At 73.6% G+C, this 57671-nt stretch carries 50 protein-coding genes (2 of these 50 running past the window's edge); 11 read left to right on the top strand and 39 right to left on the bottom strand.

Going from position 1 to position 57671, the window contains the following annotated elements:
* The 5 genes from SCATT_RS05270 to SCATT_RS05290 form a co-directional block, all read right to left on the bottom strand.
* On the bottom strand, nt 1-1236 hold the 5' portion of the coding sequence (locus SCATT_RS05270) for a lysine N(6)-hydroxylase/L-ornithine N(5)-oxygenase family protein (RefSeq protein WP_014141901.1). It extends 297 nt beyond the left edge of the window; 1236 of the gene's 1533 nt are visible here — the first part of the coding sequence; it begins with the start codon at nt 1234-1236; its stop codon lies beyond the left edge, outside the window.
* Complete coding sequence (locus SCATT_RS05275; RefSeq protein ID WP_014141902.1) at nt 1233-2663, bottom strand: pyridoxal phosphate-dependent decarboxylase family protein; 1431 nt, start codon at nt 2661-2663, stop codon at nt 1233-1235. The genes SCATT_RS05270 and SCATT_RS05275 overlap by 4 nt, the downstream gene beginning before the upstream one ends.
* 167 nt (nt 2664-2830) lie before the next feature.
* Nucleotides 2831-3724 (bottom strand): helix-turn-helix domain-containing protein, encoded by an 894-nt coding sequence (locus tag SCATT_RS05280; protein ID WP_014141903.1) that lies wholly within the window; start codon nt 3722-3724, stop codon nt 2831-2833.
* A 726-nt stretch (nt 3725-4450) separates the two neighbouring features.
* Nucleotides 4451-7561 carry an endo-alpha-N-acetylgalactosaminidase family protein gene (locus tag SCATT_RS05285; RefSeq protein ID WP_014141904.1) on the bottom strand — a complete coding sequence of 1037 codons (3111 nt, stop codon included), beginning with the start codon at nt 7559-7561 and terminating at the stop codon, nt 4451-4453.
* Nucleotides 7562-7650: 89 nt separating this feature from the next.
* Nucleotides 7651-8100 (bottom strand): hypothetical protein, encoded by a 450-nt coding sequence (locus SCATT_RS05290; RefSeq protein ID WP_014141905.1) that lies wholly within the window; start codon nt 8098-8100, stop codon nt 7651-7653.
* 175 nt (nt 8101-8275) lie between these two features.
* Between SCATT_RS05290 and SCATT_RS05295 the strand changes: the two genes are divergently transcribed.
* Complete coding sequence (locus tag SCATT_RS05295; protein ID WP_014141906.1) at nt 8276-9202, top strand: hypothetical protein; 927 nt, start codon at nt 8276-8278, stop codon at nt 9200-9202.
* Here the strand turns inward: SCATT_RS05295 and SCATT_RS05300 are convergent.
* From SCATT_RS05300 to SCATT_RS05365, 14 genes are all read right to left on the bottom strand, one after another.
* Nucleotides 9199-10164, bottom strand: coding sequence for an alpha/beta fold hydrolase (locus SCATT_RS05300; protein ID WP_014141907.1), 966 nt, complete (start codon nt 10162-10164; stop codon nt 9199-9201). The two genes, SCATT_RS05295 and SCATT_RS05300, sit on opposite strands and share 4 nt — an antisense overlap.
* Nucleotides 10165-10199: 35 nt before the next feature.
* Nucleotides 10200-11984, bottom strand: a complete 1785-nt coding sequence (locus SCATT_RS05305) for an alkyl/aryl-sulfatase (RefSeq protein WP_014141908.1) — start codon at nt 11982-11984, stop codon at nt 10200-10202.
* Between the two features lie 142 nt (nt 11985-12126).
* On the bottom strand, nt 12127-13587 hold the full coding sequence (locus SCATT_RS05310; RefSeq protein ID WP_014141909.1) for a glutamate synthase subunit beta: 1461 nt from the start codon (nt 13585-13587) through the stop codon (nt 12127-12129).
* Nucleotides 13580-18154: a glutamate synthase large subunit gene (gene gltB / locus SCATT_RS05315; RefSeq protein ID WP_014141910.1), complete on the bottom strand. Its 4575-nt coding sequence runs from the start codon at nt 18152-18154 to the stop codon at nt 13580-13582. Before gltB ends, SCATT_RS05310 begins: the two co-directional genes overlap by 8 nt.
* Before the next feature lie 303 nt (nt 18155-18457).
* Nucleotides 18458-19210 (bottom strand): VIT1/CCC1 transporter family protein, encoded by a 753-nt coding sequence (locus tag SCATT_RS05320; protein ID WP_014141911.1) that lies wholly within the window; start codon nt 19208-19210, stop codon nt 18458-18460.
* Between the two features lie 149 nt (nt 19211-19359).
* A complete protein-coding gene (lgt, locus tag SCATT_RS05325) occupies nt 19360-20331 on the bottom strand; it encodes a prolipoprotein diacylglyceryl transferase (RefSeq protein WP_014141912.1) in 972 nt (323 codons plus the stop codon).
* Nucleotides 20332-20398: 67 nt separating this feature from the next.
* Complete coding sequence (locus tag SCATT_RS05330; protein WP_014141913.1) at nt 20399-21325, bottom strand: DsbA family protein; 927 nt, start codon at nt 21323-21325, stop codon at nt 20399-20401.
* Nucleotides 21326-21436: 111 nt separating this feature from the next.
* Nucleotides 21437-22264: a tryptophan synthase subunit alpha gene (gene trpA / locus SCATT_RS05335; RefSeq protein WP_014141914.1), complete on the bottom strand. Its 828-nt coding sequence runs from the start codon at nt 22262-22264 to the stop codon at nt 21437-21439.
* Entirely contained in the window at nt 22261-23499 is a 1239-nt protein-coding gene (trpB, locus tag SCATT_RS05340; RefSeq protein WP_014141915.1) for a tryptophan synthase subunit beta, read from the bottom strand. The genes trpA and trpB overlap by 4 nt, the downstream gene beginning before the upstream one ends.
* Before the next feature lie 253 nt (nt 23500-23752).
* Entirely contained in the window at nt 23753-23959 is a 207-nt protein-coding gene (gene trpM, locus SCATT_RS05345; protein WP_014141916.1) for a tryptophan biosynthesis modulator TrpM, read from the bottom strand.
* A gap of 11 nt (nt 23960-23970) precedes the next feature.
* Nucleotides 23971-24780: an indole-3-glycerol phosphate synthase TrpC gene (trpC, locus tag SCATT_RS05350; protein ID WP_014141917.1), complete on the bottom strand. Its 810-nt coding sequence runs from the start codon at nt 24778-24780 to the stop codon at nt 23971-23973.
* A 209-nt stretch (nt 24781-24989) separates the two neighbouring features.
* A complete protein-coding gene (locus tag SCATT_RS05355; protein ID WP_014141918.1) occupies nt 24990-25457 on the bottom strand; it encodes a DUF2752 domain-containing protein in 468 nt (155 codons plus the stop codon).
* A gap of 267 nt (nt 25458-25724) precedes the next feature.
* Nucleotides 25725-25958, bottom strand: a complete 234-nt coding sequence (locus tag SCATT_RS05360) for an HGxxPAAW family protein (protein ID WP_014141919.1) — start codon at nt 25956-25958, stop codon at nt 25725-25727.
* A 123-nt stretch (nt 25959-26081) separates the two neighbouring features.
* Entirely contained in the window at nt 26082-26717 is a 636-nt protein-coding gene (locus SCATT_RS05365; RefSeq protein WP_014141920.1) for a TIGR02234 family membrane protein, read from the bottom strand.
* A 541-nt stretch (nt 26718-27258) separates the two neighbouring features.
* Between SCATT_RS05365 and SCATT_RS05370 the strand changes: the two genes are divergently transcribed.
* Nucleotides 27259-28497 carry a S53 family peptidase gene (locus SCATT_RS05370; RefSeq protein ID WP_014141921.1) on the top strand — a complete coding sequence of 413 codons (1239 nt, stop codon included), beginning with the start codon at nt 27259-27261 and terminating at the stop codon, nt 28495-28497.
* A 73-nt stretch (nt 28498-28570) separates the two neighbouring features.
* Here SCATT_RS05370 and SCATT_RS05375 read toward each other — a convergent pair whose 3' ends face one another.
* Both SCATT_RS05375 and hisI read right to left on the bottom strand, forming a co-directional pair.
* Nucleotides 28571-30091: an anthranilate synthase component I gene (locus SCATT_RS05375; RefSeq protein ID WP_014141922.1), complete on the bottom strand. Its 1521-nt coding sequence runs from the start codon at nt 30089-30091 to the stop codon at nt 28571-28573.
* A gap of 228 nt (nt 30092-30319) precedes the next feature.
* Nucleotides 30320-30688: a phosphoribosyl-AMP cyclohydrolase gene (gene hisI, locus SCATT_RS05380; RefSeq protein ID WP_014141923.1), complete on the bottom strand. Its 369-nt coding sequence runs from the start codon at nt 30686-30688 to the stop codon at nt 30320-30322.
* 57 nt (nt 30689-30745) lie between these two features.
* On the opposite strand from hisI, the gene SCATT_RS05385 reads away from it, so the two are divergent.
* Complete coding sequence (locus SCATT_RS05385) at nt 30746-31378, top strand: TIGR03085 family metal-binding protein (protein ID WP_042507614.1); 633 nt, start codon at nt 30746-30748, stop codon at nt 31376-31378.
* Nucleotides 31379-31395: 17 nt separating this feature from the next.
* Here the strand turns inward: SCATT_RS05385 and hisF are convergent, their stop codons facing one another.
* The 8 genes from hisF to hisD all read right to left on the bottom strand — a co-directional run bounded on the left by hisF (nt 31396) and on the right by hisD (nt 37195).
* Entirely contained in the window at nt 31396-32166 is a 771-nt protein-coding gene (gene hisF, locus SCATT_RS05390) for an imidazole glycerol phosphate synthase subunit HisF (RefSeq protein ID WP_014141925.1), read from the bottom strand.
* Nucleotides 32163-32567, bottom strand: coding sequence for a RidA family protein (locus SCATT_RS05395; RefSeq protein WP_014141926.1), 405 nt, complete (start codon nt 32565-32567; stop codon nt 32163-32165). The genes hisF and SCATT_RS05395 overlap by 4 nt, the downstream gene beginning before the upstream one ends.
* Nucleotides 32564-33289, bottom strand: coding sequence for a bifunctional 1-(5-phosphoribosyl)-5-((5-phosphoribosylamino)methylideneamino)imidazole-4-carboxamide isomerase/phosphoribosylanthranilate isomerase PriA (gene priA / locus SCATT_RS05400; protein ID WP_014141927.1), 726 nt, complete (start codon nt 33287-33289; stop codon nt 32564-32566). The genes SCATT_RS05395 and priA overlap by 4 nt, the downstream gene beginning before the upstream one ends.
* A gap of 8 nt (nt 33290-33297) precedes the next feature.
* Nucleotides 33298-33933 carry an imidazole glycerol phosphate synthase subunit HisH gene (hisH, locus tag SCATT_RS05405; protein ID WP_014141928.1) on the bottom strand — a complete coding sequence of 212 codons (636 nt, stop codon included), beginning with the start codon at nt 33931-33933 and terminating at the stop codon, nt 33298-33300.
* Nucleotides 33934-33944: 11 nt separating this feature from the next.
* Nucleotides 33945-34106 carry a hypothetical protein gene (locus SCATT_RS38470; protein ID WP_014627539.1) on the bottom strand — a complete coding sequence of 54 codons (162 nt, stop codon included), beginning with the start codon at nt 34104-34106 and terminating at the stop codon, nt 33945-33947.
* Nucleotides 34107-34182: 76 nt separating this feature from the next.
* On the bottom strand, nt 34183-34773 hold the full coding sequence (gene hisB / locus SCATT_RS05415; protein ID WP_014141930.1) for an imidazoleglycerol-phosphate dehydratase HisB: 591 nt from the start codon (nt 34771-34773) through the stop codon (nt 34183-34185).
* A gap of 5 nt (nt 34774-34778) precedes the next feature.
* Complete coding sequence (locus tag SCATT_RS05420; protein ID WP_014141931.1) at nt 34779-35879, bottom strand: histidinol-phosphate transaminase; 1101 nt, start codon at nt 35877-35879, stop codon at nt 34779-34781.
* Entirely contained in the window at nt 35876-37195 is a 1320-nt protein-coding gene (gene hisD, locus SCATT_RS05425; RefSeq protein WP_014141932.1) for a histidinol dehydrogenase, read from the bottom strand. Before hisD ends, SCATT_RS05420 begins: the two co-directional genes overlap by 4 nt.
* Before the next feature lie 196 nt (nt 37196-37391).
* On the opposite strand from hisD, the gene SCATT_RS05430 reads away from it, so the two are divergent.
* From SCATT_RS05430 to ybaK, 3 genes are read left to right on the top strand one after another with little or no spacing between them, the layout of a single operon-like run.
* Nucleotides 37392-38945, top strand: a complete 1554-nt coding sequence (locus SCATT_RS05430) for a hypothetical protein (protein WP_014141933.1) — start codon at nt 37392-37394, stop codon at nt 38943-38945.
* Nucleotides 38946-38996: 51 nt separating this feature from the next.
* Nucleotides 38997-39716 carry an LON peptidase substrate-binding domain-containing protein gene (locus tag SCATT_RS05435; RefSeq protein WP_014141934.1) on the top strand — a complete coding sequence of 240 codons (720 nt, stop codon included), beginning with the start codon at nt 38997-38999 and terminating at the stop codon, nt 39714-39716.
* Between the two features lie 23 nt (nt 39717-39739).
* Nucleotides 39740-40243 carry a Cys-tRNA(Pro) deacylase gene (ybaK, locus tag SCATT_RS05440; protein WP_014141935.1) on the top strand — a complete coding sequence of 168 codons (504 nt, stop codon included), beginning with the start codon at nt 39740-39742 and terminating at the stop codon, nt 40241-40243.
* Between the two features lie 16 nt (nt 40244-40259).
* Here ybaK and SCATT_RS05445 read toward each other — a convergent pair whose 3' ends face one another.
* The 4 genes from SCATT_RS05445 to SCATT_RS05460 form a co-directional block, all read right to left on the bottom strand.
* Nucleotides 40260-40889 carry an ABC transporter permease gene (locus SCATT_RS05445; protein WP_014141936.1) on the bottom strand — a complete coding sequence of 210 codons (630 nt, stop codon included), beginning with the start codon at nt 40887-40889 and terminating at the stop codon, nt 40260-40262.
* Nucleotides 40890-40938: 49 nt separating this feature from the next.
* Entirely contained in the window at nt 40939-41757 is an 819-nt protein-coding gene (locus SCATT_RS05450; RefSeq protein WP_407696645.1) for an ABC transporter permease, read from the bottom strand.
* Between the two features lie 2 nt (nt 41758-41759).
* Nucleotides 41760-42749, bottom strand: a complete 990-nt coding sequence (locus SCATT_RS05455; protein WP_014627542.1) for an ABC transporter ATP-binding protein — start codon at nt 42747-42749, stop codon at nt 41760-41762.
* A 125-nt stretch (nt 42750-42874) separates the two neighbouring features.
* Entirely contained in the window at nt 42875-44119 is a 1245-nt protein-coding gene (locus tag SCATT_RS05460; RefSeq protein ID WP_014141939.1) for an NYN domain-containing protein, read from the bottom strand.
* Between the two features lie 284 nt (nt 44120-44403).
* Here SCATT_RS05460 and SCATT_RS38890 point away from each other — a divergent pair, with 284 nt between their 5' ends.
* Nucleotides 44404-44580, top strand: coding sequence for a hypothetical protein (locus SCATT_RS38890; protein ID WP_014141940.1), 177 nt, complete (start codon nt 44404-44406; stop codon nt 44578-44580).
* A gap of 95 nt (nt 44581-44675) precedes the next feature.
* Here SCATT_RS38890 and dnaE read toward each other — a convergent pair whose 3' ends face one another.
* Entirely contained in the window at nt 44676-48230 is a 3555-nt protein-coding gene (gene dnaE, locus SCATT_RS05465; RefSeq protein ID WP_014141941.1) for a DNA polymerase III subunit alpha, read from the bottom strand.
* A 265-nt stretch (nt 48231-48495) separates the two neighbouring features.
* Between dnaE and SCATT_RS05470 the strand changes: the two genes are divergently transcribed.
* Both SCATT_RS05470 and SCATT_RS05475 read left to right on the top strand, forming a co-directional pair.
* On the top strand, nt 48496-49152 hold the full coding sequence (locus SCATT_RS05470) for a hypothetical protein (RefSeq protein WP_014141942.1): 657 nt from the start codon (nt 48496-48498) through the stop codon (nt 49150-49152).
* Between the two features lie 37 nt (nt 49153-49189).
* Complete coding sequence (locus SCATT_RS05475; RefSeq protein ID WP_014141943.1) at nt 49190-49996, top strand: thioredoxin domain-containing protein; 807 nt, start codon at nt 49190-49192, stop codon at nt 49994-49996.
* A gap of 55 nt (nt 49997-50051) precedes the next feature.
* Here SCATT_RS05475 and SCATT_RS05480 read toward each other — a convergent pair whose 3' ends face one another.
* Entirely contained in the window at nt 50052-50630 is a 579-nt protein-coding gene (locus SCATT_RS05480) for a dienelactone hydrolase family protein (RefSeq protein ID WP_014141944.1), read from the bottom strand.
* A gap of 134 nt (nt 50631-50764) precedes the next feature.
* Here SCATT_RS05480 and SCATT_RS05485 point away from each other — a divergent pair, with 134 nt between their 5' ends.
* Nucleotides 50765-51880 (top strand): mechanosensitive ion channel family protein, encoded by a 1116-nt coding sequence (locus SCATT_RS05485; RefSeq protein ID WP_014141945.1) that lies wholly within the window; start codon nt 50765-50767, stop codon nt 51878-51880.
* A gap of 4 nt (nt 51881-51884) precedes the next feature.
* On the opposite strand, the gene SCATT_RS05490 is transcribed toward SCATT_RS05485, so the two are convergent.
* From SCATT_RS05490 to SCATT_RS05505, 4 genes are all read right to left on the bottom strand, one after another.
* Complete coding sequence (locus SCATT_RS05490) at nt 51885-53468, bottom strand: Na+/H+ antiporter (protein WP_014141946.1); 1584 nt, start codon at nt 53466-53468, stop codon at nt 51885-51887.
* A gap of 152 nt (nt 53469-53620) precedes the next feature.
* A complete protein-coding gene (locus SCATT_RS05495; RefSeq protein WP_014141947.1) occupies nt 53621-54562 on the bottom strand; it encodes an RluA family pseudouridine synthase in 942 nt (313 codons plus the stop codon).
* 56 nt (nt 54563-54618) lie between these two features.
* The gene (gene lspA / locus SCATT_RS05500) at nt 54619-55248 is read right to left on the bottom strand and encodes a signal peptidase II (protein ID WP_014141948.1); all 630 of its coding nucleotides are present in this window, start codon (nt 55246-55248) and stop codon (nt 54619-54621) included.
* Between the two features lie 82 nt (nt 55249-55330).
* On the bottom strand, nt 55331-56212 hold the full coding sequence (locus SCATT_RS05505; protein WP_014141949.1) for a TraR/DksA family transcriptional regulator: 882 nt from the start codon (nt 56210-56212) through the stop codon (nt 55331-55333).
* 568 nt (nt 56213-56780) lie between these two features.
* Between SCATT_RS05505 and ileS the strand changes: the two genes are divergently transcribed.
* Nucleotides 56781-57671, top strand: partial view of an isoleucine--tRNA ligase gene (gene ileS / locus SCATT_RS05510; RefSeq protein WP_014141951.1) — the 5' portion only. It continues 2238 nt past the right edge of the window; the window shows 891 of its 3129 coding nt (coding positions 1-891); the start codon lies at nt 56781-56783; its stop codon lies off the right edge, out of view.

The following is a 57671-nucleotide window of genomic DNA, read 5'->3' on the forward strand; positions in this document are numbered from 1 at the left end:
GGCGGAGTCCCGGCGCAGATACGGGTCGAGGGGGGCCAGCAGGGCGTCGAGGGGGCGTTCCCGGTAGCCGGTGGCGAGGACGACGGCGTCGGTGACGAGCCGGGACTGGGTGCCCTGGCGCAGGTGGTCGAGGTGGAGTTCGACCCGGTTGGCGCCGAGCCGTCCGGCCGTGCGCACGGTGACGCCGGGGGTGAGGGTGACGTCGGGCCAGCGGACGCCGTCCTGGTCACCGCTGATTGTCAGTGCCCGCTGGTACAACTCGTGGTGGATGGCGTCGATCGTCTCGTGGTCGATGCCCTTGTACAGCTGCCACTGGCGCGGCAGCAGGTCGTCACGGGCGGGTTCCGGGAGGCGGTGGAAGTAGCGGGTGTAGTCGGGGGTGAACTGTTCGAGGCCGAGCTTGCCGTATTCCATCGGCGCGAACGATTCGGTGCGGGCGATCCAGGTGAGCCCCTCGCGGCCGGGCGGGCGGCGGCGGAGCAGGTCGAGGAAGACCTCGGCGCCCGACTGTCCGGCGCCGACGACGGTGATGTGTCCGGCGGCGGTGAGCTGATCGCGGTGGGTGAGGTAGTCGGCGGAGTGGAGGACGGGTACGCCGTCGGCCTCGACGAGCGGTCGCAGATGGCGGGGTACGTAGGGGGCGGTGCCGATGCCGATGACGAGGTTGCGGGCGTGGGTGCGGCCGAGCGCCTCGGCCTGGCCGTCCTCGTCGAGCTGGGTGAAGTCGGCCTCGAACAGGCCGCGTTCCTGGTCCCAGCGGATGGCGTCGATCTGGTGGCCGAAGTGGCAGTTGGGCAGTGAGCCGGCCACCCAGCGGCAGTAGGCGTCGTACTCGGTGCGCTGGATGTGGAAGCGTTCGGCCAGGTAGAAGGGGAAGAGCCGGTCGCGGCTCTTGAGGTAGGACAGGAACGACCAGGGGCTCGCCGGTTCCACCAGGGTGACCAGGTCGGCGAGGAAGGGGACCTGGATGGTGGCGCCTTCGATGAGGAGTCCGGGGTGCCAGTGGAAGCCGGGCCGCTGGTCGTAGAAGGCGGTGGTGAAGGCGGGGACGCCGTCGGCGAGGGCGGCCAGCGAGAGGTTGAACGGCCCGACGCCGACGCCGAGCAGGTCGAGCGGGCGGGCCGGGGTGCCGGACTGCGGGGCGTGGCCGGTGCCGGTGTCGAGGCCGGTAGCGGGGTCGGTGGCGGGCCGGGAGCCGGCGTGCTGCCGGTCGGCGGGGGCGCTGCCGGTGCTCATCGGGGGGTGGTTCCTTCCGGGATGGCGGCGGTGACGACGTCGAGCAGCGAGGCGAGACGGTCGGTGGGGGTGTCCGGGTTGAGCAGGGTGGCCTTGAGCCACAGGCGTCCGCCGGCGCGGGCACGGCCGAGCACGGCGCTGCCGGAGGTGATCAGGGCCCGGCGGATCGCGGCGACCTGGTCGTCGGTGGCGGGTTCGGGGCGGAAGAGGACGGTGCTGATGACGGGGCGGCCGTAGAGGGTGAACCTCGGGTGGCCCTCGATCAGGTCGGCGAAGCGCCGGGCCTGGTCGCAGACGTTGTCGACGAGGGCGCCGAGGCCGTCGCGGCCGAGGGCGCGCAGGGTGACGACGATCTTGAGGATGTCGGGGCGGCGGCTGGTGTGCAGCGAGCGGCCGAGCAGGTCGGGCAGGCCGGCCTCGGTGTCGTCGGTGGCGTTGAGGTAGTCGGTGTGGTGGCCGAGGGGGCGCAGCGCGGTGCTGTCGGGGACGGCGAGTAGTCCGGCGGCGATCGGCTGCCAGCCGAGTTTGTGCAGGTCGAGGCTGACGGACGCGGCGGACTGGAGGCCGTCGAGGAGGGCGTGGCGGTGGCGGCTGAAGAGCAGCGGACCGCCGTAGGCGGCGTCGACGTGGAGGTCGGCGCCGTGGGCGGTGGTGACCCGGGCGATGTCGGGCAGCGGGTCGATGGCGCCGGAGTCGGTGGTGCCGGCGGTGGCGGTGACGAGGACGGGGCCGTGGAGTCCGGCGAGCGCGGCGTCGAGGCGTCCGGGGTCCATGGTGCCGTCGGGGGTGGGCACGGTGACGGGTTCGGGGAGGCCGAGCAGCCAGGTGGCGCGGTGGACGCTGTGGTGGGCGTTGGCGCCGCAGACCACCTGGACGCCGGGGCCGCCGGCCGCGCGGGCGCGTTCCCGGGCGAGGAGCAGGGCGAGTTGGTTGGATTCGGTGCCGCCGCTGGTGACCAGGGCGTCGGGGGCGGGCAGGTCGGGGTAGACCACGGCGGCGAGGGCGGCGGTGGCCTCGGCCTCCAGGGCGGAGGCGGCGGGGGCCTGGTCCCAGGAGTCCATGGAGGGGTTGAGCACGGTGGCGGCGAGGTCGGCGGCGACCGCGACGGCCAGCGGCGGACAGTGCAGATGGGCGGCGCAGAAGGGCTCGGCGGGGTCGGCGGCGCCGTGGGCGACCGCCTGGACCAGGGTGGTGAGCGCTTCGGCGGCTCCGGTGCCGGTGTCCGGCAGTACGGGGGTGACGGCGGCCCGCAGCCGTACCGCCACCGGGCCGGGGCCGCCGGCCGGCAGCGGCCCGCCGCGCGCGGCGGCTCCGGCCACGAGCGCGTCCAGCACTCGGTCGAGCAACGGCCGCAGCGCTCCGGGCCCGGCGGGGCCCCCTGCGAGTGCGACCGCGCCGTCGGAGGCGCGGTCGTCCGGCGTCGGCATGGTGCGTGCCCCTCCTGCGTTCGGTTGCGCGGGTCCGCGCTCCGCAGTCTTCCGGGCGCGGCGGGCGTTCACCCGGAGAGCACAACGACCGCGACCCGAAAGTGGTACGGAGGTGGGCCGTGGGCGTGACGTGGGGTGGGGTTGCGTCGTTAGCAGTGGGGGTGTGTTCAGGGCGTCCGGCCGGACGGGCCGATGGTCGGCGGGTGGTCCGGGTCGGGGACGCGGCGGCTCCACCCGCCGGGGACGGTGGCGTGCTGCTGCTCGCGGAAACGGATGGGGGCGAGGCCGACGCGACGGGTGAACAGGCGGCTGAAGTAGGCGGGGTCGGCGTAGCCGACGCGGCGGGCGACGGCGGCGACCGGCAGATCGGTGGCGGCGAGAAGTTCCTTGGCGCGGCCGAGGCGGATGGCCAGGAGGTAGTCCTTGGGGCTGCATCCGGCGCCCCGTCGGACGGCGGCGCGCAGTTCGGCCAGGGTCATGCCGTGCCGGGCCGCGTGGGCGGCGACCGGCAGCGGGAGGAAGGCGTCGCGGGCGAGCGCGTCGAGCACCGGGTCGCCGTCGCACCCGGTGTCGGCGCGGGCGCGGCGCAGCGCGACCAGGAGTTCGTGGACGGCGGCGGAGGTCTCCACCTCCAGCAACGGGTTGCCGAGGCGGGCGGCGCGGGCGATCCGCGCGATCATGTCCCGGGCCCCCGCGGTCTCCCGCAACGGCACGACGGGACGCTCCGGCTCGATGTACCCCAACTCCGTGTAGGCCGCGGTGGCCGGGCCGGTGAAGTCGACGAACCCCTCGTCCCAACCGCCTTCCGGCGCCGGGGCGTAGCTGTGGCGCACGCCGGGGACGAGCCACAGCAACGCCGGTGCGGTCACCGTCTGCACGGGGCCGCCGCCGGCCCGGAACCATCCGCGGCCGGCGGTGATGACCACCGCGACGTGGTGGTCGACCACGCGCGGGCCGACGGCCGGCAGCGCCCCGTGCTGCAATCCGACGCCGAGGCAGACCAGACCGAGGCGGTGGTGTGCGGGCCCCGGGCGGAAGTAACGCATCCACGTGTGATACATCACGCCCGATCTTGTCGCGCCCCACGCCATCCCGCCAGAGGGGCTCCCCCCCCCCCCCCCCCACGGCCCCGCTCGCGCTCGCGGCCAACCATCACTCCCCGGCCGGCACCCGCGACCCGCCCACCCACGCCGTGGTGGCCGGTTCGCCCGGTTCGGGGTTCCGGGGTGGCCCCCGTTCGCCCCTGCCCGGTGGGTGGTTGGGGTGGGTTTTGGTTTGGTTCGGCACCGAGTGGCTTCGCCTACTGCCGGTACGGGGTCGGTGGCGCGCCGGGGGTGACTCCTCGCCCCAGGTTTCGCTCCAAGGTTGCGCCCGCCCCGCTGGGTCGCTGCGGGGACACCCCCGACACACCCCCTTGCGCCGTCGTGCGGGTGCCTCTCTTCGCGGGGGAGGGTGAGATAGGAGGTTGGGGTCACCCCGATCTCCTTCTCACCCACCCCGTGCCGCAGCGCGGAACACAACAGAACGGGGGCGTGCAGGGGTGTCCCCGCAGCGACCCAACAGCCGGAGCCAAGCCTTGGCGGATACGCGGAGCGAGGAGTCACCCCGGAGGGCCCCCGGAAACCCAGGAAGACAGTGCGCACCCCGCACTGTACGAACACAGCCACGGGTGGGCGGGGGGAAACATCCGTGACGCCAGCCACGACGAAAGGGGAACGGGCGCACCCCGAGGATGTCGGGGCGGGGGGGGAACGCCCTGTGCGGGGGGTCGGGCGCACCCCGAGGAATCAATGGCTGGCCGCCAGCGCGAGCGTGACCGTGTCGAGGGTGAACTCCGCCACCTCGTCCCCGCCCGTCTTGCTCAGCCCCACCCACGTCTCCCCCTCCACCGGGGCGGTGAACTCGTAGGTGAGGGTGGTGGGCCCGGTGGCCACCGGGAGGGGGAGGGTGGCCAGGACGGTGGGGGCGGCGGCGCCGGGGACGTCGACGGCGGTGATCCAGGCGTACTGGCCGGCGCGTTCGTTCTCGTACCGCAGGGAGACCCGGTAGCGGCGCCCGGGACGGAACCGCGCGGTGTGCGGCACGGTGCGGTACACAACGCCGGTGCTCTCGCCGCGGGACTTCAGCGACTGCGTGCCGTCGACGACGTCGTCGATCGCCTTGCCGTTCCAGCCGCGCTGGGTGTAGGGGAAGTGGCGTTGGGCGATGTGGGTGCGTGGGTCGTTGGCGCCGCCGGCGGGGCCTTTGACGAAGGGGCCCCAGCCCTGCGGGACGTGTTCGAAGTCCTCGTGGAGGAGGACGTGTTCGGGCAGTGGCGGGGCGGGCGCCGTGGGGACGACCCGTACGTTGTCGAAGCGGACGCGGGCGGTGCCGGCGTCGGCGGTGAGCGCGAGGGTGACCGGACCGCCGCCGGACGGCACCCGGAAGCGGGTGAACATGCGCTGGAAGCGGGTGCCGTGTTTGCGGTCGGCGGCGATGTAGTTCCCGGCGGTGGAGGTGTCGGTCCAGTTGACGGCGGTGACGCCGTCGGCGGTGCCTATCTCCAGGGCGGCCCGGCGCCGTTCCCCGGGCCGTTCGCCGACCTCCACCTGGACGGAGGCCACGTAGTCGCCGGGGGTGAGCCGGGCGAGCCGCTGCCGGACGCGGGCCGGGCCGCCGGGGCCGATGACGAGTTCGGGGTCGCCGAGTTCGTCGCGTACCACGCGGGCCGGGCCGGTGACCTGCCAGCCGCGCAGGGAGCCGGAGTTGAAGCCGGGGTCGTGCACCGGGGTGCCCTCGCCCCAGCGCGGGTCGCTCAGCGGCGGGGCGGGCCGCCGGTAGACGGCGTAGGGCACCCCGGCGTCGGCGGTGAGGGTGACTGCGCCGTCGCGCACCGGGACCTCGGCGACGTGCCGCCGGCCGGTGTCGGTGAGCCGGTACAGGTGGACGGTGCGGGCGCCGGCCCAGCCGCGGGGCAGCCGCCAGCCGGTGGTGCCGCCGGCCGGGTTGTAGTGGTAGAGCCTGGCCGGGTCGGTCGCTGCGCGGGGTTCCCAGGGCAGCAGGTAGGTGCCGCCGTCGTAGACGGTGCGGCCGTCGGTGGTGATGACGCGGCGGCCGGTGGTGTCGCAGACCGAGGTGGCGGTGGGTCCGAAGAAGGTGATCTCGTGGTCGGACCAGGTCTTGACGGGGTAGGCCTGGAGGTATTTGGCGGGCAGGTTGTCGGTCCACAGCAGGCGGTGGAAGGCGTGCCAGTCGGTCTTGCCCTGCCAGCCTTCGAAGGTGCCGAGCTTGGCCGTGCCGAGCAGGGGGAACTTGTCGGCGAAGACGTCCTTCTGGTGGTTGCGCAGGAAGCGGATGAGGGTGGAGTTGACGCCGCGTGAGGTGTCGGGGCCGTAGTCGGTCTCGTTGGCCCAGTGCGACCAGAGGGAGGAGCGTTCCAGTCCGTGTCCCCATTCGCTGGCCACCTTCCAGCCCTGGGCGCGCAGATGGCGTTGGAGGCCGTCGGAGGTCCAGCCGCTCTCCCGGAAGACGTCGAGGTAGACGGTGTCGAGGGCGGGGTGGGTCTCCTCGCGCAGCCGTCGGAAGCGGCGCACGATGTCGTGGGAGGCCAGGTCGCGGCGGGAGTTGATGCGGTAGCTCTGGTCGAGCCAGTCCCACTGGGGGTCGTCCTTGTCGACCAGGGTCTCGGAGAAGGCGTGGGCGACCGGGTAGGACTCGGTGGCGTTGACGTGTACGGCGAAGTCGCTGTTCCAGGTGGTGCCGGCGGCGAGCAGGGCGTTGAGGCCGGCCAGGCCGCCGGCGCGTTCGTTGTAGTTGCCGGCGTAGTCGGGGTGGGCGGAGTCGTGGCCTTCCGACTGGTACCCCTTGAGCAGGGTGAACTGGCGTAGTCCGTCGGTGGCCAGGGCGATGCGTTTGACGTTGTCGAGGGTGGCGGCGAACGGGTTGGTGGCCTGGCTGGCGAAGTTGAACGGGATGTGCGGGACGACGCGCAGGTGCTGGTCGTCGGCGCCGAGCGGGTCGACCATGATGTCGCGCAGGGCGATGGCGGCGTCCTGCCAGTCGATGCGGCCGTCGCCGTTGCGGTCGCGGGTGAGGACGACGGTGACGTAGGGCAGCGGTTCGGTGTCGTCAGGGGCGGCGCCGGCGCCGCGGTGGGTCCACTGGCCGCAGGAGATGCCGACCCGGGTATGTCCGTCGCCGTCGCGTACCGCCTGGCGCCAGAAGCGGCCGTTCTCCCAGGCGGCGGCCGGGTTGGCGGTGACGTCGTCCCATACGGTGTTGGCCTCGACCGCGGCGGCGAGGGTGTCGTGGGCGGCCACCGCGTAGGCGCAGCCGACGGGGGCGGGGTCGGCCGGGGTGGCGTCGGTGACGGTGACGGTGGTGTCGCCGTTCTTCGCCTTGTCGAGCTGGAGCCGTGCGGTGAGCACGGTGGCGCCGGGCTGGTCGCCGCGGACGCTCAGCCATGCCTGGCCGGGCAGTTGGAGGGTGCCGACGAGGTGGCCGGGGGCTTCGTGGACGGCGGTGACGCGGAAGGTGACGCGCATGCCGTCCACGGTGATCCCGGCCTCGATACGGGTGCCGCCGTCGAGGGTGAGGGTGTAGTCGACGCGGTCGGTGCCCGGGGTGGCGGTGACCCGCGGGGTGTGGGTGACGCCGTCGACCAGGAGTGTGGTGACCGGGGCGGGGTGGCCGTGGAGTACGGCTCCGGTGGCGCGGTCGGTGAACGAGACGACGCGGGGGAAGGCGGTGTCGACGGTGACGTCGAGCGCGGCCGAGCGCAGCACCGCCAGGCCCGGGGTGGTCCTGGGGGTGGCGGCGTGTCCGGTGGCCGGGGTGAGCGCGGTCCCCAGGCCGGCGAGTGCCGTGGTGGCCAGCAGGGTGCGGCGGCTGGGTCCGGGGGCGGTGGCGGGGGTGGTCATCGCGCTCCTTCGGCGAGGGTGACCCGACCCGCACAGGGTGGAACGCGGTGGGCGGCGGGGCCATGGACAAAGCGCGCGCGGCGGTTGGACTAACGCTCCCCCGGCGTCGTTCCCCGGATGCCGCGCACCGCGGTGATCCGGCGCAGCCGCAGCGTCAGCGCGGCGGCGGTCAGCAGCGATCCGGCGCCGAGCAGCCAGATCGTCCACGTCCGTCCGCCGAGGTCGCGGTCGGCGACGTGGTAGGCGAAGTGGACGGTGTTGGCGACCAGGAAGGCGGCGAGCACGGTGGTGGCGGCGTCGGAGCACACGGTGGTCAGCAGCAGCGCCAGCCCGAGGCCGATGGAGAAGGCGCCGCTGTCGTGCAGGAAGTGGCCGTCGGGCGGGAAGCCGGCCCAGGCGGAGAAGGCGTGCGGCCAGCCGAGCTGCCATACCCCGGAGGCGGCCATGGCGGCGCCGGCGAGGGCGGCGACGACGGTGACGCAGGCGTCGGCCAGGTGGCCGGAGGTGCGCTTCGGTGCTGCGGTGGCCGGTGGTTCCATCGCGGTGCGCCTGCCTTTCGCTGGGGTGCGTCTGCGTTGCGTTCCACGGTGCCCGGTGGTCCGGGGCGCCGCGACCGGTTTGGTGCGGACGACGCACGAACGGGGCGGGTGACCGGGGCCGTGCGGCCGACTACCCTCGGCGGGAGGGGCGAGGCGCGGCCGGTGGGAGGTGCCCGTGAGCCGTCATGCCGGACCGGGGCCCGGTTCCGCGCCGGTCGCGCACGGGTTCCCGCATCTGGAGACCGTCCGGGCGGCGCTGACCGCGCTGTGGCGGCGGTTGTCGTACGACACGGTGAGCGCGTTCGCGGTGAGTGTGCGCCCGGAGGACGTGCGGTTCCCGCCGGGTGCGGACGTCCTGCTGGGGGCGCAGGCGGTGGCCCGGGCGATCGTGCGCCAGCTGCGGCTGCCGCAGGCCCGGGCGATCGTGGCGTTCCGGGAGATGGCGCAGGCCGGGGCGGTGGAGGCGGGGGCGGGGCCGGAGTACTTCGTGGAGCTCAACGCCCGTTTCAAGGAGGACCGGCGGGACATCGGGGCGTGCCTGGCGCACGAGGTGGCCCATCTGTACCTGGGCCGCCTGGGGCTCTCCTTCCCCGGCACCCGGGACAACGAGGTCCTCACCGACACCACGGCGGCCTATCTGGGCGCGGGCTGGCCGCTGCTGGACGCCTACCGGGAGGACGACGACCGGGCGACGAAGCTGGGGTTCCTGACGCCGGAGGAGTTCGGTTACGTGCTGGCCAAGCGGGCGATGGCGTTCGGGGACGACGCCGGGGCGTGGCTGACCGGTGCGCAGGCCCGGGAGGCGTACCGGGCGGGGTGGGCGCGGGCCCGGGACGACTGGCGCCGGCCGCCGCTGGCCGGGGCCGGCTGGGCGAGCCGGCGCCGGTACGCGGCCGACCGGCGCTGGGCGGCGTTGCAGGTCGTCGCCGAGGACGGGCTGCCGCCGGTGCGGCTGGCCGGCGGTTACGCGTTCCACGCCGGCGAGCCGCTGCGCGTCTCGTTCCCGTGCCCCACGTGCTGGCAGCGGATCCGGGTGCCGGTCCGGGGCCGGCTGACCGCGCGGTGCGGGCTGTGCCGGAGCGAGTTGGAGTGTGACGCCTAGTCGGGCAGGCCGTCGAGGAATTCCAGGAGGGCGGCGTTGACCTCGGCGGGGCGTTCCTGCTGGGTCCAGTGGCCGCAGCCGGTCAGGACGTGGGGGGCGCCGAGGCCGGGGTGGAGGGTGGGGAGGGCGGGGATGAGCTGGTCGTTGCCGGGGAAGTGGACGACGAGGTCGCGGTCGCCGGTCAGGTAGAGGGCGGGGACGGTGACGCGGGCGCCGTCGAAGGCGGCGGTCAGCTCCCGGCTGCGGTCCAGGCAGCGGTACCAGTTGAGGCCGCCGGTGAAGCCGGCGTCGCGGTATTCGGCGACGAAGGTGTCGATGTCGTCCTCGGTGAGCCAGTCGGGCAGCCGCCCGGGGTCGGGGTAGTTGGCGAGGAAGCCCTGTTCGGGGTCGATCAGCGGCTGGGCGGGCTCGGCGTTGGCGGGGTTGTCGCCGGAGAGTCCGTACAGGCAGCGGCGGAAGGTGGCGTGCGGGTCGCGGGCGAATTCGGCGTCGGCGCGGCCGGGGGTCTCGAAGTAGTTCCAGTAGAAGCGGCCGTCGAACATCTCGCGCATCGCCTTCAGCGGCGGCACCGGTCCGCGGGGGGTGGGCGGGACGCTCAGTCCGACGACGCCGCGTACCAGGTCGGGGCGCATCAGCGCGGTGTTCCAGGCGACCGGGGCGCCCCAGTCGTGGCCGACGACCACGGCGCGTTCCTCGCCGAGCGCGTGCACCAGGCCGACGACGTCGCCGACCAGGTGCGGCATGGTGTACGCCTCGACGGCCTCGGGGCGGTCGCTGCGGGCGTAGCCGCGCTGGTCGGGGGCGACGACGTGGTAGCCGGCGGCGGCCAGCGGGGCGAACTGGTGGCGCCAGGAGTACCAGCATTCGGGGAAGCCGTGGAGCAGGACGACCAGCGGCCCCTCCCCCTCCTCCGCGATGTGCAGCCGGACGCCGTCGACTTCGACCGTACGATGCTCGACCACTGAGCTTCCCTCCCGTAAGTGGCGGTGGCGTCAGCCTACGGGGTCACCGCGGGGGCGGTGGGGTCCGGCGGGTCGAGGAGGGCGAGGAGGCGGCCCAGGGTGTGCGGGTCGCCGTCGGTGACGGTGCCGTCGGGGGGTGATCCGGTGAGCAGGGCGGGGAGTTGGGCCCTGGTCAGGGTGAGGGTGAGGTCGGCGGGGTCGGGTGCGGTGTGCCGGGTGGCGGGTGAACCGCGGTGGGTGAGGGCGCCGTTGGACAACGTCAGCCGCCAGACGCGTTGTTCGTCGGTGAGGTGCCAGTCCATGGTGAGGGTGGCCGGCCAGGCGCGGGGGCCGTCGACGCGGACGGCGAGGGAGTCGACGAGCTGGTCGACGGTGAGGGCGGCGAGCAGGTCGTGGCTGTCGCCGGTGGCGGGCCCGGGGTGGGTGTCGCGCAGGTCGGCGGCGGCGGTCAGGTAGTGGTTGCGCCAGGTGGCGTCGGCGGCGGCGTGGCCGAGGCGTTCGTAGACGGTGGCGAGCGCCTCGCGGGCTTCGGCGTGGCCGGGGTCGGTGAGCACCGCGTGGTCGAGGAGGGTGGCGGCGAACCGCAGGTCACCGGCTTCGGTGTACTCCTTGGCCTTGGCGACGGTGGCGTCCACCCCGCCGAGGCAGGCGGTGTAGCGCCGGGCGAGGCCGGCCGGCGGGTGCTGCCACAGCCGGGCCGGGTCGTCGTCGAAGGGGGGCTGGAGGTATCGGCGGAGCGCTTCGGGGCGGGCGGTCTCCAGGGCGGGCGGCAGTCGCAGTTCCTCGGCGATCTCGGCGGGGGTGTGTCCCCGGTTGAGCAGGCGCAGGGTCTGGTCGTGCAGGTAGGCGTGGAGGTCGCGTTCGACGGTCAGGTGGGCGGTGACGTGTCGGGTGCCGCGGACGGGCCGGTGGTGGGAGGTGAGGAGCACCTCGGTGGTGTGGCCGTGGCGGGCCAGGGTCTCGGCGAGGTGCCGGGCCCGGGCGCGGGCGGCGCCGCCGTGGGTGGTGAGGGCGTCGTGCCCGGAGAGCAGCAGGGCGTGCCGGTGCGGCAGGTACAGGCTCAGTTCGGCCGGTGCGGTGGCGCCGGGGGCGAGGTGGAAGACGAGCCGGAGGCCGTCGACGGTCTCCTCCTGCCCGGTGCGGGTGATCCGCGCGGTGGGCGGGACGAGGGTGAGGGTGCCGGTGGAGACGGCGGGGCCGAGGCCGCAGCCGATCTGGCCGGCCGGTCCCTTGGGCAGCGCGGTGCCGTACCGGTGGCGGGCGTGGCGGGCGCGGGCGGGGCCGGCCTGGAGGTTCTCGCCGAGGGCGTGGTCGAGGAAGCCGTCCGGGGCGAGGACGGGTACGGGTTCGTGGCCGGGCGGCAGTACGCCGCGGGCGCCGCCGAAGTGGTCGGGGTGGCTGTGGGTGTAGACCACGCCGGTGACCGGGCGGTCGCCGCGGTGGGCGCGGTAGAGGGCGAGCGCGGCGGCGGCGGTCTCGGCGCTGAGCAGCGGGTCGGCGACGACGACGCCGCGGTCGCCCTCGATGAGCGTCATGGTGGACAGGTCGAGGCCGCGTACCTGGTAGACGCCGTCGGTGACCTGGTACAGGCCGTGCCGGGCGAGGTGCCGGCCGGCCCGCCACAGCGCGGGGTGGGCGGTGTCGGGGCGTTCGCCGGCCAGGAAGGCGTGGGCGTCGGCGTCCCAGACGACCCGGCCGTCGGCGTCGGTGATCCGGGCGGGTTCGAGGGCGCCGAGGAAACCGTGGTCGGCGTCGTCGAGGTCCCGGGTGTCGTCGTGGTGGGCGAGGGCACCGGCCGGGTCGCGCGCGAGGTGGGTCATGGGGCCACGATGGCACCGGTCGGCGTGGTGCGCCCGTCCAGCGGGGTGGAGCGGGTGACGCGGCACCCGGTGCGGTCGGGGAGCACCGGGCGCCGCTTTCGGTTCCGTACGCCGTTGTACGGCCCGTTCTCGGGGGTGGCCGTCAGACGGCCAGGGCGCGGTCCGTGGGGCGGATCGGCGCGGGCAGGGCGGAGGTGCCGGTCAGGTAGTGGTCGACGGCGCGGGCGGCGGAGCGCCCCTCGGCGATGGCCCAGACGATGAGCGACTGGCCGCGGCCGGCGTCTCCGGCGACGAAGACGCCGTCCACGTTGGTGGCGAAGTCCTTGTCGCGGGCGATGTTGCCGCGGGCGTCGAGTTCCAGGCCGAGCTGTTCGACCAGCCCGTTCCTGACGTCGGTGCCGGTGAACCCCATGGCGAGGGTGACCAGTTGGGCGGGGATGCGGCGTTCGGTGCCGGGCTTGGGCGCGAACTTTCCGTCGGTGAACTCCACCTCGACCAGGTGCAGGTACTGCACGTTGCCTTCGGCGTCGCCCTCGAACTCCACGGTGTTGACGGCGTAGATCCGTTCGCCGCCCTCCTCGTGGGCGGAGGTGACCTTGTAGGTCATGGGGTAGGTGGGCCAGGGCTGGTGGGCCGGGCGTTCGTCGGCGGGGCGGGGCATGATCTCCAGCTGGGTGACGGAGGCGGCGCCCTGGCGGTGGGCGGTGCCCACGCAGTCGGCGCCGGTGTCGCCGCCGCCGATCACCACGACGTGCTTGCCCTCGGCGGAGATCGGGGAGGTGACGTAGTCGCCCTCCTGGACCTTGTTGGCCAGCGGCAGGTATTCCATGGCCTGGTGGATGCCGTTGAGATCGCGGCCGGGGACGGGCAGGTCGCGGGCGGTGGTGGCGCCGGCCGCGATCACCACGGCGTCGTAGCGGCGGCGCAGGCCGGCGGCGTCGATGTCGCGGCCGATCTCCACGCCGGTGCGGAACTTGGTGCCCTCCGCGCGCATCTGCTCGATGCGCCGGTTGATGTGGCGCTTCTCCATCTTGAACTCGGGGATGCCGTAGCGCAGCAGGCCGCCGATGCGGTCGGCGCGTTCGTAGACGGCGACGGTGTGGCCGGCCCGGGTGAGCTGCTGGGCGGCGGCGAGGCCGGCCGGTCCGGAGCCGATGACGGCGACGGTCTTGCCGGACAGGCGCTCCGGCGGCTGCGGCACCACCGCGCCGTTGTCCCACGCCTTGTCGACGATGGTGACCTCGACGTTCTTGATGGTCACCGGGGGCTGGTTGATGCCGAGCACGCAGGCGGCCTCGCACGGGGCGGGGCACAGCCGGCCGGTGAACTCGGGGAAGTTGTTGGTGGCGTGCAGGCGTTCGGCGGCGGCCCGCCAGTCGTCGCGGTAGGCGTAGTCGTTCCACTCGGGGATCAGGTTCCCCAGCGGGCAGCCGTTGTGGCAGAACGGGATGCCGCAGTCCATGCAGCGGCCGGCCTGCTTGCCGATGACGGGCAACAGGGAGCCGGGGACGTAGACCTCGCGCCAGTCCTTGATCCGCTCCGGGACCGGGCGGGTGCGGGCGACCTCGCGCCCGGTGGTGAGAAAGCCCTTCGGGTCAGCCATGTGCCGCCTCCATCATCCTGGCCGTCGTCTCGGACTCGGAGAGCCCCGCTTGCTCGGCGGCAACCTTGGCGGCGAGCACTGCCTTGTAGTCCCGGGGCATGATCTTGCCGAACCGGGTGAGGGTGGTGCCCCAGTCGGCGAGGAGCGCCTCGGCGACGGTGGAGCCGGTCTCTTCGAGGTGGCGGCGCACCACGTCGTGCAGCCACCCGATGTCCTCGGCGTCGAGCGGTTCGATCCCGACCATGCCGGTGTTGACGCACGCCGGGTCCAGGTCGAGGACGTAGGCGATGCCGCCGGACATGCCGGCCGCGAAGTTGCGTCCGGTCTCGCCGAGCACCACGGCCCGGCCGCCGGTCATGTACTCGCAGCCGTGGTCGCCGACGCCCTCGGCGACCACCACGGCGCCGGAGTTGCGCACGCAGAACCGTTCACCGACCTTGCCGCGGAGGAAGAGTTCGCCGCCGGTGGCCCCGTAGCCGAGGGTGTTGCCGGCGATCACCGAGTATTCGGCGAGGTGGTCGGCGCCGCGGTCGGGGCGGACGACGATCCGGCCGCCGGAGAGCCCCTTGCCGACGTAGTCGTTGGCGTCGCCCTCCAGCCGCAGGGTGACGCCCTTGGGCAGGAAGGCGCCGAACGACTGGCCGGCCGAGCCGGTGAAGGTGATGTCGATGGTGTCGTCGGGCAGGCCGGCGCCGCCGTACCGCTTGGTGACCTCGTGGCCGAGCATGGTGCCGACGGTGCGGTTGATGTTGCGGATGGGCAGTTGGGCGCGGACCGGGGAGGCGTTGTCGAGGGCGTCGGCGGCGAGCCGGATCAGCTCGTTGTCGAGCGCCTTGGCCAGGCCGTGGTCCTGGGCGGTGGTGCGGTGGCGGGCGGCGCCGGCCGGGAGGTCGGGCACGTGCAGCAGGGGTGCCAGGTCCAGCCCCTGGGCCTTCCAGTGGTCCACCGCCTGGGAGGTGTCGATCAGTTCGGCGTGGCCGACGGCCTCCTCGATGGAGCGGAAGCCGAGTTCGGCGAGGAGTTCGCGGACCTCCTCGGCGATGAACTCGAAGAAGTTGACGACGAATTCGGGCTTGCCGCTGAACCGCTCGCGCAGCACCGGGTTCTGGGTGGCGATGCCGACCGGGCAGGTGTCCAGGTGGCACACGCGCATCATGACGCAGCCGGAGACCACCAGCGGGGCGGTGGCGAAGCCGAACTCCTCGGCGCCGAGCAGCGCGGCGATCACCACGTCGCGGCCGGTCTTGAGCTGGCCGTCGGTCTGCACCACGATCCGGTCGCGCAACCCGTTGAGCAGCAGCGTCTGCTGGGTCTCGGCCAGGCCCAGCTCCCAGGGGCCGCCGGCGTGCTTGAGGCTGGTCAGCGGTGAGGCGCCGGTGCCGCCGTCGTGGCCGGAGATGAGGACCACGTCGGCGTGGGCCTTGGAGACGCCCGCGGCGACGGTGCCGACGCCGACCTCGGAGACCAGCTTGACGTGGATGCGGGCGGCCGGGTTGGCGTTCTTCAGGTCGTGGATGAGCTGGGCGAGGTCCTCGATGGAGTAGATGTCGTGGTGCGGCGGCGGGGAGATCAGGCCGACGCCGGGGGTGGAGTGGCGGGTCTTCGCCACCCAGGGGTAGACCTTGTGGCCGGGCAGTTGGCCGCCCTCGCCGGGCTTGGCGCCCTGGGCCATCTTGATCTGGATGTCGTCGGCGTTGACCAGGTATTCGCTGGTGACCCCGAAGCGGCCGGAGGCGACCTGCTTGACGGCGCTGCGCCGGGCCGGGTCGTGGAGGCGGTCGGCGTCCTCGCCGCCCTCGCCGGTGTTGGACTTGGCGCCGAGCTGGTTCATGGCGACGGCGAGCGTCTCGTGGGCCTCGCGGCTGATGGAGCCGTAGGACATGGCGCCGGTGGAGAACCGCTTGACGATCTCGGAGACCGGCTCGACCTCCTCGACCGGCACCGGCGGGCGCTCACCGGTGCGCAGGTCGAACAGGCCGCGCAGCGTCATCAGCCGCTCGGACTGCTCGTTGACCCGCTCGGTGTACTTCTTGAAGATGTCGTAGCGGCGCGAGCGGGTGGCGTGCTGGAGCCGGAAGACGGTCTCCGGGTCGAACAGGTGGGGTTCGCCCTCGCGGCGCCACTGGTACTCGCCGCCGATCTCCAGCCGGCGGTGGGCGGCGGCGATCCCGGAGGACGGGTACGCCTTGGTGTGCCGGGCGGCGACCTCGGCGGCGATGACGTCGATTCCGGCGCCGCCGATCTTGGTGGCGGTGCCGTGGAAGTAGGTGTCGGTGAACTCGCCGTCCAGGCCGACCGCTTCGAAGACCTGGGCGCCGCGGTAGGAGGCGACGGTGGAGATGCCCATCTTGGACATCACCTTCAGCACGCCCTTGCCGAGCGCCTTGATCAGGTTCTTGATGGCGGTGTCGGCGTCCACCCCGGGCAGGAAGGTGCCGGCCCGCACCAGGTCCTCCACGGACTCCATGGCCAGGTACGGGTTGACGGCGGCGGCGCCGTAGCCGACCAGCAGCGCCACGTGGTGCACCTCGCGCACGTCGCCGGCCTCGACGAGCAGGCCGACGTGGGTGCGCTGCTTGGTGCGGATGAGGTGGTGGTGGACGGCAGAGGTGAGCAGCAGCGAGGGGATCGGCGCGTGCTCGGCGTCGGAGTGCCGGTCGGACAGGACGATCAGCCGGGCGCCGTCCTCGATGGCGGCGTCGGCCTCGGCGCAGATCTCGGTGAGCCGGGCGGCCAGCGCCGCGCCGCCGCCGCCGACCCGGTACAGGCCGGACAGGGTGGCGGCCTTCAGCCCGGGCAGGTTGCCGTCGGCGTTGATGTGGATGAGCTTGGCCAGCTCGTCGTTGTCGATCACCGGGAACGGCAGGGTGACGTTGCGGCAGGCGGCCGGGGTGGGCTCCAGCAGGTTGCCCTGCGGGCCGACGGCGGAGATCAGCGAGGTGACCAGTTCCTCGCGGATGGCGTCCAGCGGCGGGTTGGTGACCTGCGCGAACAGCTGGGTGAAGTAGTCGAAGAGGAGCCGGGGCCGGGCGGAGAGGGCGGCGATGGGCGAGTCGGTGCCCATGGAGCCGATCGGTTCGGCGCCGGTCTTGGCCATCGGCGCCAGGATGACCCGCAGTTCCTCCTCGGTGTAGCCGAAGGTCTGCTGGCGGCGGGTGACCGAGGCGTGGGTGTGCACGATGTGCTCGCGCCCGGGCAGGTCGTCGAGGTGGATCAGCCCGGCCTCCAGCCATTCGCCGTACGGCTGCTGGGCGGCGAGGCCGTCCTTGATCTCGTCGTCCTCGATGATGCGGTGCTCGGCGGTGTCGACCAGGAACATCCGGCCGGGCTGGAGGCGGCCCTTGCGGACGACCTTGCCGGGGGCGATGTCCAGGACGCCGACCTCGGAGGAGAGGACGACCAGGCCGTCGTCGGTGACCCAGTAGCGGCCGGGGCGCAGCCCGTTGCGGTCGAGCACGGCGCCGACCAGGGTGCCGTCGGTGAAGGTGACGCAGGCCGGTCCGTCCCAGGGCTCCATCATCGTGGAGTGGTACTGGTAGAAGGCGCGGCGGGCGGGGTCCATCGAGGAGTGGTTCTCCCACGCCTCCGGGATCATCATCAGCACGCTGTGCGGCAGTGACCGGCCGGAGAGGTGGAGCAGCTCCAGCACCTCGTCGAAGCTGGCGGAGTCGGAGGCGCCGGGGGTGCACACCGGGAAGATCCGCTCCAGGTCGCCGTCGATGACCGAGGAGGCGAGCTGGGATTCGCGGGCGCGCATCCAGTTGCGGTTGCCCTGGACGGTGTTGATCTCGCCGTTGTGGGCCACGAACCGGTACGGGTGGGCCAGCGGCCAGCTCGGGAAGGTGTTGGTGGAGAACCGGGAGTGGACCAGCGCGATGGCGGTGGCGAACCGGGGGTCGGACAGGTCGGGGAAGAACGGTTCGAGCTGCCCGGTGGTGAGCATGCCCTTGTAGACGATGGTGCGCGCGGACAGCGAGGGGAAGTAGACGCCCACCTCGCGCTCGGCCCGCTTGCGCAGCACGAACGCCGGGCGGTCCAGGTCGATGCCGGTGCGGGCGCCGGTGGGGTCGGCGACGAAGAGCTGGGCGAAGTACGGCATGGTGGCACGGGCGGCGGCGCCGAGCAGGTCGGGGGCGACCGGCAGGGTGCGCCAGCCGAGCACCTGGAGCTTCTCCTCGGCGGCGATCCGCTCGATGGAGTCGACGGCCTTGGCGCGCTCCTCCTCGTCCCAGGGGAGGAAGGCGATGCCCGCGGCGTAGCCGCCGGCGGCGGGGAGCGGGAAGTCGACGGATCCGCGCAGGAAGGCGTCCGGGATCTGGAGCAGTATGCCGGCGCCGTCGCCCGAGTCGGGGTCGGAACCGGTGGCCCCGCGGTGTTCCAGGTTGCGCAGCACGGTGAGCGCCTGCTCCACGAGCGCGTGGTCCGCCTCGCCGGTGAGGGTGGCCACGAAGCCGACACCGCAGGCGTCGTGCTCGTGACGGGGGTCGTACATCCCCTGCGAAGCGGGACGCCCGTCCATGTGGGCCCAGCGGGCGCTGGACTCGGAGTGCGTGGACGCAGAACGCATCGGCTCTCCCGTCGTCGTTGGCATGTAGTGCCGTTCAGAAATGTCACGGCGCAACAGGGACGACGTTGGCCCTCTGCGATTGCGTGCAGGTTACAGGATGCCTCGCATCCCGGAAAGCGGATACATGCTTCCACCATGTGGACACGAGCGGGGTGGCGACCCGGGCGGCGGGGCCGGTGTCGCGGGCGCGCGGAGCGGGCGACTCTGCCCGCGGCGCGGGGGTCTCATGCCCGCCCGGCCGACCGCCGAAACAAGCGATTCACACGAAACCGGGTACCCCGCGCGGACGGGGTCACCCCCCGGTCAGCCGATCGCGTGGCCGAAGAGCGAGCCCAGCAGGAAGGTGATCCCGGCCGCGGCGGCCCCCAGCACCAGCTGGCGCAGCCCGCTGAACCACCAGGAACGGGCGGTCACCCGGGCCACCACCGCGCCGCACAGGAAGAGCCCGAGCAGCGCCAGCACCAGCGCCGGCCACAGCCGGGAGGCGCCCAGCAGGTACGGCAGCACCGGCAGCAGCGCGCCGGCCGCGAACGAGCCGAACGAGGAGACCGCGGCGACCAGCGGCGACGGCAGGTCGGAGGGGTCGATGCCCAGCTCCTCGCGGGCGTGGATCTCCAGCGCCTGCTCCGGGTCGCGGGAGAGCTGGCGGGCCACCTCGTGGGCGAGTTCGGGGTCGACCCCGCGCGACTCGTACAGCTTGGCCAGCTCAGCCAGCTCGTCGTGGGGGTTGCGGCGCAGCTCCAGCCGCTCCAGCTCCAGCTCGGCCTCGACCAGCTCACGCTGGGAGGCGACCGAGGTGTACTCCCCCGCGGCCATCGAGAAGGCGCCCGCGGCGAGGCCGGCCAGGCCCGTGAGGACGATGGTGTGGCTGGAGAGCTGACCGCCGGCCACGCCGGTCATCAGGGCGAAGTTGGAGACCAGGCCGTCCATGGCGCCGAAGACCGCGGGGCGCAGCCAGCCGCCGTTGACGTCCCGGTGGGTGTGGTGCGGCACGTGGTAGCCGGTGTCTTCGGCGCCGGCGCTCCCGGTGCCGCTGCTCTCGATGACGGTGGACATCTGGCGTCGTACTCCCTCCGGACCGGGCACGGAACACCCGGCCCCCTGTGCGACGCGTTGACGATACGCACGAACGGGCGAACCGTGCCAGCAAGGAAAGCCTGTCCAAAGGGGGTGCTCGGGGGTGCCGGAGCCGGAGGGCGGGGGGCTCAGCCCTGCTGTGCGGCGGAGGTGTCCTTACCGCCTTCGGCGCGCTCCTCGGCGGGGTCGTCGGGGAAGGACATCAGCGGCTTCGCGGGGCCGCCGCCGGGCCGGTCGGGGTCCTCGGACGGCGTGGCAGGCGTGGGGGGCGCCGTCGCAGCCGGTTCCACCACGGGCTCCCGGCCCGGGTGGCGGCGGGCGGAGATCACGAAGCCGGCCACCGCGGCGAGGAAGACCAGGATCGCCGTCCAGTCGTTGAGCCGCATGCCGAGGATCTGGTGGGCGTAGTCGATCCGCATGTGCTCGGTCCAGAAGCGGCCCACCGTGTAGGCGGCCACGTAGAGCGCGAAGGCCCGGCCGTGGCCCAGCTTGAAGCGCCGGTCGGCCCAGAGGACCAGGAAGCCCACCGCGACGCACCACAGCGACTCGTACAGGAACGTCGGGTGGTAGGTGGCGATGTCCGGGGTGGCGGCGGGGCGGTGCGCGGGGTCGATCTCCAGCGCCCACGGCAGCTTGCTGGGCTTGCCGTACAGCTCCTGGTTGAACCAGTTGCCCCAGCGGCCGATCGCCTGGGCGAAGGCGACCCCGGGGGCGACGGCGTCGGCGTAGGCGGGCAGCGGGATGCCGCGGCGGCGGCAGCCGATCCACGCGCCCAGCGCGCCCAGCGCCACCGCTCCCCAGATGCCGAGACCGCCGTCCCAGACCTTGAACGCGCCCACCCAGTCGCGGCCCGGCCCGAAGTACAGCTCGTAGTCGGTGATGACGTGGTAGAGCCGCCCGCCGACCAGCCCGAAGGGCACCGCCCACACGGCGATGTCGGCGACGGTGGTCTTCAGGCCGCCGCGCTCCGCCCAGCGCTTGCCGCCCAGCCACACGGCGACGAAGACACCGATGATGATGCAGAAGGCGTACCCGCGCAGCGGGATCGGTCCGAGGTGGAGGACGCCCTTCGACGGGCTGGGAATGTATGCGAGGTCCATGGCGTCACCGACGCTACCGTGCCGGGCGGGTGAAGGCGCAATCCCACCCGGCAAAGGACGCGTAACGTCACGGCCGGGGCCGGCCGCCGCCGGGCGTCCCGGAGCCGTGGGTGACCGTCGCGGACACGGAGCGTCCCGGCCCGCCCGGGGCCGGCGCCGAGGAGCCGGAGGAGGCCCGGGAGGCCGGGGCGGAGGACGCCGGGGATCCGGAGGCCGGGGCCGGGGCCTTGCCGCGGTTGGCGTCGGCGACCATCTTCTTCAGCCCGTCCGGGGTGAGCGGGGTGTTGGGGCCGTAGATGCTCTTGCCGTTGAGCAGCACGGTCGGGGTGGAGTTGTACCCGGAGTTGTTGAAGTCGCTGTTGGACTTCTTGATCCAGCCGTCGTAGCGGCCGTCGCGTACGCAGGAGGTGAAGGCGGCGGTGCGCAGGCCGGGGACCTTGTCGGCGAGCTGGAGCAGGTAGTTGTTGTCGGCGAAGCGGTCGTCGCGCTCGTCGGGCTGGTTGTCGTAGAGGACGTCGTGGTAGGCGCGGAACTTGCCCTGGTCCTGGGCGCAGGCGGCGGCGTTGCCGGCCCGCAGGGAGCCGCTGCCGCGCAGGTTGGAGTCGATCAGGGTGACCAGGTGGTACTGGCTCTGGAGCTGGCCGCCGTCCTGGAGGCCGTGCACGGTGTCGCGGAAGGTCTTCTCGAAGACGTCGCAGGCCGGGCAGCGGAAGTCCTCGTAGACCGTCAGGGTGGACGGCGCCCCTGAACGGCCGACGGGGACCGCCAGGTCGCTCTTGCCCAGGGCGCCGGAGGGGGCGCCCGCGGCGCCGCCCGCCCCGGAGCCGCCGGAGCCGGAGACCGCGATGCCGATGCCGGCCGCCGCCGCGAGCACCGCCACGATGCCGCCGGCCACCAGGGCCGTTCGCTTCCGTTTGGCCTTGATCTTCTCGCGCTCGCGCTCCGCCCGCAGCCGTTCGCGGGCGCTCTTACCGTCACGGTTGTTCTGGCTCACGCCCTTGCCTAACGCGGTGCGGCGGGCCGGGGGTGCGCGAGTGCGCACCCCCGGCCCGCCGATTCCCTCGAACGGGTAACGCCGGCCCGTGCGGTTGCCGTGGCGGGCGGGTCAGCCGCGCTTGCGCACCCCGGCCGCCAGCTCGCCCGCGAGGTCCCGCAGGCCCGCCAGGCCCGTCTCGCGGTCCGCGGAGTCCAGCAGCCGCTTGACGAAGGCGGAGCCGACGATGACGCCGTCGGCGAAGGCGGCCACCTCGGCGGCCTGCTCGCCGTTGGAGACCCCCAGGCCCACGCAGACCGGCAGCCCCTGGCGGCCGGCGGGGGTGGCCCGGGTGCGCCGCACCAGGTCGGCGGCCTGGGCGCCCACCGACGCCCGGGTGCCGGTGACCCCCATCAGCGAGGCCGCGTAGACGAAGCCGCTGCCCGCCGCGGTGATCTCGGCGAGCCGCTCGTCCCGGCTGCTCGGGGCGACGACGAAGACGGTGGCCAGCCCGTGCCGCCCGGCGGCGGCCCGCCACTGCGCGGACTCCTCCACCGGCAGGTCGGGCAGGATGCAGCCGGCGCCCCCGGCGGCGGCCAGTTCCTCGGCGAACCGCTCGGCGCCGTGCCGGTCCACCGGGTTCCAGTACGTCATGCACAGCACCGGCGCGCCGGTGGCGGCGTGCACCCGGCGTACCGTCTCCAGTACGTCGGCGATCTTCACCCCGCCGCGCAGCGCGATGTCGTCGGCGGTCTGGATGACCGGCCCGTCGAGCACCGGGTCGCTGTGCGGCAGGCCGATCTCCACGATGTCGCAGCCGCCCTCGACCATGGCGATCGCGGCGTCCACGCCGCCTTCGACCGAGGGGAAGCCGGCCGGCAGGTAGCCGATGAGCGCGGCCCGGTCCTCCGCCTTGGCGGCGGCCAGCGTCTTCTCCAACAGCCCGAGGTTGCCGCTCACTTGGCACCTTCCGAAGGGTAGAGCCCGAAGTAGCGGGCGGCGGTGTCCATGTCCTTGTCGCCCCGGCCGGAGAGGTTGACCAGCAGCAGGGCGTCGGGGCCGAGTTCCCGGCCGGCCTGGAGGGCGCCGGCGAGCGCGTGGGCGCTCTCGATGGCCGGGATGATGCCCTCGGTGCGCGACAGCAGCCGCAGCGCCTGCATCGCCTCGTCGTCGGTGACCGGGCGGTACTCGGCGCGCCCGGTGTCCTTCAGGTACGAGTGCTCCGGGCCGATGCCGGGGTAGTCCAGGCCGGCCGAGATCGAGTACGGCTCGGTGATCTGGCCGTCCTCGTCCTGGAGGACGTAGGAGCGCGAGCCGTGCAGGATGCCGGGGTCGCCGGCGGTGAGGGTGGCCGCGTGCTCGCCGGAGTCCACGCCGTGGCCGGCCGCCTCCAGGCCGATCAGCCGGACGCCCTCGTCGGGCAGGAAGGCGTGGAAGACCCCGATGGCGTTGGAGCCGCCGCCGACGCAGGCGAGGACGGCGTCCGGCAGCCGCCCGGCGCGCTCCAGCAGCTGGCGGCGGGCCTCGACGCCGATGACCCGGTGGAAGTCGCGGACCAGGGCCGGGAAGGGGTGCGGGCCGGCCGCGGTGCCGAACAGGTAGTGGGTGCGGTCGACGTTGGCCACCCAGTCGCGGAACGCCTCGTTGATGGCGTCCTTCAGGGTGCGGCTGCCGGACTTCACGGCGACCACCTCGGCGCCGAGCATGCGCATCCGGGCGACGTTGAGCGCCTGGCGCTCGGTGTCGACCTCGCCCATGTAGATGGTGCACTCCAGGCCGAACAGGGCGCAGGCGGTGGCGGTGGCCACGCCGTGCTGTCCGGCGCCGGTCTCGGCGATCACCCGGGTCTTGCCCATCCGCCGGGTGAGCAGGGCCTGGCCCAGCACGTTGTTGATCTTGTGGGAGCCGGTGTGGTTGAGGTCCTCGCGCTTGAGGAAGATCCGGGCGCCGCCGGCGTGCTCGGCGAAGCGCGCGGCCTCGGTCAGCGCGCTGGGGCGGCCGGCGTAGTTGACCAGCAGGTCGCCGAGTTCGGCGGCGAAGGCGGGGTCGGCCTTGGCCTTCTCGTACTCCGCGGCGACCTCGTCGACCGCGGCCACCAGGGCCTCGGGGATGAACTTGCCGCCGAAGCGGCCGAAGTACCCGGCGGCGCTGGGCACCTGGCCCGCCGTGTCCGGGATGAAGAAGTCGGTGGACATCCGGTTGCTCCTCGTCGGGCGCGGCTGCGCCCCGGTTGCGAAGGCGTACGTGGGGCGCGCCCCGCGCACGCCGTACCGCGCCCCGGCGGCGCGGGGCGGTGGTACGGGCCTGGCGGGGGCGCGTACGGGGACGGGCGACGGCGGTACCGGGTCCGGCGCGCGGCCGGGCACCGGTGGCGGCCCGGGGCACGCCGCGGCGCCACCGGCGGAGCGGGGCGTCGCGGGGCCGGGCCGACGTGTGGCTGACGATACGTCAGACCGCCGTCGGCCGACGCCATCGCCGGCCGTTCACCTGTCCCGGTTCGCAGCCGATGACGTACCGCACCCGGCGCCCCAGCACCCGGCGGGCGGGCGCGCGGCAGCCGCGCGGCTTGCAGCCGCGGGCGAGCCGGGCCAGCCGGGGGTCCCGGAGCGCGGCGCCCCGGTCGAGGGCGGTGGCGGGTGTCGGACGGGGGGACATGCCGGCTCCGGTCAGTCCCGTCCGTGGCGCAGCGCGGGGTGGGCGCCGGCGGCGACCAGGTCGGCCACCGCGGTCTTCGGGTCGCGCCCGGTGACCAGGGACTCGCCGACGAGTACGGCGTCGGCGCCGTCGTTGGCGTAGGCGATCAGGTCGTGCGGGCCGCGGACGCCGGATTCGGCGACCTTGACGACGTGGCCGGGGATCTCCGGGGCGAGGCGGGCGAAGGTGTCGCGGTCCACCCGCAGCGTGCGCAGGTCGCGGGCGTTGACCCCGACGACCTTGGCGCCGGCGGCCACCGCGCGCTCGACCTCGTCCTCGTCGTGCACCTCCACCAGCGGGGTGAGCCCGATGGACTCGGCCCGCTCGATCAGCGAGACCAGCGCCTCCTGGTCGAGGGCGGCGACGATGAGCAGCGCGAGGTCGGCGCCGTAGGCCCGGGCCTCCCACAGCTGGTAGGCGGTGACGATGAAGTCCTTGCGCAGCACCGGGGTGTCGACCCGGGCGCGGACCGCCTCCAGGTCGGCCAGGGAGCCACCGAACCGGCGCTCCTCGGTGAGCACGCTGATCACCGCGGCGCCGCCGGCCTCGTAGTCGGCGGCGAGCCCGGCCGGGTCGGCGATGGCGGCGAGCGCGCCCTTGGACGGGCTGGAGCGCTTGACCTCGCAGATCACCTTGACGCCGTCGCCGCGCAGCGCGGCCACGCCGTCCTTGGCCCGCGGTGCCTTGGCGGCTCGCTCCTTGAGCTCGTCGAGGGGGACGCGGGCCTGCCGCTGCGCGAGGTCCGCGCGGACACCCTCGATGATCTCGTCGAGCACACTCACCCGAGCGGCCCCCTTCCGGGCTGGTGGCGAGGTCCCCGGGGGGCCGCCACTGGTCTACGCGTTCCTGGCGAATTCCTGGCGAAAACCTGCTGCGGAACCGTGGGACCACGTTGAGCAGGTAGTGCGATGGTAGCCGCCACCCGCTATCGAATCGTCATCCGGTCGCCGCCGGTCCCACCACCTGGACGAAACCGGCTGCCTGGCGTACGTCACGGGGCCAGGCAGCGGCCCGCCGGGGTGTTGCGGACCACGGTGAAGGCGATCACCACGACGGCCACGGCCGCCGTGGCCGCCCGCCGCGCCCCCGGGTGCCGCCGCGCCGCCGTACGGCCCGGACGCGCCCGTACCTCGCGGCACAGCCACCACACCCACAGTACGGCGGCGGCGCCGTATCCGAGGACCGCGAGGGCGTTGTCCCGCAGCGCGGCGGCGAGGTCGCCGTGGGCCACCGCGTGGGCGCTGCGCAGACCGCCGCAGGCCGGGCAGTACCAGCCGGTGGCGGCGCGGAACGGGCAGCCGGGGTAGTGGCCGGGGCGGCCGGGGTCCACCACGGCGACGTAGCCGAAGGCGGCGAGGACGGCGCCCAGCGCGGCGCCCGGCGGCGCGGCCCGGCGCCACCGTCCGGTGTCCGGACGGCGGGGTGCGGGCGAGGTGCCCGGCGCGGTGGGGCGGGCCATGAGGCGATTGTGCGCCCGGGGAACGCGAAGGGCGCGGCACGCCGTGGTGTGGACGGTGTGCCGCGCCCGTTCCGCGGCGCGTGCGGGGCCGGCGCCCCCGGGGGCCTGTCGTCGATCGCCGGCCGCCCGGAGGACGGTGCGAGGCGGAGCGCGACCGCACGGGCCGGCGGCCGACGACGCCGTGAGCGCGCTCCCCGTTCAGCTACGCCTGGGCGGTGCCCCCTCGGCCGCCGCGGGGCGGGCGGGGGTTCGACGGCGGGGCCCAGCTCAGCTGCTGCTCTTGGGCGCCACCTGGAGGCCCGTGTGGCCCATCGGCTGCCCCATCCCCATCAGGCGCATGATGCCGCCGACGAGGGGGCCGAGGAGGGTGAGGGCCAGTCCGGCGAAGAAGCCGGCCGGCTGGGCCATCACCATGAAGATGCCGCCGACACAAAACCCGATGAACGAGATGATCACACCGGTCCAGGCGGCAGGGGTGTGTCCGTGGCTGTTGCCCGCCATGAAAGCTCCTTGGTCTTCTGCTCGGCGCCGCGAGGTGGCGCGATGACGCTGCGCCCATTGTCCCCCGTCCGGTCGGCGCCCCCGTACGCGGGGTGGCCGACCTCACGCGGGGCGCGGCGGTGGTCAGCGTTGGGTGGGGTCCTCGCCGCGGTCGAGGGCCTTCCACAGCTCGCCCGGGTGGTCGGGGTCGACAGGGGCGCGACGTGGACGGGGGGCGGGGCGGGCGCCGGCGCGTTCGTAGCGGGCGGACATCCCGGGCCACCGGGCGCCGCGGGCCACCGCGAGCAGGCCGGCGAGGAGCAGGAGCGCGCCGCCGAGGGCGGTGATCCACGGCCAGCCGGTGTGGGCGATGTGCTGGGCGGTGGTGGAGGTCAGGCCGCTGGCGCGGGCGGCGGCGTCGTTCACCGCCGAGGTGTCCGCCGCGCCGGCCACCGCCGCCGCGATCACGCCCGCGCCGCACAGCGCCAGCAGCACCGAGACGATCAGCCGTCCGACCCGGCGGACCGCGAAGACGGCCACCAGCGCGGCGAGGCCGACCAGGGCGAGGGCACCGGGCAGCCCGGTGACGGCCTTGCCGCCGGCGTGCACCGGTACGGTGCCGCCGACCGCCGGGGCGAGCCCGGTGGCCCAGGTCTTGCCGACGGCGAGCAGCACCACCGCGGCACCGGCCGCGCCGAGCAGCAGCGCGGCGGCCAGCGAGGCGCGGGCCGGGCGCTTCGGCGGGGCCGGGTGGTCGGGACGGTCCGGCGGGGCGGCCACGGGTGTCTCGTTCACGTACTCCACTATCGCCTGCGCGCCGGTGGCTCCGGCATCCGGGGGCGCCCGGCGCGCGGGGCCACCGCTACCCGCCGTCCGGCCGGGCCATGCCTCACGGCACCCCACGGCGGGGTAAACGTTGGCTCGACGCGGAACCAAGGACGGGCAAAGCACCGGTAGAGAGTGCTGGACGCACCTTGTTGACGTGCGCCCGTCAGAATACGTTCTCCGACGAAGCGCTTCCGGATATCGGACCGCGGCCCGGCCGACCGTACCACCGAGCACCGCCGCACCATCCGCACCGCATCGACGTGTGCCACCCCAGCGTCCCCGTGCACCGCAAGCGACCTCATCCCCGCGTACGCATCCCCCCGCACCGCCGGAATCGCACCGCCGGAACGCACCGCCGGAACGCACCGCCGGAAACGCACCGCACCACCCCGCACCCGCAGCACGGCCCCCTGCACGTCTCGCGCGAACAGGCCCTCCGAGCACCCTGACCGGGCGGCCTGCCCCCACATGACTCCCCACAGGAGGCAGTACCTTGCGCAGAACCTCGCCGAAGGCGCTCCGCCACGCCGGGCTCTCCGTGACCGCCGTCGCCGGCCTGGCGCTCTCCGCCCTCGCCGCCGCGCCCGCCGCCGACGCCCAGCAGACCGCGCCCGCCCCGCACGGCGTACGGACCGTCCACTCGTGCTCCACCCCCAAGCACGTCAACTGGGCGGCCTGCGACGCGCTCAAGGTGACCGGCGGCACCGTCTCCGCCAAGGCGGTCGGCCGCCTCACCCCGTTGGCCGCGCCCTCCGGCTACGGCCCCGCCCAGCTCCAGGCGGCCTACAAGCTGCCGTCGGGCGGCGGCGCCGGGGCGACGGTGGCCATCGTCGACGCCTACGACAACCCCAACGCCGAGAAGGACCTGGCCGCCTACCGCTCGCAGTTCGGCCTGCCCGCGTGCACCAGCGCCAACGGCTGCTTCAAGAAGGTGGGCCAGACCGGCAGCACCACCTCGCTGCCCACCGCCGACGCCGGCTGGGCCGAGGAGGAGTCGCTCGACGTCGACATGGTCTCGGCGATCGCCCCGGGCGCCCACATCATCCTGGTCGAGGCCAACTCCTCCTCCATGGGCGACCTCGGCGCCTCCGTCAACGAGGCCGTCAAGCTGGGCGCCAAGTACGTCTCCAACAGCTACGGCGGCGGCGAGTCCTCCTCCGACTCGAGCTACGACTCCTCGTACTTCAACCACCCGGGCGTGGCCATCACGGTCAGCTCCGGTGACTCCGGCTACGGCGTGGAGTACCCGGCGGCCTCCAAGTACGTCACCGCGGTCGGCGGCACCAGCCTGAAGACCGCCTCCAACTCCCGTGGCTGGAGCGAGTCGGCGTGGAGCGGCGCGGGATCCGGCTGCTCGAAGTACGACACCAAGCCGAGCTGGCAGAAGGACACCGGCTGCACCAAGCGCACGGTGGCCGACGTCTCCGCGGTGGCCGACCCGAGCACCGGCGTCGCGGTCTACGACACCTACGGCGGCGACCCGGGCTGGGAGGTCTTCGGCGGCACCAGCGTCTCCGCGCCGATCATCGCGGCGGTCTACGCGGACGCCGGCACCCCGTCCGCCGGCTCCACCCCGGCCTCGTTCCCGTACGCCCACACCTCGTCGCTGTTCGACGTGACCAGCGGCTCCAACGGCTCGTGCGGCGGGACGTACCTGTGCTCCGGAAAGACCGGCTACGACGGCCCGACCGGCCTGGGCACCCCCAACGGCCTGACCGCCTTCAAGGGCTGACGGCCCCTCCGCTCCCCCGGCGATGACGATCCGGGCCGCCCGACCGCGGGCGGCCCGGATCCGTCGCGTGGCGTCAACCGCGCCGCGCGTGCAGGTGGTTGGCGGCGGCCACCGCGCGCAGCACCGCCGCCGCCTTGTTGCGGCACTCGGTGTCCTCGGCCACCGGGTCGGAGTCGGCCACCACTCCGGCGCCGGCCTGGACGTAGGCCACCTCGTCACGCAGGACCGCGGTGCGGATGGCGATCGCGGTGTCGGAGTCCCCGGCGAAGTCCAGGTAGCCGACGCAGCCGCCGTACAACCCGCGCCGGGTGGGCTCCAGTTCGTCGATGATCTGCATCGCCCGGGGCTTGGGGGCACCGGAGAGGGTGCCGGCCGGGAAGCAGGCGGTGAGCACGTCGAAGGCGGTCCGGCCGGGGCCGACGGTGCCGGTGACGGTGGAGACGATGTGCATCACGTGGCTGTAGCGCTCGATCGACATGAAGTCGACCACCTCCACGCTGCCCGGCTCGCACACCCGGCCCAGGTCGTTGCGGGCCAGGTCGACCAGCATAAGGTGCTCGGCCCGCTCCTTGGGGTCGGCCAGCAACTCCTCGGCGAGCGCCAGGTCCTGCTGCGGGGTGGCCCCGCGCGGCCGGGTGCCGGCGATCGGATGCACCATCGCCCGGCCGTCCTCCACCGTGACCAGCGCCTCCGGCGAGGAACCCACCACGTCGAACCCGTCGAACCGCAACAGGTACATGTACGGGCTCGGGTTGGTGGCCCGCAGCACCCGGTAGACGTCGAGGGCGCCGGCCGGGCACGGCGTCTCGAACCGCTGCGAGGGGACCACCTGGAACGCCTCGCCGGCCCTGATGCGTTCCTTGACGTCCTCCACGGCCGCCTGGAAGTCGGGGCCGCCCCAGCGCGCGGTGAACTCCGGCAGCGCGGCGGCGGGCAGTTCGGCGGCGGAGCCGGGCAGCGGACGGGCCAGGTCGGCGGCCATCGCGTCCAGCCGGGCCACCGCGTCGGCGTACGCCTCGTCCACCCCGGTCGCCAGGTCGTTGTGGTTGATCGCGTTGGCGATCAGCAGCACCGTGCCGTCCCAGTGGTCGAGCACCGCCAGGTCCGAGGTGAGCAGCATGGTCAGCTCGGGCAGCCCGAGGTCGTCCTTGGCGTGGTCGCCGATGCGTTCCAGGCGGCGTACCACGTCGTAGCCGAGGTAGCCGACCATGCCGCCGGTGAAGGGCGGCAGGGCGCCGCCGGAGTGCAGGTCGCGCGGGGTGTGCAGGGCCTCCACCGTGGCCCGCAGCACGCTGAGCGGATCGCCGGCGGCCGGCACGCCGACCGGTGGGGTGCCCAGCCAGTGCGCCCGCCCGTCGCGTTCGGTCAGCGTGGCCGAGCTGCGTACCCCGACGAAGGAGTAGCGGGACCAGGAACGGCCCTGCTCGGCGGATTCCAGCAGGAAGGTGCCCGGCCGTTCGCCGGCGAGCTTGCGGTACAGGCCGACCGGCGTGTCCCCGTCGGCGAGCAGCCGCCGGGTGACCGGGATGACCCGGCGGTCCCGGGCGAGCTCGCGGAAGGTCTCAAGGTCGGGGGTGACATGGCCCGTGGTCATGGGGGCAGCCTAGGCCCTGTCGTCAAGACCTCGCCTGCCCCGCGGCGTCTGGCACGCGCGCTCGCGGCGTTGTCGGTCGTCGGCGCAGCCCGCTGCGCTCTCCTCCCTCCGCCTTGCGATCACACGCCCCCAGAGCTTCGCCTGGGGGGACCCCCGTAGACCCCGCGGGGCACCGCCCTCCGGGCGGCCCGGCGATCTCTTGACGACAGGACCTTGCCACCCCACAACTCACCGGGGGCCGGTCAGCGGGAGGCGGTCGGCGTCGAAGCAGGTGCGGTCGCCGGTGTGGCAGGCGGCGCCCACCTGGTCCACCTTGACCAGCAGCGTGTCCCCGTCGCAGTCGAGCGCGACCGACTTGACGTGCTGGACGTGGCCGGAGGTGTCCCCCTTGACCCAGTACTCCTGGCGGCTGCGGCTCCAGTAGGTGCAGCGTCCGGTGGTCAGCGTGCGGTGCAGCGCCTCGTCGTCCATCCAGCCGAGCATGAGCACCTCACCGGTGTCGTACTGCTGGGCGATGGCCGGCACCAGGCCGTCGGGGTCGCGCTTGAGGCGGGCGGCGACGGCGGGGTCGAGGCGGGAGGAGGAAGACGCTGGCATACCCCCATTGTGGCAGCCGTGCCCACCGGGGCCGGGGCCGCGGCGTACGCTGACGCCATGTCCACTCATGCGCGCCGTGAACGACTGCTCCTGGCCGACCTGCTGGAAAGCGCCGGCCCCGACGCCCCCACCCTGTGCGAGGGCTGGACCACCCGTGACCTCGCCGCGCACGTGGTGGTCCGGGAACGGCGGGGCGACGCGGCGGCCGGGATCGTCGTCCCGCAACTGGCCGCCCGCGGCGAGCGGATCCGCAAGGAGTACGCCGAGAAGCCCTACGGCGAGCTGATCCAGCTCATCCGCACCGGGCCGCCGAAGATGTCGCCGTTCGCCGTCAAGCAGATCGACGAGGTCTCCAACAGCGTGGAGTTCTTCGTGCACGCCGAGGACGTCCGGCGGGCGCAGCCCGACTGGAGCCCGCGCGAGGTCGACCCGGTCTTCGCCGAGGCGCTGTGGAAGCGGCTGGAGAAGGGGTCGCGGCTGCTTGGCCGCGGGGCCCCGGTGGGCCTGGTGCTGCGCCGGCCCAACGGCCAGACCGCGGTGGCCCGGCGCGGCACCCCGGTGGTCACCGTCACCGGCGAGCCGGCCGAGCTGACGCTCTTCGTCTTCGGCCGCCAGTCGGCCGCCCGCGTCTCGCTGGACGGGGAGAAGGAGGCCGTGGGCCGGCTGGAGACGGCCAAGCTCGGCATCTGACGGCGCGGCCCCGCGGTTCAGCGGACCGGGTGGCCGGCCTCCCGCAGGGTGCGCTTGACCTCGCCGATCCGCAGGTCGCCGAAGTGGAAGACGGAGGCGGCGAGTACGGCGTCGGCGCCGGCCTCGATGGCCGGCGGGAAGTCGGCGAGCTTGCCGGCGCCGCCGCTGGCGATCACCGGTACGGCGACGTGTTCCCGTACCGCCTTGATCATCGCGGTGTCGTAGCCGTCCTTGGTGCCGTCCGCGTCCATCGAGTTGAGCAGGATCTCCCCGGCGCCCAGTTCGGCCGCGCGGTGCGCCCACTCCACCGCGTCGATGCCGGTGCCGCGCCGGCCGCCGTGGGTGGTCACCTCGAAGCCGGAGTCGGTCACCGTGCCGGGCGGGCAGCGCCGGGCGTCCACCGAGAGCACCAGCACCTGGCGGCCGAAGCGCTCGGCGATCTCCCGGATCAGCTCGGGGCGGGCGATGGCGGCGGTGTTGACGCCCACCTTGTCGGCGCCCGACCGCAGCAGCCGGTCCACGTCGCCCGCGCTGCGCACCCCGCCGCCGACGGTCAGCGGGATGAAGACCTGCTCGGCGGTGCGGCGGACCACCTCGTAGGTGGTCTCCCGGTCCCCGGCGGAGGCGGTGATGTCGAGGAACGTCAGCTCGTCGGCGCCCTCGGCGTCGTACGCCTTGGCCAGCTCGACGGGGTCGCCGGCGTCCCGCAGGTTCTGGAAGTTGACCCCCTTGACCACGCGGCCGTCGGCCACGTCGAGGCAGGGGATGACCCGGACGGCCAGGCTCACGACGAATCTCCTCCGAAAGCTTCGAGCTCCACCTCGACCAGCACCCGCGAGTCGACGAAGCCGGAGACCACCACGAGGGTGGCGGCCGGCCGGGCGCCGTCGAAGATCTCCTTGTGCGCGCGGCCCACCGCGTCCACGTCACGGGAGTGGGTGAGGTACATACGGGTGCGCACCACGTGCTCCTTGCCCAGGCCGAACGGCTCCAGGGCGGCGAGCGCGTTGCGGAAGGCGACCACGCTCTGCTGGTACGGGTCGCCCTCGCCCTGCAGCACCCCCTTGACCAGCGGCATGGTGCCGGCCACCAGGACCCGGTCGCCCACCGCCACCGCGCGGGCGAAGCCGATCGTCTCTTCCCATGGACTGTCGGTCTGGACGCGCCGCACGGCGGGGGTTTCGCTCATCGGGACACTGCCTCCAACGCTTCTTCCAAGGTGAACGCCTTGGCGTAGAGGGCCTTGCCCACGATGGCGCCCTCCACACCTTCGGGCACCAGCGCGGCCAGGGCCCGCAGGTCGTCGAGGCTGGAGACGCCGCCGGAGGCGACCACCGGCTTGTCCGTGGCGGCGCACACGTTGCGCAGCAGCTCCAGGTTGGGGCCCTGGAGGGTGCCGTCCTTGGCGATGTCGGTGACCACGTAGCGGGCGCACCCCTCGGAGTCGAGGCGGGCCAGCGTCTCGTACAGGTCGCCGCCGTCCCGGGTCCAGCCCCGGCCGCGCAGCGTGGTGCCGCGGACGTCGAGGCCGACGGCGATCTTGTCGCCGTGCTCGGCGATGGCCTTGGCCACCCACTCGGGGGCCTCCAGGGCGGCGGTGCCCAGGTTGACCCGGGTGCACCCGGTGGCCAGGGCGGCGGCCAGCGAGGCGTCATCGCGGATGCCGCCGGAGAGCTCCACCTTGATGTCCATGGCGCGGGCCACCTCGGCGATCCGCTCCCGGTTGTCGCCGGTGCCGAAGGCGGCGTCGAGGTCGACCAGGTGGAGCCATTCGGCCCCGGCCCGCTGCCAGGCCAGGGCGGCCTCCAGCGGGTCGCCGTAGGACGTTTCGGTGCCGGACTCGCCGTGCACCAGGCGGACGGCCTGGCCGGCGCGGACGTCGACGGCGGGCAGGAGTTCGAGCGTGGACATCGCGGGGCTCACAGGGTCTCGATCCAGTTGGACAGCAGCTTGGCGCCGGCGTCACCGGACTTCTCGGGGTGGAACTGGGTCGCCCACAGCGGGCCGTTCTCCACCGCGGCCACGAAGCGGTCGCCGTGCGTGGCCCAGGTGACCTTGGGCGGCCGGATGGCCTCGTTGCCGGTCTCCAGCTCCCACTCGCGCACCGCGTAGGAGTGGACGAAGTAGTAGTGCTCGCCGCGGTCGAGGCCGGCGAAGAGCCGGGAGTCCTCGGGGGCCTCGACGGTGTTCCACCCCATGTGCGGGACGACGGGGGCGCGCAGCGGGGCCACGGTGCCGGGCCACTCGTCGCAGCCGGCCGTCTCCACGCCGTGCTCGACGCCGCGGGAGAAGAGGATCTGCATGCCGACGCAGATGCCCAGCACCGGACGGCCGCCGGCCAGCCGGCGGCCGATGATCCAGTCCCCGCGGGCGGTGCGCAGCCCGGCCATGCAGGCGGCGAAGGCGCCCACGCCGGGCACGAGCAGCCCGTCGGCGGCCATCGCCCGGTCGTAGTCCGCGGTGATCTCCACCTCGGCGCCGGCCCGGGCCACCGCCCGCTCGGCGGAGCGTACGTTTCCGAAGCCGTAGTCGAAGACGACCACGCGCTTGCTCATGTCGGTCCCTTCTACAGCCGCAGCAGACCGGCGGCGAGCGACATCACCGCGCCGATCCCCATCAGCACGATCACGCCCTTGGGCAGCTTCTGCTTCCAGAACGAGTAGACGCCTCCGGCGAGGAAGAGCCCGAGGAGGATGAAGAGGTACGCCGCCTTGTTCACAGCACCCACCCGTGAGCTTCTCCGCCCGCGCGGCGACAGCGCGCCTCGCCGGTCGTCCGCGGCCCGGCAGCCGCGCGTGCGCCGCTCACAGCGCACCCTTGGTGGAGGGGATCCCCGGCTGCCTGGGGTCGATCTCGGAGGCGTACCGCAGTGCGCGGGCGAGCGCCTTGAACTGGCACTCCACGATGTGGTGGGCGTTGCGTCCGTAGGGGACGTGGACGTGCAGCGCTATCTGCGCCTGGGCCACGAAGGACTCCAGGATGTGGCGGGTCATCGTGGTGTCGTAGGCGCCGATCACGGGCGCCATGCCCTCGGGTTCGGTGTGTACCAGGTAGGGGCGGCCGGAGAGGTCGACGGTGACCTGGGCCAGCGACTCGTCCAGCGGGACGGAGGCGTTGGCGAAGCGCACGATGCCGCGCTTGTCGCCGAGCGCCTGCTTGAAGGCGGCGCCGAGGGCGAGCGAGGTGTCCTCGATGGTGTGGTGGCTGTCGATGTGCAGGTCGCCGTCGGTCTTGACGGTCAGGTCGAACAGCCCGTGGCGGCCGAGCTGGTCGAGCATGTGGTCGTAGAAGCCGACCCCGGTCGAGATGTCGACGACCCCGGTGCCGTCGAGGTTGATCTCGACGACGACGGAGGTCTCCTTGGTGGTGCGTTCCACGCGGCCCACGCGGCTCATGGTGGCTAAAGCTCCTTCTTGATCGCGCGTACCGCGTCGAGGAACGCGTCGTTCTCCGCCGGGGTGCCCGCGGAGACCCGCAGCCAGCCAGGTACGCCGTTGTCGCGGACGAGTACGCCGTGGCCGAGGATGGTCTGCCAGGCGGCGTGGCTGTCCTCGAAGCGGCCGAACTGGACGAAGTTGGCGTCCGAGTCGGTGACCTCGTAGCCGGCCGACCGCAGCCCGGTGACGAGCCGGTCACGCTCGGCCTTGAGCTGCTCGACGTACTTCAACAGCGTATCGGTGTGCTCCAGCGCGGCGAGCGCGGTGGCCTGGGTGACCGACGAGAGGTGGTAGGGCAGCCGCACCAGGCGCACGGCGTCGACCACGGCGGGGTCGGCGGCGAGGTAGCCCAGCCGCAGCCCGGCCGCGCCGAACGCCTTGGACATGGTGCGGGAGAGCACCAGGTTGGGGCGGCCGGCGAGGAGCGGCAGCAGCGAGGGGCGGTGCGAGAACTCGACGTACGCCTCGTCCACCACGAACAGCGACGGGCGGGCCGCCTGGGCGGCCTCGTAGAGCGACAGGACGGTGTCGGCGTCGACCGCGGTGCCGGTGGGGTTGTTCGGGGAGGTGACGAAGACCACGTGCGGGCGGTGTTCGGCGATGGCCGCCCGGGCCGCCTCGACGTCGACGGTGAAGTCCGCGTCGCGCGGCCCGGAGATCCAGGTGGTGCCGGTGCCGCGGGAGATCAGCGAATGCATCGAGTACGACGGCTCGAAGCCGAGGGCGGTGCGGCCGGGGCCGCCGAAGGCCTGGAGCAGCTGCTGGATGACCTCGTTGGAGCCGTTGGCCGCCCACACCTGGCCGACCTCCACCGGGTGGCCGGTGGTGCGGGTGAGGTAGGCGGCGAGCCGGGTGCGCAGCTCGACCGCCTCCCGGTCCGGGTAGCGGTTCAGGCCCCGGGCGGCCTCGCGGACCCGCTCGGCGATCCGCTCCACCAGCGGCTCGGGCAGCGGGTAGGGGTTCTCGTTGGTGTTGAGCTGCACCGGTACGTCGAGCTGGGGGGCGCCGTACGGGGACTTGCCGCGCAGTTCGTCCCGGATGGGCAGGTCGTCGATGCGGGTCACCCCTGCGGCACCTTCCACTCGAACCGGGCCTTGATCGCGGCGCCGTGGGCGGGCAGGTCCTCCGCCTCGGCGAGGGTCACCACGTGGTGGGCGACCTCGGCGAGGGCGTCGCGGGTGTAGTCCACGACGTGGATGCCGCGCAGGAAGGACTGGACGGAAAGGCCCGAGGAGTGGCAGGCGCAGCCGCCGGTGGGCAGCACGTGGTTGGAGCCGGCCGCGTAGTCGCCGAGGGATACGGGGGCGTAGGGGCCGACGAAGACCGCGCCGGCGTTGCGGACCCGGGCGGCGACCGCGGCGGCGTCGGCGGTCTGGATCTCCAGGTGCTCGGCGGCATAGGCGTCGACCACGGCGAGCCCCTGGTCGAGGGTGTCGACCAGCACCACGGCGGACTGCTTGCCGGTGAGCGCCTCGGTGATGCGCTCGGTGTGCTTGGTGGCGGCGACCTGGCGGTCGAGTTCGGCGGCGACGGCGTCGGCCAGCGCCGGGGAGGTGGTGACCAGCACGGCGGCGGCCAGCGTGTCGTGCTCGGCCTGGCTGATCAGGTCGGCGGCGACGTGGACGGGGTCGGCGGTGTCGTCGGCGAGCACCGCGATCTCGGTGGGCCCGGCCTCGGCGTCGATGCCGATGCGCCCCTTGAGCAGGCGCTTGGCGGCGGCCACCCAGATGTTGCCGGGGCCGGTGACCAGGTTGACCGGGCGGCACTCCTCGGTGCCGTGCGCGAACATGGCGATGGCCTGGGCGCCGCCGGCCGCGTAGACCTCGTCGACGCCGAGCAGGGCGCAGGCGGCCAGGATGGTGGGGTGCGGCAGGCCGTCGAAGTCGGCCTGCGGCGGGGAGGAGACGGCCAGCGAGCCGACGCCGGCCTCCTGCGCCGGCACCACGTTCATCACCACGGACGACGGGTAGACCGCGTTGCCACCGGGCACGTACAGGCCGACACGTTCGACCGGCACCCACCGTTCGGTGACGGTGCCGCCGGGGACGACGCGGGTGGTGACGTCGGTGCGCCGCTGTTCACGGTGGACGAGCCGGGCGCGCCGGATGGATTCCTCCAGCGCGGCGCGGACCGCCGGGTCGAGTCCGGCCAGGGCCCGGGTGAGGGCGTCGGCGGGCACCCGGACGCGGTCCAGGGTGACGCCGTCGAAGCGCCGCGCGTACTCGATCAGCGCCGCGGTGCCGCGATGCCGTACGTCGTCGCAGATGGGGCGCACCTTCTCCAGGGCGGCCTCGACGTCGAGCTCGGCACGGGGCAGCAGGTCGCGGTCGATCCCGCCCTCGGGGAAGGCGGTGCCGCGCAGATCGATTCGGGAGATCACGGCCCCAAGTGTAGGCAGCCCTTCCGCGGCACGCGGGCAGCCTCCACGTGGTGAGACGTGGCGTGGGGCGCTCGTGGGACGGCCGGGACGCGCGGTGACCGCCGAGCGCCGCGCGCGCGACCGGGCGCGACTGTCGGAACCGGCCGCTAACGTGCCGTACTGGTGATCACAGCGGGATCCGGGAGGGGGACGGGTGATGACCGAGCCGCTGGAGGGGCTGACGCCGGCCGAGGCGAGGCTGTGGGACGCCTTCCGCCGGGGTGACCCGTGCGATCTGCGCACCGGCGACCCGGAGCTGGACGATCCGGCGGCGGACCTGGAGTGGGACGCGTCACGTACGGTGCGGGCCATCGTGGTGGCCCGGCTGCTGCTGGACGGGCCGGGCCGGGAGCCGGGCCGGGTGGCCGCGCTGAAGCTGGCCGGGGCGCTGCTGACCGGGGTGCTCGACCTCTCCGGCGGCCAGGTCCGGCCGTACGTGGAGTTACGCGACTGCCGTTTCGACTGCCGGCTGCTGCTGCCGGAGGCCCACTTCAGCACGTTGCGGCTGCTGCGCTGCGCGGTGCCGCGGGTGGAGGCGGCGCGGCTGTCCACCGAGGGCGATCTGCACCTGCCGCGCTGCACGGTGCCCGGCGGCATCCGGCTCACCGACGCCCACATCGGCACCGACCTCCTCCTCAACCAGCTGGTGGTCGGCCAGGACCGGTCGGGGCAGGCGATCTCCGCGGACGGGCTCACGGTGGCGCAGGACATGGAGGCCGAACTGGTGGAGGCTGCCGGGGAGATCAGTCTGCGCAGCGCCCGGATCGGCGGCCGGCTCAGCCTGCGCGGCAGCACGCTGCGCAACCCGTACGGGCGGTACGCGCTCAACGCTGCCCGGGTCACCGTGGAGCACACGCTCTACCTCAGCTCCGGTTGGCTCAGCGGCCACCTCGACGGCGGCACCCCGCCGGTGGGGGTGCGCACCCGGCGGTTCTCCTGCGAGGGCGGGGTGCGGCTGGACGACGGGCGGTTCGGCAACGCGGTCATCGCCGACAAGGCCCGGTTCCACCTGGTGGGCGCGCAGACGCTGTCGCTGCGCCGGATCCAGACCCCGGAGCTGCGGCTGACCCTGGACGAGCCGCCGTCCGGCCGGATCTCGCTGGCCGGGGCGCGGGTGGGCAACCTGACCGACGCCCGCTCCAGCTGGCCCGGCGCCGGCGGCATCGACCTGGCCGGCTTCTCCTACGAGTCGCTGGCGCCGCAGGGGTCGTTCCCGCTGTCCCGCCGGATAGCCTGGCTCGCCGACGCGACGCCGGAGTACAACCCGGATCCGTACGAGACGCTGGCCCAGGCGCTGCGCGGCAGCGGGGAGGACTCCCAGGCCCGGGAGGTGCTGCTGGCCAAGCAGCGGCGGCGGCGCGAGACGCTGCCGCTGGCCGGGAAGGTCTGGGGGTGCCTGCAGGACGTCACGGTGGGGTACGGGTACCGGCCGGGGCGGGCCGCGTTGTGGATGGCGGTGCTGTGGGCGGTGGGCGCCCTGTACTTCGCCGGCCGGCCCGCCCCGCCGCCGGTGGACGAGCAGGCGTGGCCGCACTGGAACCCGGCGCTGCTCGCCCTCGATCTGCTGCTGCCCTTCGCCGACCTGGGGCAGAGCAACGCCTGGCGGCTGAGCGGGGCCGCGCAGTGGATCGCGGCGGGGATGAACCTGCTGGGGTGGATGCTGGCGACGACGGTGGCGGCGGGGGCGTCGCGGCTGCTGCGCCGGGGGTGATCCGGGGAAACCGGTCTGGCCGGCCGGAAGGTGCGCATAGGCTTGACCGCTGTGACCGTCTCCCTGCCGCTCTTCCCGCTCGGTGCCGTGCTCTTCCCCGGCCTGGTGCTGCCGCTCAACGTCTTCGAGGAGCGGTACCGGGCGCTCGTTCGCGATCTGCTGGCGCTGCCGGCCGACGGGCCGCGGCAGTTCGGGGTGGTGGCCATCCGGGACGGGCACGAGGTGGCGCCGAGCGGTCCGGGGACGGCGGACACCGGGCCGGCCGCCGGGTTCGGCCCCGATCTGGACCGGGCGCTGTACCCGGTGGGGTGCGTGGCGGACGTGGCCTCGGTGCAGGAGCAGTCCGGTGGCGGTTACGAGTTGGTGGCCACCGGCACCACGCGGTTCCGGGTGCTGTCGGTGGACGCCTCGGGGCCGTATCTGGTCGGTGAGGTGGAGATGCTGCCGGAGGAGCCGGGGACGGGCGCCGGGGCGCTGACGTCCGCGGTGGACCGGGCGTTCCGCGGCTACCAGAAGCTGCTGGCCGGGGCGCGGGAGCGGACGCTGGCGGCGCCGCAGGAACTGCCGGACCGGCCGTCGGTACTCTCCTACCTGGTGGCCGCCGCGATGGTGGTGGAGGTGCCGGTCAAGCAGCGGCTGCTGGAGTGCGCGGACACCGCGGCGCGGCTGGCGGAGGAGCTGGCGCTGCTGCGCCGGGAGACCGCGCTGATCGGCAAGTTGCCGTCGTTGCCGGCGGTGGAGCTGACCCGGCAGCGCACCAACCGCAACTGACGCAGCGTCAGAAAGTCTGGGGTATGGCGAAGAGGACCAAGGGCAAGGGCGCCGGGGGTACGCCGGCCACGGCGGCGCTGGCCGCCGCCGGGGTGGAGTTCACCGTCCACGCCTATCCGCACGACCCGGCGTCGGCCTCGTACGGCGCGGAGGCCGCGGCGGCGCTCGGGGTGGCCCCGGAGCGGGTCTTCAAGACGCTGGTCGCCCAGGTCGACGAGGCGCTGACGGTCGCCGTGGTGCCGGTGGCCGGCTCGCTGGACCTCAAGGCGCTGGCCGCCGCGGTCTCCGGCAAGCGGGCCGTGCTGGCCGACCCCGTCGCCGCCGAGCGCACCACCGGTTACGTACGCGGCGGGATCTCACCGCTGGGCCAGCGCAAGCGGCTGCCCACCGTGGTGGACGTCTCGGCGCTGGAGCACCCGACGGTCCACGTCTCGGCGGGACGGCGCGGCCTGGAGGTGGAGCTGGCCCCGGCCGCGTTGGTCGAGCTGACCTCGGCGGCCACGGCCGGCATCGCGGCGTACCGCTGACGTCCCGGCCGCCCCGTCAGGACGCGGCGGGCGGGGTGCCCTGGCCGGGCGGGGTCTCCCCCGGCGCGCTCCAGCCGTCCCAGCGGGGCGCGGGCTCGGCCGGGCGCGGCGTGAGCAGCGAGGTGAGCAGCAGGTAGACGGCCATCGCCGCGACCGGCCAGGCCAGCAGCGAACCGGTGGCGCGCAGTTGCAGCGGGCCGGAGAAGACCTTGCCGGCTCCGACCGCCTTGGCGTGCCCGGCCACGTCGTGCGTCGGCCCGAGCCACACCCCGATCCGCCAGGCCACCAGCGCGGCGAGCAGCCCGCCCACGGCGAGCGCGACCGCCAGCGCGACGCCGCCGCCGCGCCGCCAGAAGTAGACCGCGACCGCGCTCAGCGCCCCGAAGCCCAGCGCCATCAGCGTGAACCAGCCGTCCGCGGCGACCGACTGCTCGCCCTCCGGGTCCTTGAGGTAGACCACCGAGCCGTCCGAGATCAGCGGCACGCGCGGCGCCAGCCAGAACCACAGCAGGCCCAGCAGCACGCCGGAGACGGCCACCACGAGGGCGGCGACCAGCCCGTCGCGCAGATCGGCGCCGCGCGAGGGGGGCGCGCCGGTGTGCGGCTGCGGCGGGTGCTGGTCGTGCGGGGGCAGCGGTGCGGTCACCCGCCTATCGTGCCAGGTGTGCCCCGGCGGCCGGGGTCTGCCCCGGCCGTCAGCGGTACGCGGCCCTGCGGTACGCCCAGGTGGCCACCGCCAGCGACAGCACGCCGACGCCCGCGCACACCCCGAGGTCACCGGTGACGGCGACCCAGTCGGGGGCGGCGCGGAAGGTGCGGGCGAACGCCTCCACCCCGTACGTCGACGGCAGCAGGTCCCGGGCCCAGCGGACCGGCTCCGGCAGGTGGCCGGCCGGCAGCACACCGAGCAGCAGCGCCGCCGACATCCCCAACTGGCCCAGCAGCGTGGCCAGTTCCTGGCGCGGGGCGAGCAGCCCCAGGGCCGCGCCGAGCCCGGACAGGGCGGCCCCGGCCAGCGGCACCACCGCGGCCAGCACCCACAGGTGGGCCATCGGCAGGTGGAACAGCACGCAGCCGACGGCCGCGGTGACCAGCGTGCCGGGCACGGTGAACGAGGCGTACGCGGCGGCGGCGCCGAGCACCACGGAGGCGGCCGGCACCGGGAGCGTGGCGTAGTGGTCGAGACCGCCGGAGGCGCGCAGCCGGCCGAAGTACTGGGCGAGCAGGTTGAGGCCGACGAAGGCGACCACCAGCACGGCGGAGCCGGCCACCACGGCCTGGGCGGCGTCGGTGCCGCCGGCCACCACGCCGCGCATCAGGATCATGATGCCGATGGACTGGAAGGTCGCCACGAACAGCAGCGGGATCCGCGAGACGCGGGCGCGGGAGAGCTGGGCGCGGTAGACCGCGGCGAGGGCGGGCAGCAGCCGGGTGCGCGGGGCGAGCGGGACGGGGCCGACGGCGCCGGGGGCGTCGGCCTCCGGCGCGGGCGCGGTCACCGGGACGGAGTCGATGGTCACGCCTTGACCAGTCCTTTCTCGCTGCCGCCGAGGGCCAGGTAGACGTCCTCCAGGCTGGGGGTGGCCAGCGTGAAGTCGTCCAGTGCGGCGAAGGCGGGGCCGGCGGTGACGGAGGCGACGACGGCCCGGGCGCGCTCCTGCGGCATGCGCAGCGTCCAGCGGCGCCCGGCGGTCTCGGCGCGTTCGCGCAGGGCCGCGATCTCCGGCAGCCCCAGCGGGGCCTCGTCGCGCCACACCAGGTCCAGCCGGACGTCGCCGGCCACGGTGGCCTTGAGTCCGGCGGGGGTGTCGCAGGCGATGACCCGGCCGCGGTCGAGCACGGCGACCCGGTCCAGGACGGTCTCGGCCTCGATGACGTTGTGGGTGACCAGCAGGACGGTGACGCCCGCTTCGGCGCGGCGGCGGTCCACCGCGGCCCACACCGCGCGGCGGGCGACCGGGTCCATGCCGGTGGTGGGTTCGTCCAGCACCAGCATCGGGCGGTCGCCGACCAGGGCGGCGGCGAAGCAGGCGAGGCGCCGCTGGCCGCCGGAGAGCCGGGCGAGCGGGCGGTCGGCGAGCGGGGCGAGGCCCAGTTCGTCCAGGACCGCGTCGCGCTGGGCGCGGGCGGCGCGGACATCGAGGCCGCGCAGGCGTCCGGTGGTCTCGGCGGCCAGCGCGACGGTGAGTTCGTCGAGCGCGGTGGACTCCTGGCCGAGGTAGCCGATGAGCCGGGCGGCCCGCTCGGGGTGGGCCACCAGGTCGTGGCCGAGCAGGCGGATGGTGCCGTGGTCGGGGCGGAGCAGCCCGGTCAGCTGGCGGACCAGGGTGGACTTGCCGGCGCCGTTGGGGCCGAGCAGGCCGAAGATCTCGCCGCGCCGGATGTCGAGGTCGATGCCGTCGTTGGCCCGTACGGCGGTGGGCGCGGGGCCGCGTCCGCGCGCGCCGAACCGTCCGCCCGGCCGTCCCGCCGGATAGCTCTTGACCAGCCCACGGACGGTCCACACCGCTCCGCGGGCCCCGGCGGCGGTGCGGGGGGCCGCCGCCCGTTCAGTGCCCGTACTCACGACCCATGAGCGTACGCGCCGTGGCTGTGCCCGGTGGCGCGGGGCCCGGCCCGGGTGTGCCGGGGTCAGTCGCGCGGGTCGCGGGAGGGCTCGCGGGAGGAGGAGCCCTCGGAGACCGTCCGGGCGTCCACCTCGCGCCAGAAGCCCGCCCGGATGGCGTAGCGGTCGTGTTCGTCGATCTGGTCGTCCTTGTGGGCGAGCAGGCCGAAGCGGGCGGCGTAGCGCAGCAGCTCACCGTCGATGCGGTGCGGCACCCGGGGGTATTCGGCGGAGAGGGTCTGCAGGTCGGCGGGGTTGGTGAGGCGGTCGATCCAGCGGCGGGCGAAGACCTGGCCGACCTCGAAGGGGTCGCCGCTGACCGTGGTGATGTCCTCCTCGCGGTCGGCCCAGCGCTGTTCGGCGGTGGTGAGCTGGGCCAGGGTGGGCAGCCCGGGGTCGGCGGCCTCGCCCGCGCCGCGGTCGATCCACCCCTTCTCGGACGACCAGCGCAAGGTGGCGGCGGGGGTTGGCTGGGGGGCGCCGGACGGCTGGGCGCGGCCGGCGCTGAGCCCGGCGAGGTCCTTGGGGGTGGGCACGCCCGGTTTGGCGGGGGCGGCCGGGGCGGGCGCCTGGCCGTTCTTGGCGGGCGCGGCGGTGGCGGCGGCCGGTTCGGCGGGCACCGGCTTGGCGGGGGCGCCGGGCATGGCCGACTCGGGCAGTGGGGCGGAGAGGATGGCCGCGATCTCCGGGCGCGGGCCGGGCGGCGGGCAGACCACGCCGACGTCCCGGGCCTTGACCGCGCGGGTGATCCATTCGCGGTCCAGGACGCGCCGTTCGTCGGCCTCGGCGACCAGGTCCTCCGACTGGTTGTAGTCGCCGTCGGCGGCCTGCACCGCCCACAGGTGGACGGCGACGCCGTGTTCCTTGGCGGACATCATGCCGGGCAGCAGGTCGCCGTCGCCGGTGACCAGGACCACGTCGGAGCAGGCGCGGTTGCGGGCGAGTTCGGAGAGTTCGGCGTGCATGGCGGCGTCCACGCCCTTTTGCGCCCAGCGTCCGTCGGTACGGGTGAGGGCGCCGAGGCGGACGGTGACCCGGGGCATGACACGCAGCCGGCGGTGCTCCGGCTGGGGGACGCGGTCGGGGGCGCCGTCGAACCAGTAGATCCGCAGCAGCGGCCGGCCGGTCTCCCGTTCGGCGCGGTCCCGCAGGCCCTGGACGATCGCGGCGTGGTCCACCGTGATCCGGGAGCGGGCGGGTTCTCCGGCGAGCAGGCTCGCGGCGGCGCCGAGCAGATACCCGGCGTCCACGAGGACGACGCAGCGGTCCACGTTCCACCCTCTTTCCCACGTCCGGTCGCCCCCGGCACGGTATTCCCTTGAGTCTGCCCGACCGGATCGAGGATATGAACGGGAACTCGATCATCGGCGTGGCGGATTCCGGGGAGAACCCGTGGCCGGCGTCCGTTACTTCAGGTGAACGCCCGAAATGCGACTTTAGTTCCGTCGTGCCACGCTGAGTTCGCTCCCCCGGCGCGCGCGGCACCCCCTCGCGGACCGGCCGCCGCGCCCTGCGGGGGCACCGCCCATCGTCCGAGATCCCAGGAGGAACGATCGTGGGCAAGCGAGGCAAGAACCAGAAGCAGGAACGGCGTCGGCCGGCGGCCCGCGGCACGGCGTCCGCCATGGAGTCCCCCACCGCCACCGCCGTACTGGAGTCGCGGGACGAGCCGGCGGCGGCCGGGGCCGAGCCGGTCTCCCGCAAGCGGCGGAAGAGCTTCGGCCACAACTGACGCCCCCGGCCGGGCCGGACGCGTTGCAGGGGCGCACCCGTGAGGGCGCGCCCCTGTCGTGTGCCGCGCGCGACGGCGCGTGCGGCCGGCGTGCGTCAGCTCGCCTGGGTGCCGCCCAGGCAGGCCGGGCCCAGCAGCGCCTTGAGGTCGCCGAAGAGCGCCGGGTCGGGGTCGACCCGGTGGCGGTCGAGGCGGAGCACGGTGGTCTTGCGGGCGCCCTGGAGCCGTACCCGTACCTCGGTGCCGCCGCGGTGGCTCTCCAGCACCTCGCCGAGGCGGGCCACCAGCGGCGGGGTGACCTTCACGGTGGGGATGGAGATGGTGACCGGGGCGTTGGCGGACGCCTCGGACAGGTCGGGCACCTGGAGTTCCATGGCCACCAGCCGCGGCACGTCCTCGCGCTTGTCGAGGCGGCCCTTGACGAAGACCACCGCGTCCTCGATGAGCTGGGTGGAGACGAGCTGGTAGGCGGCGGGGAAGAACATGCAGTCGATGGAGCCGGCCAGGTCCTCGACGGTGGCGATGGCCCAGGCGTTGCCCTGCTTGGTCATCTTCCGTTGCAGGCCGGAGATGATGCCGCCGATGGTGACGATCGACCCGTCGGCGTAGTCACCGCCGGTGAGCGCCGAGATCGCCGCGTCGGCGCGGTCGCCCAGGACGTGCTCGATGCCGAAGAGCGGGTGGTCGGAGACGTAGAGGCCGAGCATCTCGCGTTCCTGGGCGAGCAGGTAGGACTTCTCCCACTCCACGTCGGAGAAGGTGACGTCGAGCCCGAAGCCGGGTTCGTCCTTGCCGTCGTCGTCGCCCATGCCGCCGAACAGGTCGAACTGGCCCTCGGCCTCCTTGCGCTTGACCTGCACCACGTTGTCGATCATCGCCTCGTAGTGCTCGATGAGCCCCTTGCGGGTGTGGCCCATCTCGTCGAAGGCGCCGGCCTTGATCAGCGATTCGACGGTCCGCTTGTTGCAGACCACCGCCTCGACCTTGTCCAGGAAGTCGGGGAACGAGCTGTACTTCCCCTTCGACTTGCGGCACCGGATGATCGAATCAACCACGTTCTGGCCCACGTTGCGCACCGCGGTCAGACCGAAGAGGATCACGTCGTCACCCTGGGCGGTGAAGTTCGCGTCCGACTCATTGACGTTGGGCGGCAGCACCTTGATGCCCATGCGGCGGCACTCGTTGAGGTAGACCGCCGACTTGTCCTTGTCGTCCCGGACCGAGGTGAGCAGCGCCGCCATGTATTCGGCCGGGTAGTTGGCCTTCAGGTAGGCGGTCCAGTACGACACCAGGCCGTAGGCGGCCGAGTGGGCCTTGTTGAACGCGTAGCCGGCGAACGGGACCAGCACGTCCCACAGGGCCTGGATCGCCTCGTCGCTGTAGCCGTTCTTGCGCGCGCCGGCCTGGAAGATGGTGAAGTTCTTCGCCAGTTCCTCGGGCTTCTTCTTGCCCATCACGCGGCGGAGGATGTCGGCCTCGCCGAGCGAGTAGCCGGCGATGATCTGGGCGGCCTTCTGCACCTGCTCCTGGTAGACGATCAGGCCGTAGGTGACGTCCAGGACCTCCTTGAGGGGCTCCTCCAGCTCCCGGTGGATCGGCGTGATCTCCTGCTGGCCGTTCTTCCGCAGCGCGTAGTTGATGTGCGAGTTCATGCCCATCGGGCCGGGCCGGTAGAGCGCCGAGACCGCGGAGATGTCCTCGAAGTTGTCGGGCTTCATCATGCGCAGCAGCGAGCGCATGGGGCCGCCGTCGAACTGGAAGACGCCCAGGGTGTCACCGCGGGAGAGCAGTTCGAAGGTCGTGGGGTCGTCCAGCGGCAGGTCGAGCAGCTTGATGTCGGTGCCGCGGTTGGCCTTCACCAGCTTGACCGCGTCATCCATGATCGTCAGGTTGCGCAGGCCCAGGAAGTCCATCTTCAGCAGGCCCAGCGATTCGCAGGTGGGGTAGTCCCACTGCGTGATGGTGACGCCGTCGGAGGGGCGCACCCAGACCGGGACGTGGTCGGTGATGGTCTCGCTGGACATGATCACGCCGGCCGCGTGCACACCCATCTGCCGTACCAGGCCCTCGACGCCGCGCGCGGTGTCGATCACCTTCTTCACGTCCGGCTCGTTCTCGTACATCCCGCGGACCTCGGCGGCCTCGCTGTAGCGCGGGTGCTGCGGGTCGGTGATGCCGGAGAGCGGGATGCCCTTGCCGAGGACGTCGGCGGGCATGGCCTTGGTGATCCGGTCACCCATGGCGTACGGGTAACCCAGCACACGGGCGGAGTCCTTGATGGCGTTCTTCGCCTTGATGGTGCCGTAGGTGCCGATCATGGCCACCTTGTCGGCGCCGTACTTCTCGGTGACGTACCGGATCACCTCGCCGCGCCGGCGTTCGTCGAAGTCGATGTCGACGTCGGGCATGGAGACGCGCTCGGGGTTGAGGAACCGCTCGAAGATCAGGCCGTGGTCGATCGGGTCGAGGTCGGTGATGCCCATCGCGTAGGCGACGATCGAACCGGCCGCGGAGCCACGGCCGGGGCCCACCGCGATGCCGTTGTTCTTGGCCCACATGATGAAGTCGGCGACGACCAGGAAGTACCCCGGGAACCCCATCTGGATGATGATGTCCATCTCGTACTCGGCCTGCTTGCGCCGGTCCTCGGGGACCCCGCCGGGGTAGCGGCGGGCCATGCCGCGGTTGACCTCCTCCCGGAACCAGGTCACCTCGGTGTACCCGTCGGGGACGTCGAAGCGGGGCATCAGGTCGCGCTTGTCGAACCACCCGGTGGTGTCCACCTGCTGGGCCACCAGCAGGGTGTTGGCGCACCCCTGCTGCCAGGCGTCGGAGGAGTCGACGGCGTACATCTCGTCGGTGGACTTCAGGTAGTAGCCGGTGCCGTCGAACTTGAAGCGGTCCGGGTCGGAGAGGTTCTTGCCGGTCTGGATGCACAGCAGGGCGTCGTGGGCGTCGGCCTCGTGCGCGTAGGTGTAGTGCGAGTCGTTGGTGACCAGCGGGGGGATGTCGAGCTTCTTGCCGATCTCCAGCAGCCCGTCGCGGACCCGGCGCTCGATCTCGATGCCGTGGTCCATCAGCTCCAGGAAGTAGTGGTCCTTGCCGAAGATCTCCTGGTATTCGGCGGCGGCCTTGAGCGCCTCGTCGAACTGGCCGAGCCGCAGCCGGGTCTGCACCTCGCCGGAGGGGCACCCGGTGGAGGCCATCAGCCCCTCCGACCACTGCGCGATGGTCTCCTTGTCCATCCGCGGCCACTTCTGCAGCCACCCCTCGGCGTAGGCGTCCGAGGAGAGCCGGAACAGGTTGTGCAGCCCGGTCTTGTTCCGCGCCCAGATCGTCTTGTGGGTGTAACCGCCGGAACCGGAGACGTCGTCGCGCTTCTGGTGCGGCTGACCCCAGGTGATCTTGCGCTTGTTGCGCCGCGACTCCGGCGCCACGTACGCCTCGATGCCGATGATCGGGGTGACGCCGGCCTTGGTGGCCTGCTGGTAGAAGTCGTAGGCGCCGTGCAGGTTGCCGTGGTCGGTCATGGCGATGTGCGTCATGCCCATCTCCTGGCAGGCCGCGAACATGTCCTTCAGCCGCGCGGCACCGTCCAGCAGCGAGTACTGGGTGTGGACGTGCAGGTGGGTGAAGGGCGGCTTGCTCACCGGTGGGGCCTTTCGAAAGCGGAGCGGTCTGGGCACATCGGTCGGCCGGTCCGGCGGGCGGGACCGCACGGCACCGGATGGACCGACCCTACCCCCCGACCCCGGTTCCGCCCCTCCATTCTCCGGTACCCCACGGTCAACTCCGGCCGTCCCCTCCCGGGCCCGCCGCGATCACCCGCGTGATCGGGCGGGGCCGGGATCGCGGCGTGATCGTTGCCGGACCTTTAGGCGCCGCCTACGGCCCGCCGTGGCACACTCTTGGCCCATGGAAGGGACCGCACAGCTGAGGACGGCGCGTGCCGCGCTGTTCGCCGGGCTGTGCGTGACGCTGTCGTCCACGTCACACGTCCTGCTCTCCCGGGTGCCGCTGCCGTTGACGATGGTGGCGCTGGTCTTCGCCGCCGTCTTCCTGACCGCCTACGCGCTGGCCGGACGGGAACGCGGGTTCTGGGCGATCTCCGGGCTGCTGGTGCCGCTGGAGCTGGCCGCGGACACCGTGTTCACCACCGGCCAGCACGCCTGCTACGGCCCGGCCGGTGGTCCGGTGACCGGGCCGCTGCGCACCTTCGGCGCCGATCTGGTGTGTGACGGCGGCGCGGTCGGCACCCCGCTGACGGCGGCCGGGCCGGTGGTGGCCGACCCCGTGGTGCCCTGGCTGCTGCTGGCGGCGCACGCCGCGGTGGGGCTGGCCGCCTCGTGGTGGCTGCGGCGCGGTGAGGCCGCGGTGCAGCAGCTGTTGCGGGCCACCGCGGCGTTCGCGTTCCGTCCGCTGCTGCGGGTGGGCGCCGTGCTCGGGGCCCGGCTCCCGGTGGCGCCGCGGGTGCCCCGTCCGGCCGTCCGCGCCGCCGCCGCGCCACGGCCGCTCCTCCTCACGCACTCCGTGGTACGACGCGGGCCGCCCTGCCCGGCCGCGTCCGCGTAACCGTACCCACCCCTTCGTGACGGAGAGCACATCAGCCATGAGCAAGAAGAACACCTGGGAGAACAAGTCGTCCGCGCGTGAGCGCCTGAAAGTGGAGCGCGAGCGGCAGGCGAAGAAGGACAAGCTGCGCCGCCAGCTCTTCGCGGTCGGCGGCGTCGTCGTGGTGCTCGGCGCGGCGGCCGGCATCGCGGTGGCCGTGGCCAACTCCGGGGAGAAGGCCAAGCCGCTCGTCGTCCCCGCCAACGCGGCCGGGACCGACGGCACCACCGTCACCATCGGCGACAAGAAGGCCGCCCACACCCTCCACCTGTACGAGGACCCGCGCTGCCCGATCTGCGCCCAGTTCGAGCAGCAGGACGGCCCGGACGTGCTCAAGGCCGCGCAGGACGGCAAGTACAAGATCGAGTACACCTTCGGCACGTTCCTGGACAACAGCTTCGGCGGCTCCGGCTCCAAGCACGCGCTCTCCGCGCTGGGGGCGGCGCTCGACGTCAGCCCGGAGGCGTTCGTCAAGTACCACACCGCGCTGTACTCGGCGGCCAACCACCCCGAGGAGCAGCAGGACAAGTTCGCCGACAGCTCCTACCTGCTGAAGATCGCCGACCAGGTGCCCGAGCTGAAGGGCAACGCCGCCTTCACCAAGGCGGTCAAGGACGGCACGTACGACACCTGGGCCAAGAAGATGTCCGACTCGTTCAACAGCAGCGGCGTGCAGGGGACCCCCACCGCCAAGCTGGACGGCAAGGTCGTCGAGATCGCCGGGCAGAACTTCCCGCCGAGCGGGATCATCGGCTCCACGCAGCTGATGCAGACGATCGACAAGCAGCTCGGGACGAAGAAGTAACGTTCCGGTGCGGGTCCGGGCGCGGCCGTCCGGACCCGCGTCCGTCGCGGGTCGCTCAGATCTCCGTGAGGAAGGCGAGCGCGGTGGCCCAGGTGGCCTCGGCGGCCCGCTCGTCCCAGTCGGGCAGGCCGGGGTCGGTGTACAGGTGGCCGGCGCCCCGGTAGCGGTGGACCTCGACGTCGGCCCCGGCCCGCCGCATCCGCAGGTACCAGGCGTTCAGCCAGTCGTCCGGCTCGAACGGGTCCGGCTCGGCCACGTGCAGTTGCACCGGGATCGAGGTGGCGGCGTCGTCGGCGATGTCCGAGGTGCCGTGGAGCAGCAGCAGCCCGCGGGCGCGCTCGTCGCCGAGGGCGAGGTTCTGCGCGACGGAACCGCCGAGGGAGAAGCCGGCGTAGACCAGTCCGCGCTCGGAGTACGGCGCCGCGGCGGCCACCGCCCGGCGCAGCAGTTCGTCCCGCCCGATCTCGTCCTTGATCGCCATCCCCTCGACCGGGTCGTCGGCGGTGCGCCCGTCGTAGAGGTCGGGCACGTGCACCTCGTGGCCCGCGGCGCGCAGCCGGTCGGCGGCGGCGTGCACGGCGGGCCGCAGCCCGTACATGGAGTGGAGGAGCAGGATCGTGTGAGCGGCGGCCACCGTTGTGAGCTTCCTAACGGGTCGGGGGGTGAACGGACGCAGGGTCGCGTACGCGCGGCGAGCGCGGTTATACGAACCATCGTGCCAGGAACCACCCGGGGAACGGACATCGCCGCCGACGTTGGGACCATCGCATGCCGACCGTGTTGCGTCCGCTGATCGTGACGGGAAGCGCCCTGCTCATCACCATCGCGGTGGGCTGGGTGACGGACCGGGTGCTGCGCCGGATCGACGCGCGCGACCCGGAGACCCCGTTGTGGTCGCTGCTGCGCCGCTGCCGACTGCCGTTGCAGGTGGCGCTGTGCACCGGGCTGCTGCTGGCCTCGTACGGCGCGGCCGAGGTGGGCCACGGCCACGAGACGGGCATCGGGCGGACGCTGTCGCTGGTGCTGATCGCCGCGCTGGCCTGGCTGCTGGTGCGGGTGGCGGCGGCGGTGGTGGAGACGAGCTACGCCCGGTACGCCTCCTCGTCGCACGACGCGGCCCGGGTGCGCCGGGTGCGTACCCAGGTGACGCTGATCCAGCGGGTGGTGTCGGCCGCGGTCGGGGTGGTCGCGGTGGCGCTGATGCTGATGCAGTTCCCGGCGATGAAGGGGGTGGGCACCTCGGTGCTGGCCTCGGCCGGGGTGATCGCGGCGGTGGCCGGGATCGCCGCGCAGTCCACGCTGGGCAACCTCTTCGCCGGGCTGCAGATCGCCTTCGGGGACATGGTGCGGATCGGCGACACCGTGGTGGTCGAGGGCGAGTGGGGCACCGTGGAGGAGATCACCCTGACGTATCTGGTGGTCTCCACCTGGGACGAGCGGCGGATCACCATGCCGGTCTCCTACTTCACCAGCCGACCGTTCCAGAACTGGTCGCGCGGCGGCTCGCAGCTGACCGGCACCGTCTTCTTCCACCTCGACCACGCCACCCCGGTGGCCGAACTGCGCGACCGGCTCGGGCTGTTGCTCAAGGAGTGCGACGCGTGGGACGGCCGCGCCTGGTCCCTGGTGGTCACCGACACCACGCCCACCACGATCCAGGTACGGGCGCTGGCCACCGCCAAGGACTCCGACGACGTGTGGACGCTGCGCTGCACGATCCGCGAGACGCTGCTGGACTGGCTGCGCCGGGAGCACCCGTACGCGCTGCCGCGGGTCAACACCGCGCCGGCGCCGGGGCTTTCGGCCGCCCCGGCCCGCGTCCCCTCCCCCGGTCCGCACCCGGACGACGTGGGGCCGGGGCCGGGCAGTCCGGTGCGGCGCTGAGCGTTCAGTGCAGGCTGCGCACGTCCAGGTCGTGCAGGACCCGGTCGACGACCTCGGGGTCGGCGCCGGGTTCGCTGCGGGCGGCGAGGACCTCGTGGCGGGCGGCGGAGAGCAGTTCGCCCTGGATCCGCTGGATCTTGCGCAGCCGCTTGTGCCGGCGGCGTACCGCGTCCCGCTTCTCCGCCTCGACCACGTCGGGGCTGATCCGGGCGCCGATGTCGTAGGCGCGGCGGGAGAGCGTCTCGCGCATCTCCTCGGGGAGCTCCTCGACCTCCTCGATCTCCTTGAGCCGGCGGCGGGCCGCCTTGGCCGCGCGGACCGCGAGCTTGCGCTCGAACTCCCGCTCCGCCGCGTCGTCCTTGCCCACCCCGAGCCGGCGCACCAGCCACGGCAGGGTGAGCCCCTGGAGGACCAGGCTGACCAGCACCACGGCGAAGGCGATGAACAAGATGGCGTCCCGGCCCGGGAACGCGGCACCGCCGGCGGTCTTCAGCGGCACCGCGAGCGCCAGCGCCACCGAGGCCACCCCGCGCATCCCGGACCACCACATCACCACCGTCTCCCGCCAGGTGGCCGGGATCTCCTCGGCCACGTCGCGTTTGCGGTGCAGCCGTTGGGCGAGCCAGGCGGCCGGCAGCAGCCAGGCCAGCCGGACCCCGACGACGGCGGCGACCACCAGCGCGGCGCCGGTCAGCAGCCGGTCGGCGTGGGCGGCGGTGCCGAAGACGTTGTGCAGCTCCAGGCCGATCAGCCCGAAGGCGGCGCCGGTGACCATGGTGTCGACGATGCTCCAGAAGGTGTCGCCGGCCAGCCGCCCGGTGACATCGTCGGCGTCGCTCATGTGCTCGGAGAGGAAGAGCGCGGTGGTGAGCACCGCCAGCACCCCGGAGCCGCGCAGTTCCTCGGCGATGGCGTAGCTGGCGAACGGCACCAGCAGGGAGAGCCCGATCTGGAGGTTGACGTCGCCGAGGACGCCCATCATCTTGTGGGCGATCCAGCCGAGCACCAGGCCGACGACGATCGCGACCACGGCGGAGAGCACCAGTTCGCCGACGGCCGGGGGCCAGGAGAACGAGCCGGTGACCGCCGCCGCGATGGCCACGTGGTAGAGCACGATCGCGGTGACGTCGTTGAAGAGCCCCTCGCCCTCCAGGATCGACACCATGCGCCGGGGCAGCCCCAGCCGGCCGGCGACCGCGGTGGCCGCCACCGGGTCGGGCGGCGCCACCAGCGCGCCCAGCGCGAACGCCGCGGCCGGCGGCAGCCCCGGCACCGTGGCGTGGGCGACCGCGGCCACCACCAGCATGGTGACGAAGACCAGCGCCACCGCCAGCAGGAAGATCGGCCGCCGGTTGGCCGCGAACTGCCGCCAGGAGGTGCGCTGCACGGAGGCGTACAGCAGCGGCGGCAGCACCAGCGGCAGGATCAGCTCGGGGTTGATGGCGACGTTGGGCACGAACGGCAGCAGCGCCAGCGCCGCGCCGAAGAGCGTCATCAGCACCGGTGCCGGCAGGTTGAGCCGGTCGCCCACGGGCACCAGCACCACGACCCCGAGCAGCACGATGAAGAGCAGGGCGAGCTGGTCCACGGGCGCACACGCTCCCAGGGTCGGGATCTTGCAGCGGCGCTTGACAGCCTGCCACGGCGGGTGCGGCGCAAACGTGAGGTGCGCCTCGCGGAGCGGCCGGTGGTGTCACCGACCGAGCCGGACCGCGGTGCGCCCGTGGTCCGGCGGAGGCGTCAGGCGCTCTCGGCGCGCACCGCGTCCAGCGCGTGCTGGAGGTCGTCCGGGTAGCGGCTGGTGAGCTCCACCCAGCGGCCGTCCGCGGGGTGTTCGAAGCCGAGCCGGACGGCGTGCAGCCACTGCCGGGTCAGCCGCAGCCGCTTGGCCAGCGTGGGGTCGGCGCCGTAGGTGAGGTCGCCGACGCACGGGTGGCGGTGGGCGGCCATGTGCACCCGGATCTGGTGGGTGCGGCCGGTCTCCAGCTTGATGTCGAGCAGGCTCGCCGCGCGGAACGCCTCCACCAGGTCGTAGTGGGTGACGCTGGGCTTGCCGTCGGCGGTGACGGCCCACTTGTAGTCGTGGGTGGGGTGGCGGCCGATGGGGGCGTCGATGGTGCCGCTGAGCGGGTCGGGGTGGCCCTGGACCAGCGCGTGGTAGCGCTTGTCGACGGTGCGCTCGCGGAACTGCTGCTTGAGCACGCTGTAGGCCAGCTCCGACTTGGCGACCACCATCAGCCCGGAGGTGCCCACGTCCAGCCGGTGGACGATGCCCTGGCGCTCGGCGGCGCCGGAGGTGGAGATCCGGTAGCCGGCCGCGGCCAGCCCGCCGATCACGGTGGGGCCGGTCCAGCCGGGGCTGGGGTGGGCGGCGACGCCGACCGGCTTGACGATCACCACCACGTCGTCGTCGTCGTGGACGATCTCCATGCCCTCGACGGGTTCGGCGACCACCCGGACCGGGGCCGCCGGGGCCGGCATCTCGACCTCCAGCCAGGCTCCGCCGCGCACCCGGTCGGACTTCCCGGCCGCGGCGCCGTCCACCCGCACCTTGCCGTCGGCGGCCAGCTCGGCCGCCTTGGTACGGGAGAAGCCGAACATCCGGGCGAGCGCGGCGTCGACGCGCTCGCCCTCCAGGCCTTCGGGGACGGGCAGGGTACGGGTCTCGGGAAGCGTGCTCACCCGATCGAGTATGCCGGAACCGCGGACCCCCTCGTCCCGCGCGGTCGGCCGGGGGGTCAGTTGCGGTGGACGGTGCCGTCCGGGTCCAGGCCGCGGAAGGAGAGCCAGACGATCAGCACGCCGCCGCAGACGATGGCGGAGTCGGCCAGGTTGAAGACGGCGAAGTGGGCCGGGGCGATGAAGTCGACGACGCCGCCCTGGAAGACGCCGGGGGCCCGGAAGATCCGGTCGGTGAGGTTGCCGAGCGCCCCGCCGAGCAGCAGCCCGAGCGCGATCGCCCACGGCACGCTGTAGAGCTTGCGGGACAGACGGGCGATCACGCCGATCACCACCAGCGCGATCACCGTGAAGACCACGGTCATGCCCTCGCCGATGCCGAAGGCGGCCCCCGAGTTGCGGATGGCCCACAGCTGGAGGTAGCGGCCGAGCAGCGGGACCGGCGGCTGGTTCTCCAGGTACTGGACCACCAGCGTCTTGGAGATCAGGTCGAGCGCGTAGGCGAACGCGGCCACCCCGAAGAGCACCAGCAGGCGCCGGCTGCCCCGGGGGGCCGGCGGGGCGTCGTCGGCCGGTGCCGGGCCGGTGGACGCCTCCGCCGGTTCCTCCGCCGCGCGTGCCGTGGCCCGCTCCGGCTCCTGTTCCTGGTCGAAACCTGGCGTACCGATGGTCCGCTCCGCCTTCGTCACGTGAGTCCCTCAGCCTTCGGTCCCGGGGCAGCCCGCCGGGCGTACTGACGGGATCGAGCGTACGGCACGCGTCCGGCCGCGGTCAGCGGCGTTCGGTCCGCTGCTTGCACTCGACGCAGAGGGTGGCCCGGGGGAACGCCTGCATACGGGCCTTGCCGATCGGCTTGCCGCAGGACTCGCAGAGCCCGTAGGTGCCGTTGTGCAGGCGTTCCATGGCGTGCTCGGTCTGCCGGAGCATCTCGCGGGCGTTGTCGGCGAGGGCCATCTCGTGCTCGCGGGAGATGTTCTTGGTGCCCACGTCGGCCTGGTCGTCGCCGGCTCCGTCGCCGGAGTCGCGCATCAGGCCGGAGATGGCCTCCTCGGCCGCCTTGATCTCGCCGCGCAGCCGGCGGGCCTCGGAGTCCAGTTCGGTCCGGGCCTCGGCGACCTCGTCGGGCGTCCACGGCTCCTCACCGGGGCGTACCGCGAGGGTGCCGGGTTCGGCGGGGGCGCCTTCGGCCGCGGCGCGGGCCGCGGGGAACGCGGACGTGTCGGATCCGGCCGCGTCGGCCACTGTCTTCTTCGCAACCACCGTCTTGGCCTCCGTCTGCTCAGCGGTCGCGTCGTTCGCCGCGGCCGTCGCCTGGTGTGTGGTGGTGCTGGTGGCCGCCTCGTCGTCGCCGGCCGGGGCCACCCCGCCGTGTGCCGCGCCGGCCGCGAGCCGGGCGGCGGTCCCCGTTCCGCCGGCCGGGTGCGGCGCGGTGGCCGGGTCGCTGCGCCGCCGGGGGCCGGTCCGCCGGGCCGGCCCGGTCGTGGCGGTGCTGCCAGTGTGCTCCTCGCCGGCCTCGGCGGGGACGGCCGGGAGCGGGCTCCTGGACGTCTTCTCGGCGCCGGTCCGGCGGGCGGGGGCTTTCTTCGCCGCCGGTGCCGGGGCGTGCTCCGGGGTACGCCGGGCGGATTCCGCGGCGGGCTTCTTCACCACCATGAGCGCGGCCCCTTAACAATTGGTGATCTTGCTAGCGAATGGTGCCGGAACGATAAATCGACATGAGACCCGCGGCAACGGGGCACGCCGCCGCCCAACCGTCCGGCGGGCGCCGCCGCACCCCATGGTCTGCACACGTTGTGCCCAGCTCGCGGGCGCATAATCCGGTACGCCCCGAGAAGCGAGGCATATGGCAGGCAGCCTCTGCCCATTCGGGTCACCCGGGGTCACCGTCGGTCATCCGGAGGAAGCCCACCCGGCCGCGCCGTACACTGGGGCGCAGCGAAAGGCGTGGATGGGGACGAGTAACGCCGTACGCAGCCATCAGCGACCCGGGGACGGTGCGAGCCCGGGGGTGTGCGCGGCGCGAAGATCACCCCGGAGCCGGCGGAGGAAAACCCGGAGCGTGGCGTGCCGGGCGAGTAGAACCGTCGTCGCGGCTCAATGAGTGGGCCGAGGGAGCCCCCGTTCCCCGGCCAAGGAGGGTGGTACCGCGGGAAGGCCGCAGCGGCGGCGTTTCTCGTCCCTCCGACGGTAGACGTGCGACGTTCCCGCCGGAGGATGTTGGATGAGCCAGTACCGCCAGGTGCCCGCCCAGGTCGACCTGCCAGCGCTGGAGCACGAGGTGCTCGCGTTCTGGCAGGAGAACAAGGTCTTCGCCCGCTCGCTCGAACAGAGCGCGGGGCGCCCGGAGTGGGGGTTCTACGAGGGCCCGCCGACGGCCAACGGCATGCCGGGCGCCCACCACATCGAGGCCCGGGTCTTCAAGGACGTCTTCCCGCGCTTCAAGACCATGCAGGGCCACCACGTGACCCGCAAGGCCGGGTGGGACTGCCACGGGCTCCCGGTGGAGCTGGCGGTCGAGAAGGAGCTGGGCTTCTCCGGCAAGCAGGACATCGAGCGGTACGGCATCGCCGAGTTCAACGCCAAGTGCCGGGAGTCGGTCACCCGGCACACCGACGCCTTCGCCGAGCTGACCCGGCGCATGGGCTACTGGGTCGACCTGGACGACGCCTACCGCACCATGGACCCCGAGTACGTGGAGTCCGTGTGGTGGTCGCTCAAGCAGATCTTCGACAAGGGGCTGCTGGTCCAGGACCACCGGGTCGCCCCCTGGTGTCCGCGGTGCGGCACCGGGCTCTCCGACCACGAGCTGGCGCAGGGCTACGAGACCGTGGTCGACCCGTCGGTCTTCGTGCGCTTCCCGCTCACCTCCGGCCCGCTGGCCGGCGAGGCCGCGCTGCTGGTGTGGACGACCACCCCGTGGACGCTGGTGTCCAACACCGCGGTGGCCGCCCACCCCGAGGTGACCTACGTGGAGGCCACCGACGGCAACGAACGCCTGGTGGTGGCCGAGCCGCTGCTGGCCAAGGCGCTGGGCGAGGGGTGGTCGGCCACCGGCCGCAGCTTCGCCGGCCGCGAGATGGAGCGCTGGACCTACCGGCGCCCGTTCACCCTG

The organism is Streptantibioticus cattleyicolor NRRL 8057 = DSM 46488 (assembly GCF_000240165.1).
Classification (GTDB): domain Bacteria; phylum Actinomycetota; class Actinomycetes; order Streptomycetales; family Streptomycetaceae; genus Streptantibioticus; species Streptantibioticus cattleyicolor.

Excerpts from the sequence above, each read along its gene's own strand:
- ybaK (WP_014141935.1), top strand. The coding sequence starts at position 39,740 with ATGGCGAAGAGGACCAAGGGCAAGGGCGCCGGGGGTACGCCGGCCACG.
- SCATT_RS05470 (WP_014141942.1), top strand. The coding sequence starts at position 48,496 with ATGGAAGGGACCGCACAGCTGAGGACGGCGCGTGCCGCGCTGTTCGCC.
- SCATT_RS05395 (WP_014141926.1), bottom strand. The coding sequence starts at position 32,567 with ATGAGCGAAACCCCCGCCGTGCGGCGCGTCCAGACCGACAGTCCATGG.
- SCATT_RS05285 (WP_014141904.1), bottom strand. The coding sequence starts at position 7,561 with ATGACCACCCCCGCCACCGCCCCCGGACCCAGCCGCCGCACCCTGCTG.
- SCATT_RS05430 (WP_014141933.1), top strand. The coding sequence starts at position 37,392 with ATGACCGAGCCGCTGGAGGGGCTGACGCCGGCCGAGGCGAGGCTGTGG.
- SCATT_RS05475 (WP_014141943.1), top strand. The coding sequence starts at position 49,190 with ATGAGCAAGAAGAACACCTGGGAGAACAAGTCGTCCGCGCGTGAGCGC.
- SCATT_RS05485 (WP_014141945.1), top strand. The coding sequence starts at position 50,765 with ATGCCGACCGTGTTGCGTCCGCTGATCGTGACGGGAAGCGCCCTGCTC.
- lgt (WP_014141912.1), bottom strand. The coding sequence starts at position 20,331 with ATGGACCTCGCATACATTCCCAGCCCGTCGAAGGGCGTCCTCCACCTC.
- hisB (WP_014141930.1), bottom strand. The coding sequence starts at position 34,773 with ATGAGCCGCGTGGGCCGCGTGGAACGCACCACCAAGGAGACCTCCGTC.
- hisI (WP_014141923.1), bottom strand. The coding sequence starts at position 30,688 with ATGCCAGCGTCTTCCTCCTCCCGCCTCGACCCCGCCGTCGCCGCCCGC.
- SCATT_RS05375 (WP_014141922.1), bottom strand. The coding sequence starts at position 30,091 with ATGACCACGGGCCATGTCACCCCCGACCTTGAGACCTTCCGCGAGCTC.
- SCATT_RS05305 (WP_014141908.1), bottom strand. The coding sequence starts at position 11,984 with ATGACCCACCTCGCGCGCGACCCGGCCGGTGCCCTCGCCCACCACGAC.
- trpM (WP_014141916.1), bottom strand. The coding sequence starts at position 23,959 with ATGTCCCCCCGTCCGACACCCGCCACCGCCCTCGACCGGGGCGCCGCG.
- SCATT_RS05360 (WP_014141919.1), bottom strand. The coding sequence starts at position 25,958 with ATGGCGGGCAACAGCCACGGACACACCCCTGCCGCCTGGACCGGTGTG.
- SCATT_RS05310 (WP_014141909.1), bottom strand. The coding sequence starts at position 13,587 with ATGGCTGACCCGAAGGGCTTTCTCACCACCGGGCGCGAGGTCGCCCGC.
- SCATT_RS05290 (WP_014141905.1), bottom strand. The coding sequence starts at position 8,100 with ATGGAACCACCGGCCACCGCAGCACCGAAGCGCACCTCCGGCCACCTG.
- SCATT_RS05505 (WP_014141949.1), bottom strand. The coding sequence starts at position 56,212 with ATGGTGGTGAAGAAGCCCGCCGCGGAATCCGCCCGGCGTACCCCGGAG.
- priA (WP_014141927.1), bottom strand. The coding sequence starts at position 33,289 with ATGTCCACGCTCGAACTCCTGCCCGCCGTCGACGTCCGCGCCGGCCAG.
- hisH (WP_014141928.1), bottom strand. The coding sequence starts at position 33,933 with ATGAGCAAGCGCGTGGTCGTCTTCGACTACGGCTTCGGAAACGTACGC.
- SCATT_RS05275 (WP_014141902.1), bottom strand. The coding sequence starts at position 2,663 with ATGCCGACGCCGGACGACCGCGCCTCCGACGGCGCGGTCGCACTCGCA.
- SCATT_RS05385 (WP_042507614.1), top strand. The coding sequence starts at position 30,746 with ATGTCCACTCATGCGCGCCGTGAACGACTGCTCCTGGCCGACCTGCTG.
- SCATT_RS05280 (WP_014141903.1), bottom strand. The coding sequence starts at position 3,724 with ATGTATCACACGTGGATGCGTTACTTCCGCCCGGGGCCCGCACACCAC.
- trpB (WP_014141915.1), bottom strand. The coding sequence starts at position 23,499 with ATGTCCACCGACTTCTTCATCCCGGACACGGCGGGCCAGGTGCCCAGC.
- gltB (WP_014141910.1), bottom strand. The coding sequence starts at position 18,154 with ATGCGTTCTGCGTCCACGCACTCCGAGTCCAGCGCCCGCTGGGCCCAC.
- SCATT_RS05355 (WP_014141918.1), bottom strand. The coding sequence starts at position 25,457 with ATGGCCCGCCCCACCGCGCCGGGCACCTCGCCCGCACCCCGCCGTCCG.
- SCATT_RS05320 (WP_014141911.1), bottom strand. The coding sequence starts at position 19,210 with ATGTCCACCGTCATCGAGAGCAGCGGCACCGGGAGCGCCGGCGCCGAA.